Genomic DNA, 56,855 nt, shown 5'->3' on the forward strand with positions numbered 1-56,855 from the left:
GAGGCCAGCCCCTTGACGTTCTCCAGCATGACTGCGGAGGGACGAGCCTCACGGACCAGGCGGATCGCCTCCGGGAAGAGGTCGCGCTCGTCGTCGGCCCCCAGCTGCCTACCGGCGATGGAGAACGGTGGGCAGGGCACCCCGCCGGCCAGGAGGTCGATGCCCCTGTGGTCACGCCCGCTGATGTCGCGCACGTCCCCCTCGTGGACGTGCCAGGAGGGGCGGTTGAGCCGTAGCGTCGCAGCCGCGTCCCGGTCGATCTCCACGGCCAGGCGGTGGCTGAACCCGGCCGCCTCCAGCCCGGAGGACTGGCCGCCCGCACCCGCACAGATCTCCAGCACACTCAGCTCGGGGTTGCGTCGCACGTGCCCTATTCCTCTCATCACGGTGGCTGGTTTCCCAGGAAGGCGGGGGAGCGAGACCATGCTGCCACCAGGCTGCGACACCGTCTCACGTCCGGGAATGGCTACCACGGCTGCTGACCGGCGGCAAAGTAAGTCCCCCGTGGGCGGGGCCGACGGGGGACTGTCATGGTGGCGGAGGATGGGGGATTCGAACCCCCGAGGGCTTGCACCCAACACGCTTTCCAAGCGTGCGCCATAGGCCACTAGGCGAATCCTCCAGGTCTCACAGGCGCTCTCGCTCTCACGGGCGTGCTGCGCGACGGAACGTGAGCATAGCCGAGGTTCGCCAGCCGCTGCCAGTTGCCTACGACCGGCTGCACGTGCGATCGGTCACGGCGCCGTCGGCGCCGGTTCCCAGGTGCGACGGCGGTGCATATCCGCTATGCTGCCACCCGGCCCCTCGTGCGGCGTCATCCTGCGAATCCCCCCAGGACCGGAAGGTAGCAAGGGTAAGGAGGCTCTGACGGGTGCGCGAGGGGTCCTCACGTCCTGGCACCAGGAGGCCGGGGGGCAGCAAGAAGCAGCAGCCCCCGGGTGCCGCAGTGCCCGGCGGCCTGCCAGGTGCGCCCGCACTGTCGTGTCCGGGGCCGTCGCGCCGCACAGGCTCAGCCAAGCCGTCTAGAGTCGGAGCGTGACCACCGCCCTGTACCGCCGCTACCGCCCCGACACCTTCCAGGACGTCATCGGACAGGACCACGTGACTGCCCCGCTCATGGCAGCGCTGCGCGCGGACCGTGTCACCCACGCCTACCTGTTCTCCGGCCCCCGCGGCTGCGGGAAGACGACCTCGGCCCGCATCCTGGCCCGGTGCCTCAACTGCGAGCAGGCGCCGACCGACGCCCCCTGCGGGGAGTGCCCCTCCTGCCGGGACCTGGCTACCGGCGGCCCGGGTAGCCTGGACGTCGTCGAGATCGACGCTGCCAGCCACAACGGCGTCGACGATGCCCGGGACCTGCGGGAGCGAGCCGCCTTCGCCCCGGCCCGGGACCGCTACAAGGTCTTTATCCTCGATGAGGCTCACATGGTGACCGCCCAAGGCTTCAACGCCCTGCTCAAGCTGGTGGAGGAGCCCCCGACCCACGTGAAGTTCATCTTCGCCACCACTGAGCCGGACAAGGTTATCGGCACGATCCGCTCCCGTACCCACCACTACCCCTTCCGGCTGGTGCCGCCCGACGTCCTGGAGGACTACCTGGGCCAGCTGTGCGATGCCGAGGGGGTCTCGGTGGGGCCGGGTGTCTTTCCCCTGGTGGTGCGTGCCGGCGGCGGCTCCGTGCGCGACACCCTGTCGGTCATGGACCAGCTCATCGGCGGCGCGGTTGACGGGAGCGTGGACTACCAGCGGGCCGTGGCCCTCCTGGGCTACACCGACACCACCCTGCTGGACCAGTGTGTGGACGCCGTGGCCGCAGCCGATGGCAGCGGCGTCTTCCGGGTGGTGGAGCGGGTGGTGACCTCCGGGCACGACCCCCGCCGGTTCGTGGAGGACCTGCTCCAGCGCCTGCGCGACCTGCTGGTCATCGCGCTGGCTGGCTCGCAGGCAGGGCCTGCGCTCGGCTCCCTCCCCGCCGACCAGCTGGCGCGGATGGAGGCCCAGGCGCGCACCCTGGGGGCCGCGGCACTCTCGCGTGCCGCGGACACCACCTCCCAGGCTCTGGGCTCCATGGTGGGGGCCACCTCACCGCGGCTGCAGCTGGAGCTGCTCATGGCCCGTCTCCTTCTGCCCGGGGCTGTTCCCGGGGCTGCGGCACCCTCCGCCGACGGCCAGGCTCCCGCCGTGGGCCAGCCCGTGCGCCCCCTGCCGACGTCCACGCCGGGTGCTTCTGCGCCGACGGCCTCCCCGGTCCCCCCTGCGCCGACAGCGCCACCGTCAGCCTCGGAAGCCGAGGCGGCGCCCCAGGCGGTCCAGGGCCAGGGCACGCAGACGTCTCCAGGTGCCGTTCCTGGCGCCACGGAGCCCCTCTCGGCTTCCCAACCCTCTCCACCCCGCCCCGGTGACGGACAAGGAGCGCCGGGAGCGGCGGAGGCGGAGATGATCCGCACCCGCTGGGAGGAGGTCCTGGAGGCGGCCAAGCGCTCCCGGCGCGCGACCTGGGCCCTGGTGGGGCCGAACTCCCAGCCGGGGTCCCTGCGGGAGGGTGCCCTCACCCTGTTGTTCACCGCTCCGGGGCTGGTCGGAGCCTTCGAGAACGGAGGCCACGGCCCGGTCCTGTCCGCTGCGATCCACCAGGCCCTCGGGCTCCAGGTTGACGTGCACGCGGTCCTCGTCGGCGGTGACGGCCCCGGGGGCGGCGGCTCCCGAAGCGGCCACTGGAACAGTACCCAGGCCGGTGCGGGCGCCGCCCCGGTCGCCTGGGACCGCTCTCAGGCCGGTGCGGCCGGTCCTGTGGCCAGTCGCGACCAGGGGATGCCCCGGGCTGCTGACCAGGGTGCCCGGGAGGACCAGGAGCCCCCGCTCCCCCCGGAGGAGCCGCCTGTGCGGCTTCCGGAACCCCCCGGGCAGGGCCGGGACCCGGTGGCAGGTGCCGACGGCGTCCAGGAAGAGCCTGCTCCTGCTGGTCAAGGGACCCGGGGCGAGGCCTACGGCGGTGCCGCAGGCGCGTGGACTCCCGGGCCAGGGGCCTCGGTACCAGACCCTGACGACGGCTGGGGGCCGGTTGCCGTGCCGGGAGGTGGAGGTGCTGTGCACTCGGCCCCGGAGCTGACGGGGCGGACCCGTCAGCCCGTCTCGGGGGTCCCTGCGGGCGGGGCCTCCTCGCCGCCCCCGTCGTCCGTGTCCCCGCCGTCCCCAGCCTCCTCCCAGGAGTCTGCCCTCCAGGAGCCTCCCCTGGCTCCGGTCCGTCGCCTGCACGCCCTGCCGGACCTGCCTGCTGCCGCCAGCCCTGGCCCGTCAGGCCCTGGCCCGTCTGCGGCTAGTGCTGACGTCTCTGACCAGGTGGGCGAGAGGCCCTCCCGCCCACCGCTGGGGCTGGCTCCGGTCACCTGGGACGGGCCCGCACAGCCGGCGCAGACCTTCTCTGACGGGGTCCCCCTGCCTGAGGAGCCCGGGGACCAGGAGGAACCCGCTGCCGAGGGCGCACTTGCCGAGCGCGACGGGGCCGACGACACGTGGGCACCCACCGGCGCTGCGGGGTCCAGGCTTGCGGCTGCTATGGCGGCCGCGCGTGCAGCCGCCCAGGAGCCCGACGACCACTCCGCCCTGGCGGAGGACACCCCCAGTGAGGATGACGAGGACGCCGAGGACGCCGGCGTGGTCGGCCTGGAGGTCGTCAAGCGGGTTCTGGGCGCTACCGTCATCGAGGAGGTCACCGTGACCCAGGAGGGGTACTGAGATGCCTGCTGTCTACGAGGGTGCCGTCCAGGACCTTATCGACGAGCTGGGGGAGCTGCCCGGCGTGGGGCCGAAGTCCGCCCAGCGCATGGCCTTCCACGTCCTGTCGGCGGACACCGCGGCTGTGGAGCGCCTTATTGAGGCGCTGCGCGCGGTCAAGGCCCGCGTGCGCTTCTGCGAGACCTGCGGCAACATCGCCGAGGAGGCCCGGTGCGCCGTCTGCCGCGACCCCAGGCGCGACCCCCGGGTCATCTGCGTGGTGGAGGAGCCCAAGGACGTGGTAGCAATCGAGCGCACCCGGGAGTACCGGGGGCTGTACCACGTCCTGGGCGGGGCCATCGACCCGATCAACGGGGTGGGGCCCGACGACCTGCGCGTGCGCGAGCTCTTCACCCGGCTGGGTGACGGGCAGGTCGAGGAGGTCATCCTGGCCACTGACCCTGACGTGGTGGGGGAGGCGACGGCTGCCTACCTGACCCGCATGCTGCACACAATGTCCGTGCCCGTGTCCCGTCTGGCCTCAGGACTGCCGGTGGGCAGCGACCTGGAGTACGCCGACGAGGTCACCCTGGGCCGGGCCTTCGAGGGGCGCCGCCGCGTGGAGGAGTGAGGCGGCGCCTGCCTGTCCTGGGGCTGCGCGGCCCGGGGGGCTGGCAGCCAGGTCCGCTTGCCAGGTCACAGCGTGACGGTGTCCGTGTCTCAGTCTGCTGACGTCGTGTTGTGAGCAGCGTCCTGCGGGAGGAGCCGGGTATACGGTTCAACCTATTATCCACGGGACGATGTCCTACCTGGGGACAAGGAGTCATGATGTGTACAGCGCTGCGCTTCTCTGACGTCCAGGGGCACATGTACTTCGGTCGCAACCTGGACTGGAGCCAGGGCTACGGCCAGCGTGTGGTCGTGACACCCACTGGTTACGGGCCCAGATCGCCTTTTGGGGCTGTCCCGGAGATCAGGTACCCGGTGATTGGCATGGGTATCGTCGTCGACGACGTCCCCCTCTACTTCGACGCCGCCAATAACCAGGGGCTGGCGGTCGCGGGACTGAACTTTCCTGGCTACGCGCAGTACGCCACTGGTCCTGTCGGCGGCATGACCAGTGTCGCCGCCTACGAGTTCCCGCTGTGGGTGGCCGCGGGCTTCGCCTCGGTTGACGAGGTCGAGGAGGCCCTGGCCAGCACGGTCGTGGTGGACCGTCCGGTCAACGATGATCTGCCCTCCTCCATGCTGCACTGGATCATCGGTGACTCCACCCGGTCGATCGTGGTGGAGCACACCGCCGAGGGCCTCCAGGTGTTCCACGACGACCTTGACGTGCTGGCGAACCAGCCTGGGTTCGCCTACCACGCCGAGAACGTCCGCAGCTATCTCAACGTGGTCAGCGACGTGCCCGACCCGGTGACGTGGGCGAGCTCCCGGCTGGTGCCCTACGGCTCGGGCGGTGGCATGCGCGGGTTGCCAGGTGACTACTACTCGCCCTCTCGGTTCGTGCGCGCCGCCTACCTGAACGCCCACTACCCGACCAAGACCACCGAGGAGGACAACGTCAGCCGTCTGTTCCACTCGCTGGCGGGGGTGGCCATGATCGACGGCGCGGCCCGTATGGGTGACGGACGCTACGAGATTACCGTCTACACCGGTGGCTTCTCCTCACGCACGAGCACCTACTACTACTCCACCTACGAGGACCCTGCGGTGCGCGCGGTGGCCATGGGTGACTACGACCTCACCGGCACGGAGCTGGTCCAGGTCGAGGCCTGAGCCCACAGGTGCCGGGTTGAGGGCACGAGGGCACCCGAGCAGGTTGCGGTGGCGGTCCCGAGCCCAGGTGCGTTGGGATGGGCGGCTGGTCCAGGCTTCTTCGGACCAACGCGCCTCAGGCCATGCGGATGCCACGGGCAAGGTGCCCGGCGGGGACGGCGAGCTCGCGGGAGGCCGTCTCTGTCGCCCCCCACCCCAGTACCAGGAGGACCAGCAGCGTGGTCGGCCAGAAGGGCGACAGGTTGGAGGCGACGTCTCTGGTCCTGGCGCGGCCAGCCCTGGCTGGAGCGGGGTCGGAGGGCGAGGAGCAGTCGTCGTAGACCACCTGTGAGGGCGAGGGGACACGCATCCGGTTTACTGCCTGACCCAGCTCCGCCAGCGGGGTCTCCTGGCTACGGTCCCTGCTGCGGCCCTCCCGGGCGGAGACGTCGCTGAGGGCGGCGAAGGGGTTGGGGGCTACCATCCACCATATCCGCTCCGTGCGGAAGATCGTGTCGGTGCGGGTACTAGGCTCGGCGGCGCACACGGTCTGGGTGCTCGTAGAGGCGCCGTAGTCGATCCGGTAGTGGACCACGGTCTGGTCGTCCCGGACGGCGGCAGAGGATGCCGTCAGCACGATGGGGGTGCCGATGACCAGCGTGGCCACCGCCAGGTAGGTGAGGACGGCGGAGGCCGAGGTCCGTGCGGCCAGGCTGGAGAATCCCAGGCCGATCCCGCAGACAGCCCCCAGCGTGGTCACCAGCACCAGGAGGTGTCCCAGGAGGACCTGCCAGGTCGCCCCTCCCAGGCCAGCCAGGACCACCAGGAACGGCAGCGCCACCGCGAGGAAGGCTATGGCCGCCAGCCAGGCGGCCACGAGCTTGCCCACCGCGATCTCCCGGCTGCGCAGCGCCGTGGCCTGGACCAGCGCCAGGGTGGCGTCGGCCCTGTCTCCGTTGACGGAGGTGGCCGACAGCGTCGGGGCCACGATCAGCCCCACGCCCAGGACGAAGCACAGCACCGTGTCGTAGAGGAGCGGGGCCACCGCCGCCAGGCCCGTCCCGGAGGTTACGGCCGCGCTGCCCAGTCCCAGGACCATGAGGAGCAGCACCGTGCCCCAGGCCGCCAGCATCACCTGCCAGCGGGTGGCCCGGACCCGCCGCCTGAGCTCCAGCACGACGATGGTGCGCAGCCCCGACCAGCTCATCGGCGCTCCTCCTCCAGGCTGAGGTAGGCCTCCTCCAGCCCGCCTCCGGCCGGGGCGAAGGACACCACCTCGACCCCTGCCTCCAGGGCGCTGCGCAGCAGGCGGGCCGCCGCCGCGTCGTCGGCCACGGCCAGGCGCAGGGCACCTTCCGGGGTGGTCCGTGCCTGCGGGAGGGACTCCTGCGCCCAGCGTGCCAGCGCGAGGGTGTTGAGCGCCCGCATCCGCCAGGTCCGCTCCAGCGGCACGGGGACGACGGTGCTGCCCTGCGTCCCGCTCTCCCCGGCTTGCGGGCTGCTGGCCTCCGGTCCCGTCGCCAAGGTCCCTGCCCGGGGTTCCGAAGGCAGCTCTGGCGCGCCTCTCGGAGAGCCTGTCGGGGAGGACGGGGCCAGGGCGGATCCGTGTGCCATGAAGATGACGCCGTCGACGACCTCTTCCAGCTCTGACAGGATGTGGCTGGAGACCAGGACGGTGGTGCCCTGGGAGGCGAGGTCGCGCAGCAGGGTACGCAGGTCGGCCCGGGAGCGGGGGTCCATGCCGGAGGCGGGCTCGTCGAGCAGCAGCACCTGAGGGCTGTGGACCAGGGCACGGGCCAGGCCCAGGCGCTGCCTCTGACCCAGGGACAGGACCCGCGCGGGGGTGTGGGCCATGTCGGAGAGGTAGACCAGGGAGAGCATCTGGTCGGCGCGGTCCCGGGCGGTGCGGGAGTCCAGACCCTGGGCGGCGGCAAAGGTCATGAGGATCTCCGTGCAGGTCAGGGAGTCCCAGGTGCCGAAGGTGTCGGGCATCCACCCCACGGCCCGGTGCACCTCACGTGGCTGGGTGACAGGGTCCAGTCCCGCGACCCTGATGGATCCGGAGTCCGGCCGCAGCAGGGCGGCCAGCATGAGCAGGAGCGTGGTCTTGCCCGCGCCGTTGGGCCCCACCAGACCGGTCACGCTGCCGCTGGGCACCGAGATGCTCAGCCGACTCACCGCAGGCACGGAGTCGAAGGACCGGGTGACCCCGCAGGCCTGGATGCTCATGGACTCATCATATGGCGGGTGCCCCTGCCGACACCCGGGCGTAACGGAGGCGACGTAGGCTGTGCCCAGGCCACGCCGCTGTGGGCGCCGTCCGCGGTGAGGGCACTGCAAGCCCTCACACCCCCGGCCGTCCCCGGACGTCCAGGGACGTACCAGCGCGGCTGCTGCGCCCGCCGCGACGCGGCAGCGCAGGTGGTACCGGACTCGAGGAGCAGCCCGCATGGCACTGGTCGTCCAGAAGTACGGCGGATCGTCCGTCAGCGACATCGAGGCGATGCGCCGTGTCGCCCGGCGCGTGGTCGCCACGCGTGAGGCAGGAAACACTGTCGTCGTCGTGGTGTCCGCCATGGGTGACACCACCGACGACCTACTCGACATGGCCGGCGCCCTGACCACGGACCCCCCGGCACGCGAGATGGACATCCTGCTCAGCGCGGGCGAGCGCATCTCCATGGCCCTGCTGGCCATGGCGGTGGGGGAGCTGGGCGTGCCGGCCCAGGCCTACACCGGAGCCCAGGCTGGGGTCCTCACCGACTCCCGGTACGGCCGGGCCTCGATCGTGGGCGTCCTGCCCGAGCGTGTCGCCCGTGCGGTCCAGGCTGGCGCTGTGGCTATCGTGGCGGGCTTCCAGGGGATCAACGAGGTTGAGGACGTCACCACCCTGGGCCGTGGCGGCTCCGACACCACGGCGGTGGCCCTGGCGGCGGCCCTCAACGCCGACGTGTGCGAGATCTACACCGACGTGGACGGCCTGTTCACCGCCGACCCGCGCATCGTGCCCACGGCCAGGCGCATCGAGGCCCTGTCCAGCGAGGAGACCCTGGAGCTGGCCGCCCACGGTGCCAAGATCCTCCACCTGCGGGCCGTGGAGTACGCCCGCCGCTTCGGGGTGCCCCTTCACGTGCGCTCCTCCTTCTCGGACAAGACCGGCACCTGGATCTACGACGGTACCCGCCGTGACGTCTTCGTGCCCCCCGTGGTCGCTGCCGGGATCGACGACGTCGTGGCTGCGGACTCAGCTGTCGACTCCGAAGACGCAGCAGTCTCGGTAGACGCGGTGGCTCCAGCAGTCCCAACAGCCCAAGCCGCAGGCTCGGCTGCTGGTGGCGCTGCCCCGGCTACCCGCCCCGGACGTACGGTCCTGGACGGCGCTGCCACCGCTGACGTCGTTGACACCGCCCACCGCCACGCTATCGCCGCCAGGGCCCAGGCCCGCCCCGCCCGTCCGCTAAGGAGGACCCCGTGGAAGCCCCCGTCATCTCCGGTATCGCCCACGACCGCAGCCAGGACAAGATCACCCTGGTGGGTGTGCCCGACGTCCCCGGCGCAGCCGCCCGTATCTTCGCCATCGTCGCCGGCGCGGGTACCAACATCGACATGATCGTCCAGGACGTCTCCGCCGAGGGCACCGGGCTGACCAACATCTCCTTCACCTGCCCCGACGGCGACTCCGCCTCGGCCCGCGCGGCCCTGGAGGCTGCCCAGGCTGAGCTGGGCTTCCGGTCCCTGCACTTCGACCCCAGAATCGGCAAGCTCTCCCTCGTGGGAGCGGGTATGCGCTCCCACCCGGGGGTCTCCGCCCGGTTCTTCAGCGCGCTCAGCCAGGCGGGTATCAACATCCATATGATCTCTACCTCCGAGATCCGTCTGTCGGTCGTGGTCGACGACGGTGTCCTCGATGAGGCCGTGCGCGCCGTCCACTCCGCCTTCGGCCTGGACGCCGAGGACACCGAGGCAGTCGTGTACGGGGGCACCGGCCGGTGAGCAGGACCTGCCAGCCTCAGGCAGGCCGTTGCCCCCAGCCTGTACGCCGCCTCTGTACCCGGCCTGCCTCGCCGCGACACCGCGCCCGCTACGCTCGGTGACTACCAGCCAGCACACCTAGGAGCACACCCATGACCAGCAGCACCACTTCTGTCAACACCTACGTCGGCCCGGCTGACGGCGTCGTCCTCGCCGTGGTCGGAGCGACCGGCCAGGTGGGGCGGGTCATGCTCGCCATGCTGGAGGAGCGCGGCTTCCCGGCCCGTGGCGTGCGTTTCTTCTCCTCCGCCCGCTCCGCCGGGACTCTCGTGGGCTTCCGGGGCGCGCAGGTGGAGGTCGAGGACGTCGCCACCGCTGACCTCAGCGGTATCGACGTGGCGATCTTCTCCGCAGGTGCTGCTGCCTCGCGTGAGCACGCCCCGCGCTTCGCGGCTGCGGGTGCCGTCGTGGTGGACAACTCCTCGGCCTGGCGGCGCGACCCCCAGGTGCCGCTCGTCGTCAGCGAGGTCAACCCCCATGACCTGGGGGAGCGGCCCAAGGGCATCATCGCCAACCCTAACTGCACCACCATGGCAGCCATGCCCGCGCTCGCGGTCCTGCACCAGGAGGCCGGGCTCACCCGCCTGGTGGTCTCCACCTACCAGGCCGTCTCCGGCTCGGGGCGGGCAGGTGTCGCCGAGCTGGCCAGCCAGGTGCGCGCGGCCGTCGGCCAGGACCTGGAGGGGCTGGCCCGGGACGGGGGTGCCGTGGAGCTGCCTGGTCCCGAGGTCTACGTGGACACGATCGCCTTCAACGCGGTGGCCTGGGCGGGCAACGACGCGGGTGACGGCTCCGGGGAGACCGACGAGGAGCAGAAGCTGCGCCACGAGTCCCGCAAGATCCTGGGTATCCCCGAGCTGCTGGTCGCGGGCACCTGCGTGCGCGTGCCCGTGTTCAGCGGACACGGGCTGAGCGTGACCGCCGAGTTCGAGCGTGAGATCACGCCCCAGCGTGCCCGCGAGCTGCTGGAGGCGGCCCCGGGTGTCACCGTTGAGGACGTACCCAGCCCGCTGAGGGCGACGGGCCGCGACGGGACCTTCGTGGGACGCATTCGCGCCGACCAGTCCTGCGCCCCAGGGCGTGGCCTGCAGATGTTTGTCGTGGGTGACAACCTGCGCAAGGGGGCCGCCCTTAACGCCGTCGAGCTCGCCGAGCTGGTCGTGGACGAGATGAGGGTCTGAGAGCGCCCGGCCCCAGCCGCTTCCGTGCGGTGCCCCGGACTAGGACGCCTCCTGCCAGACGCGCGGGTCCAGGCCGTACTGGGCGGGTGCTCCCAGGTGCTCACGCAGCGTGGTCCCCTGGTAGTCCTCGTGGAACAGTCCGCGCTCACGCAGGATCGGGACCACCTCATCGACAAAGGTGTCGATCCCGTCCTCGTTGACGTCGGGTGACACCCAGAACCCGTCGCAGGCTCCTGCCTCGAACCACTCCTGCATGTAGTCGGCGACCACACAGGGCGGTCCAACCGGGGTCGGGTGGTAGTCGATGACTCCGTGGGCCAGGATGTCCCGAATGGTCCAGCCCTGCCGAGCCACCTCCAGGGCGCGCTGGGAGCGCGGGTCGAACCCGCTGGGCCGGGCGTCGGCCAGCTCGGCGTCGGTCAGCGGCCGGTCAACCTGCTCCGGCTCCAGGGGCAGTCCCAGCATGGCACCCAGGTAGGGGACCCGGCGGGGGGCGCTGACCTCGTCCAGGTGGCGCCTGCGGGCCAGCGCCTCCTCCACGGTGCTGCCGATCAGGGGCATGAGTCCGGCGAAGAACTTGACCTCGTCAGGGTTGCGACCGTACCGGTGCGCGGCCTGCCGGGCGGCCCGACGCTGTGCCCGGGCGTCCTCGATAGTGAAGGCTGCCCCGATGACCCCGCTGGCGTAGCGTCCGGCGATGGTCAGGCCGTACTCCCCGCCCCCGGCGGAGAAGATGACCGGCTGGCCCTGCTCGGACGGCGGGATAGGCAGCGGTCCCTGTGAGGCGATGTACTCCCCGCGCAGGCCGACCGGGCGGACCTGGTCCAGGTCGACGAAGCGGCCGGAGTCCTTGTCCCGGGTCCAGGCCTCCTCGCCCCAGCTGCCCCACAGGGCCTGGACGGCCTGGATCACCTCGTGCGCCCGGCCGTAGCGCACGGGGCGCTCGGCGATAGTCTGCCCGAAGTTGGCGGCGGCGGCTGGGTCCGCGGTGGTCACCGCGTTCCAGCCGAAGCGGCCGTGGGTGGTGACGTCAAGCGCCTTGTACTGGCGGGCGATGTTGTAGGGCTCGTTGAAGGTGGTGGTGCCAGTGACGACGAACCCGATTCGTGAGGTCTCGCGGGCCAAGGCCGCGACCGTGACCACCGGGTCGATGGTGGCCTGGGGGATGCCCTCGCCCATGGAGGGCGTGATCGCGAGGTTGTCCGGCAGGAAGAGGAAGTCGATGGTGCCGCGCTCTGCGGCCCGGGCGTAGCGGACCTGTGCCTCGATGTCGGTGTAGGCGGCTGGGTCCACGCCGGGGGCGCGCCAGGCGTTGGCCTGGGAGCCGTAGCCGGTGCCCAGGTGCATGCCGAGGATCATCTGTCGTGAGGTCGTGGTCATGGTGCTCCTGAGGTGCTGGTCGGTGTTCAGGCTGCCAAGTGGTGCAGCCCACGTGCATAGAAGATGAGGGGGTCGACGTCTCCATCCTGGTCGATCGCCAGGACGCGCATGAGGGCGATGTCGTGGTCCCCGGCCTCAATCACCCTCTCCGGTGCCACGCTCAGGGTGACGGGGGACCCCAGGAGGGAGGCGTCGTCGTCACGCAGCGCGCACTCCAGCCCGGTGAACCGCTGGGCGCTGGGGCCAGCCAGCTGTGACACCAGCGCGCTGTGCTCGGCGCCCAGGACGCTGATGCGCAGGAGGGGGGCCTGGCGCAGGCGCGGCCAGGTGGTGGAGGTCCGGGCGAAGGAGACCGACACCAGCGGCGGCTCCAGCGACACCGAGGTAAAGGAGCTGGCCAGCATGCCAGCGGGGCTCCGTCGTCGTCCACAGCGGTGACCAGCACGATTCCGGTGGGATAGCTGGACAGTGCCCGGCGCAGGGCCTGGGGTGTGATAGGAGCGGCAGGACGTAGCGGCATCATGGGGCTCCATTCGCCTACGATGGTAAGTATCTCCGCAGCAAACAATATGGAGAGGCTCTCCGTTTATCAATGAAGCAGGAGTGTGATCCATGTCTGATCCGGCTCGGCTGGGTGCGCGCGCGGTGTCTGAGAGCGCGCGGCGTCGCGTGCGTGCTGACGCGCGGCGGAACCGGGAGAGGATCCTCGTCGTGGCTGAGCAGGTCTTTGCCAGGGAGGGACTCGAGGCCCCGATGGACGTCATCGCCAAGGGTGCCGGGGTGGGGGCAGGGACTCTCTACCGCCACTTTCCCACCAAGCAGGACCTGCTGAGCGAGATCCTGGAGGCCCGGTTCACCGACCTGGCGCGCAGGCGCCAGGAGATTGAAGCCGCAGCCGGGTCCTCCGGTGAGGCCCTGGAGCAGTGGCTGGAGGCGGTCGGGGAGTGGATGCGCGCTTATGACGGCCTGCCGCAGCCGCTGCGGGACGCCTACGTCAGCGGTTCGTCCCCGCTGTCCCCCACCTGCGAGGAAGTGATCGAGATGACGAGAGGCTTCCTGGAGACGGCGCAGCGTGAGGGTGTGGCGCGTGTCGACGTCGATGCGGCGACGCTCTACCAGGCCGCGCTGGCGTCGGCCTGGGTCGCTGGAGCGGTGGAGGGCGCCCAGAGGGGTGCCGAGGACGGCGCTGCGCGCGGTGACGGGACGGTCGGGCGGTGCGACACGGCCGGGCCGGGGCAGGGCGCTGGGGGTGGTGTGGCTTCCGGGAGCGGGAGGGCTGCAGAAGGGGCGGCGGCCCAGCAGCGGCTCGTCTCACTCATGCGGCGGGGGTGGCAGGAGGCCCGGTAGCGAGGTCGGGCCGCCGGGCCTGTGGAATAGGCTGCCAGCAGGTGATGTTGCGCCAGTCAGAGGAACGCGACTAGAAAGGTTCTCCTATGGCTACCACGAACATCACCGGCGCTGACTTCAAGGACACCATCCACGGTGAGGGCATCACTCTGGTGGACTTCTGGGCGTCCTGGTGCGGTCCGTGCATGCGGTTCGGTCCCGTCTACGAGAAGGCCTCGGAGGCCAACCCGGACATCACCTTCGCCAAGGTGGACACTGAGGCGGAACAGGGGCTGGCCTCGGCCCTGGGGATCTCCTCTATCCCGACTCTCATGGTCTTCCGTGACGACGTGCTGGTCTACCGGGAGGCCGGAGCCCTGCCCGCCTCCGCCCTGGACGCTCTCATCACCCAGGTGCGTGAGCTGGACATGGAGGAGGTCAAGGCCAAGATTGCCGAGGCTGAGAAGTCTGAGGCAAGTCAGGGAGCGTCCCAGGAGGCCTGATCCAGGTCCAGGAGGCAGAGCCCCGGAAACCTAGCAGCGGTCGCTGCCGTGCCGATGTAGTCGGGCGGCAGCGACCGCTGTGTCGTGTCCGGGCTCGTTTGGCTGAGGACGTGCGACAGCGGGAGCAGTGGCTCTGCTCTGGTGGGGAGCGGTGCAGGCTCCCGGTGCTGGGGTTCTCGGGTCGGGTGCCTCGGAGGTAAAAGAATCGCCAAAGGTGGAGAAGTTGTCGCACCTGGTTTTCGGGACAGCTGAGTAGGTTGCAAGTTCAGGGTTGTGCCCGCATGTGAGTGGTGCTCGAAACGACGCCGTGGTATTCCATAGGCCTACGTCGTCTACCGAGAGGAGAACTCGACATGTCACGGTCAATACTGAACGGTTATACCGGTTCTGATCCGGACAGAAGCGAGCTGAATCCGCTGTTTGCTCGACCTGGGGAGGCGCATGATCTTCCGAAGTTTCGCCTCCCGGCGTCGGAGGCGCTTCCAGAGACCGCCTACCAGGTGGTCCACGACGAGGCCATGCTCGACGGCAACGCCCGGATGAACCTGGCCACCTTCGTCAGCACCTGGATGGACGACCACGCTGGCCGCCTCTACCTGGAGGCGGCTGACAAGAACATGATCGACAAGGACGAGTACCCCAGGACGGCCGAGATCGAGGCGCGCTGCTGGACGATGCTCGCCGACCTGTGGCACGCCCCGCAGCCCCGGCGCGCTATCGGCACCTCCACGATCGGCTCCTCCGAGGCCTGCATGCTCGGTGGCCTCGCCCTCAAGCGCCGGTGGCGCAACGCCCGCCGGGCGGCTGGCAAGCCGGCTGACAGGCCCAACCTCGTCATGTCCAGCGCCGTTCAGGTGTGCTGGGAGAAGTTCTGCAACTACTGGGACGTGGAGCCGCGCCTGGTCCCGATCAGTGAGGACCACAAGGTCCTCGACGGGTACAGGCTTGAGGACTACGTCGACGAGAACACCATCGGCGTCGTGGCGATCATGGGCGTGACCTACACCGGAATGTATGAGCCGGTGGCCAAGATCGCGCAGGCGCTGGACGCTATCCAGGAGCGCACAGGACTGGACGTCCCCATTCACGTTGACGCTGCATCGGGAGGAATGATTGCCCCCTTCGTCCAACCAGACCTGGAATGGGACTTCCGCATTAACCGGGTTGCATCTATCAGTACTTCTGGGCACAAGTATGGACTTGTGTATCCTGGTATCGGGTGGGTTGTGTGGCGTGAGGAGTCTGCGCTGCCCGAGGAACTGATCTTTGAAGTGTCCTACCTGGGAGGCCAGATGCCGACCTTCGCGCTCAACTTCTCCCGTCCCGGCGCCCAGGTGCTGCTCCAGTACTACATGTTCCTGCGGCTCGGGTTTGACGGCTATCGCAGAGTGCAGGCCAACAGCCGCGACGTCGCCCGCTACCTGGCCGGGGAGATAGCGCAGATGGGTCCCTTCGAGCTGTGGAACGACGGCTCTGACATCCCGGTGTTCGCCTGGCGGCTGCGCGCCGACCACACGGACCGGTGGAACCTCTACGACCTGTCCGACCGGCTGCGGATGAAGGGCTGGCTGGTTCCGGCCTACCCGATGCCGGACAACCTCGCTGACCTCACCGTGCAGCGTATCGTCGTGCGTAACGGGCTCAGCCGTGACCTGGCCGACGCTCTCCTTGAGGACATGCGTGCCGAGGTCACCTACCTCGATCGGCTCGGCGGTCCTCTGCCCCATGTGGAAGGCCGCCCGGCGGCCTTCCACCACTGAGGAGGCTGACATGTCCAGCAGCACACGCAGTTCTGCCGCTCCTGGCAGCATGTCCGTTTTCAACCTGGCCGTGCTCACCGTGGTGGCGGTCGCCTCGCTGCGCTCACTTCCTGCCATGGCCGGCTACGGGATCGCCTCGGTGGTGCTCTACGTCATTCCCGCAGTCTTCTTCCTGGTGCCCACGGCCCTGGTGTCCGCCGAGCTTGCTACCGGCTGGAAGGGCGGCGTGTTCATCTGGGTGCGTGAGGCCTTCGGTGAGCGCTGGGGCTTCGTGGCCATCTGGCTGCAGTGGGTGCAGAACGTCGTGTGGTACCCCACGCAGATCGCCTTCATCGCCGTGAGCCTGTCCTACGTCATTAACCGTGGCTGGCTGGCCAGCAATGGCGTCTACGTGGCTGGTGTCATCATCGTCCTCTACTGGGTGTCCACGCTCGTCGCCCTGGCTGGCGGCAACCTCTTTGCCACGGTGGGGTCGTGGAGCGGGATTGTGGGGACCCTGTTCCCGGCAGTGGTGCTGGTGGTCCTGGGTGCGGCCTGGCTGGTGACCGGGGCACCCTCCCAGACGCCGCTGACGGCCTCGGCCGCACTCCCGCCGTGGACGGGCCTAGCCTCCATCGTGCTTGTCGTGTCCAACGTGCTCGCCTATGCAGGCATGGAGGTCAACGCGGTCCACGCGAACGACCTGTCTGACCCCGGGCGCGGCTACCCCCGCTCGGTGCTGGTCTCCTCGGCCCTGATCCTGACGATCTTCATTCTGCCGACCCTGGCGATCGCCGTCGCTGTCCCTCAGGGCAGTCTCGGAGTGGTGGACGGGATCAACCTGGCTTTCCAGACCTTCTTCGACCACTGGCACCTGGGCTGGGCCACGCCGGTGATCTCCCTGCTCATCGCCCTGGGTGCCTTCGCCTCCGTGGTGACCTGGATCGCCGGGCCGTCCAAGGGTCTGCTGGCTGCCGCCCGAACGGGGTTGCTGCCGCCGCTGCTACAGAAGCGCAACCAGGCAGGGGTGCAGCGTTCGATCCTCATGCTGCAGGGGGTCATCGTCACGGTCCTGGCGCTGCTGTTCGTAGTCATCCCCAACGGAAACACCGCTTTCGTCACACTCATCGACATGGCGGCAGCGCTGTACCTCATTATGTACATGATGCTGTTCGCTGCTGCTGTCCGCCTGCGTACCACTCGCCCGCAGGTGCGGCGTACCTATCGCACTCCTGCGATGAGGCTGGTGGCTGGCATCGGGTTCCTTGCCTGCGCGGTGGCGTTCGTCCTGTCGTTCGTCCGCCCGTCCGGGTTCACGGGGCTGAGCACCATGGGCTACGCCCTCGTGGTGGGACTGGTGATCGTGGTGCTGGGGCTGCCGCCACTGGTCTTCTACGCGCTGCGTAGGCCGGGGTGGCGGCTGGAGCCTGATCACGCCACCGGCGACGCCGTTCTGGTCAACCCGCCGCTGGCACCCACGCCCCAGGCCGGAGACGCCATGTCTGTGCGTCAGCACGGGAGACGGGCAGCACTCCGACGACCGTCCGGGCGTCACCTGGACCGCACGTCCTAGATCCTCCGACCTTGCTCGTCGTTGCTGCGGCGTCGGGCAGGCCGTGCGGGAGGCGCAGGGACACACCATGAGCCCCGCTGCCGCTGTAAGGCGGCAGCGGGGCTCACCCGTGCCCGCTTGCCCGGGGGCGCGGTTTCCTGCCTGCGGACCTGGGGCTAGACGTGCTCGGCCTTGGTGGTGCATGAGCCGGAGCGATGTCTCCCAGCGCCCTTGGTGGACGGTTGTCTGATGCCCGCATGGTTGGGACGGTACTCGTGTGGTGGAGCCCAGGCTAGGTGAGCAGGTGTGCTCTCACCCTGCCGGGGTGCTTGGCCCCGCTGCTGAGAGGCTGGAGTCGGTCGTTTCTCCCCCGCTGGCTTTTGCTACTTCCGTCTACAAGGACAGCCGGGCAGGATCTCTACGGGAAACGCCTTTTCTGGCGGTGTGAAGCGGAGGTTTGGAGGTCGAAAGCACTGGAGGGGGCCGACTCGTCAGAGTCGGCCCCCTCCAGCCTGACGTCAATAGCCGGTGTCTACGACGTCCTAGCCGCGACGACGAGCGATCAGCAGCGCACTACCTGCTCCCAGTCCTAGTAGCGCGACAAGACCGATGCCGATAGTCGCCCCGGTACGTGCGAGCGTCCCGCTGCGCGGTGAGGAACCTGTCGGGTTGTTGTCGGGCGTTCCTGGTGCCTGCGACGACCCGCCCGCAGTGCCGCCACCGGGGCCTGATGCCGACGGCGTCTCAGTAGCGACCGGCTCTGCGGGTTCGCTGGGGGTCTCGCTGGACTCGGGAGTCTCGGTTGCGGGCTCGCTGGGGTCTCGCTGGACTCGGGAGTCTCGGTTGCGGGTTCGCTGGGGGTCTCGCTGGACTCGGGAGTCTCGGTTGCGGGCTCGCTGGGGGTCTCGCTGGACTCGGGAGTCTCGGTTGCGGGCTCGCTGGGAGTCTCGGTGGGCTCAGGAGTCTCGGTGGGGGTCTCGGTGGGCTCAGGAGTCTCGGTGGGGGTCTCGCTGGGCTCAGGAGTCTCGGTGGGAGTCTCGGTGGGCTCAGGAGTCTCGGTGGGAGTCTCGGTGGGCTCAGGAGTCTCGGTGGGGGTCTCGCTGGGCTCAGGAGTCTCGGTGGGAGTCTCGGTGGGCTCAGGAGTCTCCTCCGGCGTGTAGGTGTTAGTGAAGGTGGCGGTTGCTGTCTGATCGCCGGCAGTGATGGTGATGGTCTGTGGCTCGGGTGGGGTGAGGGTGTAGCCGTCCTCCTGAGCGGCGTCGATGTCCTCGGTGATGGTGCACTGGGTGCCCTCGGGCAGGGCGAGGTCGGCGTCTACAGCGGTCCCGTTACCGGTAGCGGTAAGGGTGCCGGTGGTGGTGTCAGCGTCGTCGCAGGTGAAGGTGAAGGTGAACTCCTTGGAGGTCAGGTCCTCACCGCCCTCAACGGCCTTGGCCACTGAGAACGACCCCACCGGGGTCTCCGCCTCGTCCGCGGTGTTCCTCAGGGTGATGGCCGTGGAGGTCTGGTCGGCGACCGTGAGCGAGGTCGTCGTCTCACCGCCCACAGTAAAGACCGGGGTACCCCACGTCGCGCCCGCAGGCGTGGTGGAGGCCGTCGTGGGGTCCTCGCTCAGGGTGAGGACCGTGCCGGCCGGGAAGGTCCCGTTGTAGGTGGTAATCGCCCCGAGAGTCACCTCCATTGTCGTCGTCCCACCGGTGCGGTCAGCATTGACCTCCCCGGGTGCCGTCCAGCCCTCGTAGGTGTCCACCGTGGCACCCCCCGGCAGGGTGTAGTCGATGCCGACGGTGAAGGTGGTCCCCTCCGGGACGCGGGGAGCAGCCTCACCTGAGAGGAGCTTGGTGATGTTGAGGCCGCCGAACCCGGCTTCCATGGATACGTCGATGGTGAAGGACCTCGTGTAGTAGACGAGGTAGCTGGACTCGAGGGTGGTGCCTGCCAGGGTCGCGTTGTTCTCGTACTCCACCCCGGCCTGGATCGTCTGGTTGTCCGTTGTCGGGAAGGACGAGTAGTACACGGAGTAGTTGGTGTTCGGAGCGAAGGGTCCGGTGACCCTGATCGTAGCCTCGTCCCCGTTAATCTCTACCTCCAGGTCAAAGTTACCCTGAGAGGTGTCGTGGTCCTGGCCGGCGGCGTCGGTAACCGTGCCCACCGCGGTGTCGCTGGTTGCGCTCTTCCCGATGTCAAGCGTCCAGTTGCTGAGGGTGGTGTCATAGGTCTGGCCGGGGGTGAGACGGTCGGTGAACGTGATGGTAGAAACTGTCTGCCCATCAACGGTGATCGGGTTTCCCCCGGCAGCCAGAGCCTCCTCAATGGCTGGTGTCCCAAAGTTCAGCTCCCAGTCAAGGGAGGTCGAGGTAGCGGTGAGCGGGGACGCCCACTTGCGTAGGGACTCCGGGGAGTAGGGGAAGCCTGTGTACTCGCCGATCCGGCCGCCCGGGATCTCGACCGTGCGCACGGTCCCGTTGGCGTTGATGTCCGCGGTGCTGGACTCGGTGGGCTGCTCGGCCACGATGAGGGCTGAGCCGCTACCGTTCAGGCCGCTGAACCCCTGGTCCACCAGTGAGTCAAGCTGCTCGTTGAAGGTGCAGGTGATGTTCTGCTGGTCCAGCTCGCAGGTGCCGATCGTGGTCTGAGTGCCGTTGTAGGTGACTGACAGGGGCTGGGACAGCGGGAACTCCCGGTTGCGGAACACCTCCGGCAGACCGATAGAGAAGGAATCACCACTCTTGGCGTTCGCGTTGCGGGCGTCCCAGGTGAAGGACAGGCGGAGGACGTCGCCTGCCGTGATGGTGGTGTCGTCGGGGTCGTCCTGCCCCGTGTTAGAGGACTTCACCAGCCTCAGGTCGCTGACAATGATTCCTGGGTTGTCTGCTGCCTGTGCGGCGGTGGGCAGTACCGCGCTCATCAGGGCTCCGGTGAGCGACAGCAGCATGGCGAGCACAGCTGCGACGAAGGCTTTGCTGGGGGCCTTGCTGCGATGCGCAGGTGAGGTGGGTGACATAATGGTCCTCTCGGGGTGCGGGGACACGGCTGGGTGCGCAGTTGGTCGCATCCTGTCCTAGCTGGTCCGACAATACCGGGGAGAAAACATAGTACTGCGCTGTGCGGGGCCTCAATAGGGAAATAGGTGGCGGCAAGGAATCGATACAGGATATTAGCTGGTGAGGCGCCTTATCTCGGATGGGGACAATAGTTTGGAGCCGGCTAGTGCTTATCGTCAACGTGGAGTAGTCTGCGGCTGCTCGGGGTGCGGAAAATATTTATCGTTCTGTTGCCGGGAGGGGTGGGTGCGTCGCGCACTGTCTGGGTTGGGTGGCCAACAGCCCGACGGGCGCGTCGTCCGGGACCCCGGCAGCTAACTGTCCCGGATCGGGACGGCTGTCCCGACCTGTCAGCCCTGTCGGTCGGGGCGGGCCTGGGCTGCGGCACGCGCGGCGGCTGGAGCAGCGGCAGCGATGGCCTCCACCGCCTCCTCGTCGTGAGCGGCGGAGACGAACCACGCCTCGAACACGGAGGGTGGCAGGGCCACGCCCTCCCGCAGGAAGGCGTGGAAGAAGGGGGCGAAGCGCCAGGTCTCCTGGGCCTGGGCGCCCTCGTAGTCATGCACGCCGCTGCTGGCGGCGCTGTCCCCGAACATGACGGAGAACAGGGAGCCTGCGCGCTGGACGCGGTGGGCCACCCCTTGGGCGCTCAGCGCCTCGGAGACCACCTGGCCTACCTGGGCCGAGGCTGCGTCAACCGCCCGGTAGACCTGGTCGTCAGCCAGCTCCAGGGTGGCCAGGCCTGCTGCCGTGGCCAGCGGGCTGCCCGACAGGGTCCCTGCCTGGTAGACGGGACCCAGGGGGGCCAGCAGGTCCATGACGTCAGCGCGCCCGCCGACGGCGGCCAGCGGAACCCCGCCGCCGATCACCTTGCCGAAAGTCAGGAGGTCGGGCACCCAGGAGGCCTCCGCCGTGCTGGCGGGCCAGATGCGGGCACTGTGTGTACTGCCGGGCACGGGACCGCCCTGCCCGTCGGCCACCCACCCCTCGACAGCCTCCAGGCCCCACCAGCCTGCTGGTCCCACACGGAAGCCGGTGAGCACCTCGTCAAGGATCATGAGGGCGCCGTGCTGGGCAGTCAGGCGTCGCACGCCTGCGGTGTAGCCGGGTAGCGGGGGCACCACGCCCATGTTGGCGGCCGCCCCCTCCAGGATGACAGCGGCCACCTCCTGGCCGCGCTGCTCCAGGCAGGCCTCCAGGGCGGGGAGGTCGTTGTAGGGCAGGACGAGGGTCTGGGCGGCCACCATCTGCGGCACCCCGGCGCTGCCGGGCAGCCCTGCGGTGGCTACGCCGGAGCCGGCCGCGGCCAGCAGCCCGTCAGAGTGGCCGTGGTAGCAGCCGGCGAGCTTGACCACGAGGTCACGCCCGGTGGCCCCGCGCGCCAGGCGGACAGCGGTCATGGTGGCCTCGGTACCGGTGGACACGAGGCGGACCCGCTCGGCCGCTGGTACCCGGCGGCGCACCTCCTGAGCCAGCAGGGTCTCCGCTTCCGTGGGCGCCCCGAAGGACAGCCCTCGCCAGGCGGCCTCCCGCACGGCCTCCACCACGCCGGGGTGGGCGTGGCCCAGGAGGGCCGGTCCCCAGGAGCCCACGAGGTCCACGTAGTCGCGGCCCTCGGTGTCACGGACCCGTGCGCCGCTGGCGGAGGTGATGAAGCGCGGGGTCCCACCCACCGAGCCGAAGGCGCGTACCGGGGAGTCCACGCCTCCGGGGATGACGGCACGGGCGGTCTCAAAGAGGGCGGCGTTGCTGCGGGCGGGGGTCTGGGTGGTCATAGAGGCTCCTGGCTGGGCGGCGTGGGCTGTCTCGGAGACGGCTGCGGTGGGCTGGGGTCGGGTGTACGGACAGGCTCCTGCGCCCGTGGCTGGTGTGCGGTCGTGGGGCTGTGCGGCTGGCGACTCGTCAGACCATAGCCGCCCCTGCCGCTGCGGGAGCCCAGGCAGGCGGTGGTCCTGCCTGGGTTGTGCGGGTTTCTGCCCGGGGCAACCAGACAGGACAGGCGGGCCAGCAGGCCCTCAAGACGCGCACCCGTGAGCGTCGCGCTCTGCTAGGAGGCCAACCACCCGGGGTTCTCGGCGACCTGCCGGGCCCAGTAGGTCAGCACCACGTCGGCACCTGCGCGTACGATCCCCAGCAGGGACTCGGCGATGACCCGCTCACGCTCCACCCAGCCGTTGCGGGCGGCGGCTTCCACCATGGCGTACTCCCCGGAGACCTGGTAGGCGGCCACGGGAACGGGGCTGGTCGCGGCAACTTGGGCCAGGACGTCCAGGTAGGGGCCTGCGGGTTTGACCATGACCATGTCTGCGGCCTCGGCCGTGTCCAGGGCAGCCTCGCGCAGGCCCTCGCGCCGGTTGGCGGGGTCGAGCTGGTAGGTGCGTCGGTCGCCCTGCAACGTGGAGCGCACCGCCTCCCGAAAGGGGCCGAAGTAGGCCGAGGCGTACTTGGCCGAGTAGGCCAGGAGCGCGACGTCGTCGTGCCCGGTAGCGTCCAGGGCGGCGCGTACCGCCGCGACCTGCCCGTCCATCATGCCCGAGGGTGACACCATATGTGCCCCTGCCTCCGCCTGGGACACGGCCATCGCCTGGTACAGGGGCACGGTGGCGTCGTTGTCCACCTCACCCGCGCGAGGCCCGTCCTGCCGTAGCACGCCGCAGTGCCCGTGGCTGGTGAACTCGTCCAGGCAGGTGTCGGCGCACACCACCAGCGCGTCGCCCACCTCGGCGCGCACCGCAGCCACCGCCTGGTTGAGGATGCCGTCCTCGGCCCAGGCCTGGCTGCCGACCTCGTCGCGCTCCTGGGGCACGCCGAACAGCACCACACCGCCCAGCCCGGCGCGGGCGCAGGCGACAGCCTCGCGGCGCAGGGAGTCCAGAGTGTGCTGGACGACGCCGGGCATCGCCTCCACCGGCTGCGGCTGGCTGACGCCCTCGCGCACGAAGACCGGCTGCATGAGGCTGGCGGGGTCAACAGTGTGCTCGCGGGCCAGGCGGCGCATCGCAGGCGTGGAGCGCAGGCGCCGGGGTCGCACGGTGGGGGCGACGGGGGCGGGCACACCCCGGGAGGCCAGGAGGTCGGGAGCCGGAGGTCGAGGTGCTGTGCTGGCCGCAGGGCCGGTCGTGGAACGGGATGCAGCGGGAGCCGTGGGAGCCGTGGGAGTCGTTGTGGGAGTCATGGGAGTCATGGCGTCGTCTCCTGTCAGGGTTCTTCTTCGTTCTTCTACGGCGTCTGCGGTGCCTACGGTCCTTCCGCCCGCCTGGGCTGAGTGGCGGGCCGCCTCCTTGACCGCCCGAAGCACACCCGCTGGTGTGGGGGAGGCGGCGGTGGCATCCACGATGATGCCTGCCTCCCTGGCGGCCTGGGCCGTCGTGGTCCCGATGGCAACGGTGCGGGTGGGAGGTGGTGGTGGCCCCACCAGGTCAAGGAGCGCGCGGGTTACCGAGGGCGCGGTCAGGACGACGGCGTCCACCCTGCCGTCCTGCCAGGACGCCAGGAGCCCGGCAGGCAGGTCCTGCGGTGCTACCGGCACAGTGGTGTAGGCCTCCACCTGCTCCACCTGCCAGCCCGCCCGGCGCAGTCCCTGGGCCAGGACCGGGCTGGCTAGGGCGGACGCGGGCAGAAGCACTCGCCTGCCCACGTCAGGGCTGTTGCCGGGAGTATCGCCGGGAAGGCTGCTGTCCGGGTTGTCCGAGCCACCTGCCGAGCTACCTGAGGCACCGGGGCCTGCGGCTAGGACGGGGTGGTGCAGGAGCGCCTGGGCGCTGCCCTCAGCGACCACGTCCGGGGGCCGGCCTACCAGGTTCCGCCAGGAGCGGGCTGTAGCCGGGCCGACGGCGGCGACCTGCACCTTCGTCGGCAGGTTACGTTGCGGGAGGTCACGGCTGTGCCCACCGGAGGGGAGCTGGTGCGGTGGCTGCTCCAGTTGCCGGAACAGGCAGGAGGCCAGCACCTCCACGGTCCGCGCCGAGGTCAGGACCAGCCAGGCTGCCTCCCCCGTGACCAGGCAGCGGCACAGGTCCTCCAGGGCTCCTCTCTGCCCGGGGACAGGCACGGTCCGGGTCAGGGCGGCTCGCACCACGGTGGCCCCGGCACGCTCGAGACCCTCGGCCAGCGCGTCAGGTGTGCGCAGGCGGGGCAGAAGGATCCTCAGGCCGCTCAGCGCCTGGGGGGCGTCAGCTGAAGCACCGGGGTAAGCGGGTGAGGCCAGGGGGCTGCCGGACGCAGCCGGGCGGCCGGTGGGCGGCTGCGTACCCGGGGAGGCGATCGGGCGCATACCAGGTCAGTCCTGTCCGAGCCCGCCGGACCCCTCCGGGGGGTGCTCGGGCCTGCGCGCCTGGAGGTCCGACAGCTCGCCGGCACCGTCCTCCAGCAGCACCGAGGCCACCCGGGCGCCAAGGTTCTCGGCGGCCACCAGGTCGGAGGTGGTACGGGGGGCAGAGGAGCCCTGGGGGCGCACGCCTCGGCCCTGGCCGCCGGGCAGCGGGACGCGGCGCTCCCGAACCAGGCGGCGTTGTCCGTCCAGGGAGGACACGAGCGCTCGCAGAACCAGCTCGCGACGTGCCGTGGCACCGGTTCCGGGAAGATCGGGGCGCCGTGGCGCGGTGCCGGGGTCGCTCACGTCGGGGTACCCGGCCGTGGCAGGCCTGTTCTCCTGCGCTGCGGGTCCCGTTCCCGCCCGGGCCGGGCCGGGGCCGTGCGTCTCAGGTTCCAGGTCAACAACCCGCGCCCAGGCACCTACCGGTGCTGCGCACCCGGCCTCCAGCCCGGCGGTGAGAGCGCGCTCAGCGGTGACGGCTACGCGCGTGTCGGCGTCCTCCAGGCGCGCGGCGGCCCTCGCCAGGTCCTCGTGCTCCTCCAGGGTCCCGGTCCTGGCCTCCACGGCGAGTGCCCCCTGCGCCGGCGCTGGCAGCATGACCTCGGGGTCCAGGACCTGGCTCGCGCAGTGCTCCAGACCCAGGCGCCGCAGGCCGGCCAGTGCCAGCACCACGGCGTCCAGGTCGCCCTGCGCGTCAGGACCTGCCGGGGTGACGGGCTCGTCGGTACCTATCGCAGCGGCCGTGGCCAGGCCGCTGACCCGGGCCAGCCGGGTGGGCACGTTGCCGCGCAGGTCCACGACCTCCAGGTCGGGGCGGACCGCTAGCAGCTGGGCCGCACGGCGGGGGGAGCCGGTGCCCACGCGTGAGCCTGTGGGCAGCGCCTCCAGGGTCAGGCCGTCGCGGGCACACAGGGCGTCGCGCATGTCCGCCCGCCGGGGCACGCAGATGACCTCCAGGCCGGGTGCGGGTGCGGTAGGGAGATCCTTGAAGGAGTGGACCGCCAGGTCCACCTGACTCCCTAGCAGGGCGCGGCGCAGTAGGGCGGCAAAGACGCCGACTCCTCCCAGGTCACGCAGCGGGGTGCGGTCCCCGTCTCCCTGGGTGCGTACGGTCACCAGCGAGATGCTGGGGGCGCCCGCGTCCTCCAGTGCCCGGGCCACCTGGGTGGACTGGGTCAGCGCCAGACGTGAGCCCCGTGTACCCAGGCGGACAGCGTGGGTCGCGGGATTCTGGCCCTCATGCATGCGCGCCTCCTCCTCCCGGACTCCCCGCCACCCTAGGGGACAAATCTGTTTGCGCCCTGGATGCCACCGGGACGCGGCATGTCAGGTACGGCTGGGTGGCGCCAGGCTTCCAGCGGCTGCCCGTGCGTGGGGCACGATGGCGGCGATCCCGGTCCCGGCCACCCAGGCGCCCGTGACAACCAGTCCTTTCAGTCGCGCTACCTCTTTTTCCACGCGGGCCGTGCGGCGGCGGTAGGCGGGAGTGGGCGGGGGCAGGGTCCCGTCCCAGCGGGCCACGACGTGGTCCAGCACCGCGGAGGGGTCCACACGCCTGCCGGTCAGGGTGGCGGCGTCCTCCAGGGCAGCCTCCAGGTCCACCTCCGGGCGTGGCTGGCCCGGGCGTCCGTAGGACAGGCGCAGGGCGTGCGTGCCCGGCCCGTGGCGCTCACGCAGCTGGCGCCCCACCCACGGCCACTTGGCACTGAGGTGGGACAGGGCCTTGGCCCTCACCGGGCCGGGGAGGACCTCGTCCGAGGGCTGCGTCCCTGGTGCGGTCCCTGGTGGGGTCCCTGGTGCGACCAGCAGTCCTGAGCCTGTGGGGGCATCGTCCAGCCCGGGGGCGCGGACCACCAGGACGAGGCGAGCCAGGCTGGTACCGCGAGGCACCTCCACGTCGGTGTCCACGCCCGGGGCGCCCTCCAGCAGGCGCAGGGCGGCCCCGGGTGAGCAGGCCAGAACCACTCGTGTGGTGCGCAGGAGGCGCGTGGGTCCCACGGGGGGCGGCTCGTCGGAGGGCGAGGCCCCTCGCTGGGTGGCAGAGACCGCTAGGGTCCACCTCCCGGGAGCCTCCTGCCTGAGCCACTGCGCCCCCGTGCGGGTCTCGGTCCTCCCGCCAGCGGCCTCGACGGCCTGCCGTAGGGCGTCGGTCAGGAGGAACATCCCGCCCTCGACGGTAGCGTCGCCTCCCTGTCGCCCGCTGCTGCGGCGTCGCTCCAGCAGCTCGGTGACGGCTGCCCCCAGGCTGCCCAGGCGGGCGGTCGCCTCACGCAGTCCCGGGGCCACAGTGTCGGTGGCGAGCACGCTGGGGTCGGCGGAGTGGATGCCCGCCACGACGGGGCGGACCAGCCGGTCCAGCACGCCCTGGCCCATCCGGGTCCGCACGAGGGAGGCGAGGTCGCCAGGGTCCTGCAACCGGGTGCCCGCGGAGGCGGGCAGGTCCCGGTCCCGGGCAGCCAGGGCGGCCGCCTCGGTGCCGATGACGGAGACGACGTCGGGTGAGCCCGGGTCGGCGGGGATGCCTAGAAAGGCGTTGGCGGGGAAGGGGTGCAGGCCCCACGGCTGCCCAGAGGGGGCAGCCCCGTCTGCTGTCTGTGGCACTGTGCTGGTGGAGCCGTCCCGGGGTGGGGCGGCGCTCCCGGCTACGGGAGGCAGGAAGAGGTGGGGCCTGCCCGAGGGGGAGACGGTGGTCAGTCCGAGCTCGCAGGCCGTGGCCGTGACGCCCAGGGGTGAGTCGGCACGGGTGGCGAAGCCCTCGGCCCCCAGGTCGATCCGTACCCCGGCCACGCTGGCCCCGCCACCAGCCCCCGGTGTAGCCGCGGGCCTCCACCAGGAGGGGGCGCAGTCCTGCGCGCGTCAGCTCCCAGGCGGCGCTCAGTCCTGCTATGCCGCCGCCGACGACGACGGCGTCCCAGTCCTGTATCTCCTGCCGGCTGCTCCCGGTCGGGGCACTCACGGCTGCTCCTGCTCAGGCTGCCAGCCCTCACGGGCCGTCTCCTCCCAGTCGGCGGCCCCGTGCACACGGGCGACGACGCAGGTCAGCGTGTCCGGATCGGTGGAGGGCGGCACGCCGTGCCCCAGGTTGACGACGTGAGCCGGTGCCGCCAGGCCGGACTCCAGGCAAGTGTCGACCGCACGGGCCAGGACCGGCCACGGCGCGGCCAGCAGCGCCGGGTCAAGGTTGCCCTGCACCGGGCAGGACCGCCCCTGCGGGTCGCTGCCGGACAGCGTCTCCACAGCCTCACCCAGGTCGGTGCGCTCGTCCACACCGACGGCGTGGGCACCCGCGGCTCTCATGTCCCCCAGCAGCCGGGCGGTGCCGGTGCCGAAGTGCAGCAGGCGGGGCGGCTGGCCGGTCACGGGGGACACTGCCTGGCTGGCGGTCTCCAGAGCCAGGCGGGAGTAGGGGAGCACGTGCTGGCGGTAGAGGGCGGGGGACAAAGAGCCTGCCCAGGAGTCGAACAGCTGAGCAACGCAGGCTCCGGCCGTGACCTGGGTGGCGATAAAGGCACCTGTCAGCCGGGCGCACCAGGTCATCAGCCGGTTCCAGGAGGTGGGGTCGGCGTGCATGAGGGTGCGTGCTGCCAGGTGGTCCCGGCTCGGGCGCCCCTCCACCATGTAGGCGGCTAGGGTGAACGGGCCTCCGCCGAACCCGATGAGCGGGGTCCAGGCGGCCTCCCCGCGACTGTGCCTCAGCCCGGCGCGAGCCCGGTGCCCCAGGGTCTCCTGGTGGCCAGGAGCCTGCGGGCTCCCTAGTTCGGTGACGACGCGGCGCACGGCCTCGGCGACGGCCTGGACCCCCGTCGCCCCTTCCCGGGCTGCTGCGCCTGCGGAGGTCTGGCCGTAGCGGTGGTCCAGGAGTGCGGTGACGTCCCTGGCCTCACGTACCGGATGGTCCAGGACAGGGCCGACCCCCTCCTCAATGCGTACCGCCACCCCGGCCAGGCGCAGGGGGAGCACGATGTCGGAGAAGAGCACGGCCGCGTCCACGCCGTGACGGCGTACGGGCTGGAGGGTGGCCTCCGCCGCCAGGAGCGGGTCCAGGCAGGCGTCCAGCATTGGGGTGCCGGCCCGCGCTCGCAGCCGCCGGTACTCCGGCAGCGACCTGCCGGCCTGGCGCATGAACCACACCGGGGTGCGCTGCGGCCTACGCCCGTCGAGGGCCTCCAGGAGAGCGGGCAGCCGGGGGCTGGCCGCATGCTGCGGCCCGGCGTCGGTGCGGGGGACTGGCCCTGAATTGTGTGCAGAGCCAGTGACGCAATAGGGCTCTGCTAGGGGGGGTGCCTCGCACGGCCTGTTTTCACGGGGCGGCGTCTGGCTGGTGCACGGCATCTGGGTGGGGACTCCTCGGTGACGGTGTTTCTGGCTGAGATCTCGCAGAATAGTTTTATGACACAATGTCGCGAATGGCGTGGCGGTGCTGCCTCGCTAGGTTATATGACGTAACAGGGAAGGTTATTGTGCCTCCTCCCTTTCCGGGTGATTCAATACCACCCGACGTGGCGATCTACTTCATCTCAGCAGACCACCGCTTCCTGGACCTGGAGACAGTGTCCCGCCTGGGCGCGGTAGCCCCCGGACTGGGGAAGGAGCTTGTGGACCTCCTACCCGGGCTGCGGGGCGCCATGGTGCTGGCAACCTGCAACCGGCTGTCACTCCTCCTGGACTCCCGCAGCGGCTCCCGTGCCGACTTCGGCAGCAGCTCCAGCGCTCCTTGCGGTGTCGTGCCCGGCGTCTACGGTGGCGGGACCGTGGACGACGGCGGAGGTGACGACTCAGACAAGGTCGCCGGTGGCGCAGCGCCAGAGGCCCCGGGCAGCAGGGGCGAGGAGCAGGACAGCCCGCCGGTGCCTGACGGGCTGGCGGCGACGCTCTCCCGGGTGTCCGCTCTGATGGCCCGCCGGTCCGGGCTGGAGCGCGATGACCTCGCCTGGGCCTCCTGGGAGGGTGCGCAGGCCTACCGCGAGCTCTTCGCCACCGCCTCCGGGCTGGAGTCCATGGTGGTGGGAGAGCGGCAGATCGCCGGGCAGGTACGTCGCGCCCTGGGGGAGGCCGAGCGGGAGGGCACGCTCAGTCCTGACCTGGTCCGCGTCGTGGAGCACGCCCTGGTCGTCTCCCGCAGGGTCGCGGCAGAGACGAGCGTGGTGGGTCGCGGTCGCAGCCTGGCAGCGGTCGGCGTGGACCTCGTGGCCCAGGAGCTGCCTCCTCTCAGCCGCTGCCGGGTCCTCCTGGCGGGGACCGGCTCCTACGCGGGAGCGACTGTCTCGGTGCTGCGCGAGCGCGGCGCCGCCGACGTGACCGTCTACTCCGCCTCGCACCGGGCGCAGTCCTTCGCTCAGGGGCACGGCCTGCGTGCCCTGGACCCGACGGGCTCCAGGCGGCACTGGCCACGGTGGACCTGGTCATCACCTGTCGCGGTCGGGGTGCCCCGTGCTCACCCGCGACCAGGTGGCGCGTGCCACCGCCCAGCGGCTGCGGAAGGAGGGGGTAACCGGCCCCTGACGCTGCTGGACCTGTCCCTGGTCCGCGACGTCGAACGTGGTGTAGAGGAGCTGCCCGGGGTCGTCTACACCGGGCTGGAGCGTATCCAGTCAGCCGTCCCCGAGGCGGGTACCGAGGACCTCGCGGCGGCCCGGGCCATCGTGGCTCAGGAGACGGAGGCGTTTGAGCGGTTCCTGCGGGGCCGTCGCATGGACGGACTCATCACGGGGCTTCGCTCGCAGGTCAACGACATGGTGGCCCAGGAGGCTGCACGGCTGCGCCCGGTGCCTGCTGCGGGGCGGCGTAGTGTCGCAGGAGGCACCGGCTCCCGGGGTGGCGCTGGCGGTGAGGGCGTCGGCATGGCAGACGGCGGTGCGGAGCCGTCCCGCAGGGACGACGAGGACGGCGAGGCACTGGTCACCGTGGCTGAGGCGCAGCAGGCGCTGCGGAGACTGGCTGCCCGCCTCCTGCACCACCCCACCGTGGCTGCCCGCCGTGCGGGTCAGGACGGCAGGGAGGAGGACTTCCGTGTTGCCCTGGAGACCGTCCTGGGTCCTGAGGTGGCCGGGGGAGTGGCGGCCGGGCCGAGGAGGTCGAGGAGCCGAGGTGACAGCGGCTCGGAGGTGAGTGGCCCTGTGTGCCTGCCTCGGGTGGTGTCCCTGGACGCGGCCGACTCTGACGGCCGGGAGTCCACCGCTACCCCGCCGTCGGCCCGGGTGCAGTAGTAGCGACCAGCCCGCCTGACCTGACCGATCTTATGGAGGACCACCAGTGAGCTTGCCGAGCAGCCGACCCGGGCGCGACCCCCTGGCCCCTTACGACGCCGTCCTCCTCTTGTCCTACGGGGGTCCCCGAGGGCCGCAGGACGTCCTGCCCTTCATGCGCAACGCCACTGCCGGGCGGGGCGTTCCCGACTCCCGCCTCCTGGAGGTCTCTGGCCACTACCAGCGTTTTGGCGGAGTGTCACCGATCAATGCGCGTAACGCTGAGCTCGCCGCCGCGCTACGCGCTGAGCTGGAGGCCCGGGGCTGTTACCAGCCGGTCGTGGTGGGCAACCGCAACTGGCACCCCTTCGTCACCGAGGCCCTGCGGGAGCTGTCCGACGCCGGGGCGCGGCGGGTCCTGGCCCTGACCACGTCGGCGTTCGCCTCCTACTCAGGGTGCAGGCAGTACCGGGAGGACCTGGCTGCGGCCCTGGAGCGGCTGGGGGCGGGGACGGACGGGGCTACCGGACGTGGTCCGGAGGCTGACGCCGCAGCGCGTGTCGGCGGACCCGGGGGGCAGCCGGTGCGGCTGGTCGTGGACAAGACCCGCCCCTGCTACAACGCTCCCGGCCTCCTGGAGGCCAATACCGACGCCATCGTCCAGGCTTACCAGGAGCTGGCCGCCGACGGCGTCCCGGCTGCCGACGTGCGCCTGGTCCTGGTGACCCACTCCGTCCCCGTGGTCATGGAGGAGGGCTCTGCGTCCCACCCACCTCGTCTGTCCCGCCCGCACTGGGAAGGGGCGGGGAGGAGGCGGCCGCCCCGCGCTCCTGCGGGCTGGAGCCGGGGTAGCGCCCGACCTGTCCTCCGAGGTCTCCTACGTGACCCAGCACCAGGCTCTGGCCAAGGTGCTGGTTCCCGCTGTCGCCCGTCGGCTGGGGCTGGACCAGGTTCCTGACTACGACCTGGTCTACTGCTCTCGCTCCGGGCCGCCCCAGGCGCGCTGGCTAGAGCCGGACGTCAACGACCACCTGCGCTCCCTGGCAGCCGCGACGGACTCTGGGAAGGGGCGGGGCGGACCCGCAGGCGTCGTCGTCGCCCCTGTCGGGTTCGTCTCTGACCACATGGAGGTGGTCTTCGACCTGGACACCGAGGCGAGGCAGACCGCCCACGACCTGGGCCTTGCCTATGCTCGCGCGGCGACAGCCGGGACCCACCCGGCCTTTGTGTCCTCCCTTGCCGACCTCCTGGTGGAGCGAGCCGCCTGTGCCAGGGGGGAGGAGGTCGTCCCGGTCACGACCACAGGGGTCGGTCCCTTCCACACGGTCTGTCCCCCGGGCTGCTGCCTGCCCGCTCCTGCTGAGACCGCGCAGACCGCTGGCTCGGACCCGATCCCGGATGCCGTCGCAACTGCTACGCCCCGACCGCTACCTTGAGCCACGACCTTTGAACTACGTCCTTGCACCAGGAGAGACACATGAGCAACAACCAGGACACGACTACGGCCCCTACCGCCCACGGCGCGGACCACGCCCCTGGCACTGCCGCAGACGGCTCTGGCGACGAGGCCCGCCACTACCGCCACGACCCACGTGACGCGGCCCATGTCGATCTTGACGCCGTCAACGACCAGAACCACTACGCCCTCTACGCCGTCATGCGGCTGGTCGCGCCGCTGCCGGCCGCAGAGACTGAGCGCCGCCAGGTTGTCGAGGAGTCCGTCGCATTCGTGGAGGCCTCGGGGGTGACCACACGTGGCTGGTACGACATTGCGGGGTTCCGCCCTGACGCGGACCTGCTGGTGTGGTGGCTCGACGACGACCCGGAGGTGCTCCAGGACGCCTACCACCGCCTGCGGGCCAGTGCCCTGGGTCGCCACCTGGAGCCGGTGTGGTCCTGCGTGGGGCTGCACACGCCCGCGGAGTTCAACCGGCGTCACATCCCGGCCTGCTTCGGCGGGGTGGTGCCGCGCGACTGGCTCATGGTCTACCCCTTCGTGCGCTCCTACGACTGGTACCTGCTCGACCCCCAGGAGCGCTCCCGGATGATGGCCGAGCACGGGCGTCACGGCTTCTCTCAGTACCCCGACGTCAAGGGATCCACGCTGGCTACCTTCGGGCTGAGTGACTACGAGTGGGTCCTTGGCTTCGAGGCGGACACGCTGGACCGCCTGGAGGGGGTCCTGCACCACCAGCGTTACACCGAGGCGCGCCTGCACGTGCGCGTGGACACTCCCTTCTACACCGGTCGCCGTGTGGAGCCGCTGGAGTGGGCGCAGCGCCAGCCTAGGGTCTGACAGCCTGGCGGGCCGGGGCGCGGAGGGCTGTGCAGCCCGTGTCCGCGCCCCGGCCCGCGACACCCTTGTGCACCCCCGTTCTCGCGTCTATTTCCTCGGTGCCGCTAGTTATCGCGAGTCCTGGTCTCTTCCTGGCAGTAATCCGCATAAACGCTGTTAAGTTATGGGATATTACGACGTGGTACCATCGTTGTCGCCACCGTATTCGCCGGTATACGGCGGCTGCGGTGCCGACCGGGACCTGACGACTACCTGTCTGGGCCATAGGGGTGGTGCTCATGATGGTAGGACTGGTGCCTGGCAGCGGGCACGCTACCCGGCACGCCTCCACGACGTCGCGGACCCAGAGGGTGCTGGACGCCGTAGGGAAGAGACGTCTGACGCTGGGCGGGTCGGCGCGCTCAGCTGCCTCCCCTGCCGACGCTCCTGCTGCCAGCCCGGCTGTGCTCCCGGCGTCCTGGAAGAAGGCGGCCCGCTCCAGTGCCGACCGCTCCCGCCTGGTACGTCGCCTGGTCTACGCCCTCACGGGTGAGGAGGCGCAGGGGCGGCCGCTGTGGACGGACGTGACGATTCCTACCGATCCCGATGAGCTGCGGGCTCTTCTTGGGTTCATCCTCACGACCCGGCCGCCGGGTGCTCTTCCCGCTGACCTCGCTGCGGACCTGGATGCCCTGCTGGAGGCTGAGGCTGCCGAGCGTGGTCGCGTTGAGGCTATGACCCTGCCCTCTCTTGCGGTTACTCACCGGGTGGGCGGTCGGCTCGGCCGGGTCCTCGCCCTGTGGCGGGGTAACCTGGTGCGTCTTCGCGCTGACGCGGTGCTCAACTCGGCCAGGTCCCGCATGCTCGGTTGCTTCGTGCCAGGACACGACTGCACCGACAACGCCGTCCACGCGGCTGCAGGTCCCGCCCTGCGTCAGGAGTGCGACTCCTACATGAGGCAGGCCGAGCGCTTCGACCCCCGTCGGCGCAGCACCGGTGAGCCCCCCGGCGGGGCGGTGCTCACCGGTGGCTACCACCTGCCAGCCGGGTACGTCATCCACACGGTCGGACCCGTGATCGAGCCGGGGGCGGCGCCAAGCGTGCAGGACCGTAGGGTGCTGGATGCCTGCTACACCTCGGCGCTTGACGTGGCGGTGGCGGCGGGACTGGGCAGCATCGGCCTGTGCGCGGTGTCGACCGGGGCCTTCGGGTACCCTGTCGACATGGTGGGGATGGTGGCCGTGGAGGCCGTCGTGTCCTGGGTCGCCCGGCACCCCGACTCCCCCCTGCGTATCGTGCTGTGCGCCGGCACTGCGGCGGAGGCCGCCGCCTATGAGAGGGCGCTGGCGCCTCCTCCGTGACACCAGACCGTGACGCCGGAACGACTGGGTGGGTGCAACCCCTACCATGGGGCTGTGTGCCCCCCTCCTGGTAGCAGCCCGGACTCCACGACCGTGGCGCGCATCCGTGACGCTGCCATGGCTCGTTTCGCCAAGGACGGTCTGAGCGCGGGGCTGCGTGCCATCGCCGCGGATGCCGGTGTCACGGCCGGCCTCATCGTCCACCACTTCGGCTCCAAGGAGGGGCTGCGGCAAGCCTGCGACGAGGAGGTTCTGCGCCTGGCAGCCCAGGCCAAGACGGACTCCGAGGTCATGGGTGGGCCCGTTGACCTGCTCACCCAGATGGCCCGCACCGAGGACTACGTCCCGGCGACTGCCTACGCGCTACGCTCACTCGTCGAGGGCGGTCCCCTGGGGGCGGCCCTGCTTGAGTCCGTCGTCCTCGACACGGCGCACTACATGAGTGCCGGGGTCGCCTCCGGGCACGTGGCCCCCACTTCCGACGAGGAGAGGCGCTCCCGGTACCTGGTGTACTCCGGTTTCGGTGCCCTGGTGCTCTTTGCCCGCTACGCTGCCAGTGATCCCACGGATGTCGAGGCCGTGGTCCGCGAGTTCATGGAGTGGAGCGGCCCGGTGGCCGCCGAGCTCTTCTCCACGGCCCTGCTGACCGACTCGGAGGCCCTTGCGACCTACGTCCAGGCGATGCGTGGAGCGGACGCCGGTAACTGATAGGCGACACTCGCATTCGACCGAGATAGTGTAAAGTAGAGTCCATGAGTACTGAGACCGTCGCTACTCCCTCTATCACCCTCGCCTTCACCGCCTCTGCCGCCCTGAGCGACAGCCTCCAGCGTGTGCTGACCGACCTTATTGCCCTCGAGCTGGTAGGAAAGCAGGCTCACTGGAACATCGTCGGTCCGAACTTCCGCGACCTCCACCTTAACCTTGACGAGGTCGTCGATATCGCTCGTGAGGGCGGTGACGAGGTCGCCGAGCGTATGCGCGCCGTCAACGCGACCCCGGACGGTCGCCCCGCCACTGTGGCAGCCACTACCAGTGTTCCTGCTGCCCCGGAGGGCGAGATCCTCACCTCCGAGGGCGTGGCCTACATCGTGTCCGCCATTGAGGCCGTCGTGGCCACGCTGCGTGGGGTGGACGAGCAGGTTGACGAGGAGGACCCGACTTCCTCCGGAATTATCGAGGACCTTATCGGCAAGCTTGAGCAGCAGGCCTGGTTCATCTCGGCTGAGGTCCGCAAGCCTGTGCGCTGAGGTCGGCAGGCGCCCGCCGAGGCGGTGTGTTGACGGGCCCCGGCCGGGGCGCCGCTGACCTGACGACGGCTCCTTCCGGCGACACGACGTGTCGTCCTGCCGGGAGGAGCCGTGTGCTGTCGGGGGCGGCCTAGGCTCGCCAGTCGCCCAGGGCTCCCTCCAGGCAGCCCAGGGCCGCCTCGACCAGCGGGTAGCGTTCCTCAGGAGGGCAGCCTGCCTGCGCCCAGCGCAGGCAGGCCGTGTCGAGGAAGCTGAGGTAGCCGTGGAAGGCGAAGTCGTCACGAGGGCCGTGGCTGCCACCGACTACCTCGGCCAGGGCAGTTACGGCCTGCTCGCGCGCCTGCTGGCGGACCTCGGTGGCGAGACCGGGCTCATGGCCGGCCAGGAGCTGGTAGGTGGTCCACCCCGGGGTGCGCTTGATGATGAAGTCAAGGTAGGTCAGGATCGAGGTGCGCACTCGGTCCCGGGCTGAGGAGCCGGTGGGCAGCGCCTTGTCGGCCTGGATAATCTGCGCGGCGATCTCCTGGACAGCCTGGGATACTACCTCCGCGTACAGGCGTGCCTTGGAGGTAAAGTACTTGTGCACCAGGGCCTCGGAGGCCTCGACCTGGTGGGCTATGGAGCTCAGAGACACGTCGTCGTAGGGCTGTGCGGCGAAGGCCTGGGCGGCGGCTGCGAGGATGAGGTCGCGACGCTCCTGGGGGTCCATCCGCCGACGGGGCCGCAGGTCAGTGCGCGGAGACATGTTGACATGGTACCGGCGACTGCGGGTATCCTCGGACCATGTCTAGTGAGCAATCTAGAATAAGTGCTCCCGGGCTCCCGACCTGGACGTCCACCTGTGTGTGGTGGCAGGTCTACCCTCTGGGGGCTACCGGGGCGCCGGTGCGGCCTGAGCCTGGCGCCCCGCTGGTCGAGCCTGGTGCCGCCCCTCGGCTGGACCGCCTGGAGCCGTGGCTCGACTACGCCGTGGAGCTCGGTGCCAACGGCCTGTCCCTGGGGCCGATCTTTGCCTCCTCCACCCACGGCTACGACACGACCGACCACTTCCAAATCGACCCGCGCCTGGGCGACGACGCCGCGTTTGACCGACTGGCCCGCTCCTGCCGGGACAGGGGGCTGGCCCTCATGCTCGACGGGGTCCTCAACCACGTGGGCGCCCAGCACCCGCTGCTGCGCGCCGCCCTGGAGGGCGGGCACGAGCGGGAGATGTTCCGCCTTGAGGGTGCTGGGCAGGATGCTGTCGGTCCTGGCGCTGCTGAAGGTCCTGGCTACGTGACTTTTGAGGGGCACGAGTCCCTGGCGGTGCTCAACCACGACTCCCAGCAGGTCGTAGACCTCGCAGTGCGGGTCCTGTCGCACTGGCTGGACCGGGGGGCGAGCGCCTGGCGGCTGGACGCCGCCTACGCCGTGCCGCCCGCCTTCTGGGCACGCGTGCTGCCCCGAGTGCGCGAGAACCACCCCCAGGCGTGGTTCATGGGGGAGGTCATCCACGGCGACTACCCGGGGACCGTCACGGAGTCCACGATGGACTCCGTGACCCAGTACGAGCTGTGGAAGGCGGTGTGGAGCTCCATCAACGACGCCAACTTCTACGAGCTGGACTGGTGCCTGCGCCGTCACAACGAGATGCTGGACTCCTTCACCCCAGCCACCTTCGTGGGCAACCACGACGTCACCCGTATCGCCAGCCGGGTGGGTGAGGGCGGTGCGGCCCTGGCCGCCGTCATCCTCATGACCGTGGGTGGGGTGCCCAGTGTCTACTACGGTGACGAGCAGGCCTTCCGTGGGGTCAAGACCGAGACCCTGGGCGGGGACGACGCCGTGCGCCCGGCGCTGCCGGAGCAGCCCTCCGGGCTGTCCGCTGCGGGGCAGTGGATGTACCGGCTGCACCAGGACCTCATCGGCGTGCGGCGGCGCCACCCCTGGCTGGTTCGGGCCCGCACCGAGGTCACCTCCCTGGACAACCCGGTTCTGGCCTACGACGCCGTCGGGCAGGACGGGCAGCGCCTGGGCGTGAGCCTCGCCCTGGAGCCGCGGCCGCGGGCCGAGGTCCGTGCCCCCGGGGAGGAGGTGCTGGTGGTCGAGGCGCCCCGGTAGGCGTGGCCTGGAGCCGCCCGGCCCTGCTCGCGCCAGCCTCGACCCGGCCCTGCCGCTCCGCACACACCAGAGGCCTGCACACACCACGGGAGTTGCACATCTTCAGCCCCGCTGTGGCACCTGTTGCGACCTGGCGCCCGCGTGATAAAGCCACTCCGTCTGTGGCCAGCCGGCGCAGGCAGCCTCAAGATGTGCAACGGCGGTTGCCTGCCGGTGCTGGGTCTAGCGGAACCGCGCCCCCGAGGCCGGATCTGCCAGCCAGTCCAGCGCGGCCTGCATCCGCCCCGGGGTGCTGGCCAGCAGGGGGCTGGGCAAGGCACCGGGACTGAACCACCCCACCTGGGTGGACTCCTCGTCGGCCACGCGGGCGGGGGCTGAGCCGGGTGCTGGCCGGGCCACGAAGGTCATGTCCATGAAGACGCACCGGTCCCCGTTGGGGAAGGCCACGGGCTCACCCGCGCTCACGCTGGCCACCCCGAGGATCTCCGCCTCCACGCCAGTCTCCTCCAGGCACTCGCGGCGGGCCGCGGCACCGGGCTGCTCGCCGGGCTCGGGGATACCTGAGACCACGGCCCAGTGGGCGTTGTCGGCGCGGCGGCCCAGCAGTACGCGCCCGTCGTCGTCGACGACCACGATGCTCACCCCCGGCAGCCACAGCAGGTCGTGGCCGATCTTCTTGCGCAGGGCCAGGATGAAGTCCGGGGTCGCCATGGGGTGAGCCTAGGGGGTGGCAGTCACGGTGCCAGCAGCGCCGGGCCGGTGACGGAGACCGTCACTACTTACCAGTGGGTGCGTGCTGTGTGTGGGGGAGAGGTCGGGTGCGAGTAGGCTCTCGGGCTGGGTGGCCGGGTATAGGTGCGGGTTGCAGGGGGAGGCCAGGACCGACGGCCTGGGGCAGTTGGTGGCGTCCTGTGCCGCTCAGGTTCAGGAGCCCTGGCGGACCTCGACCAGCCAGGGGCAGCGGCGCCGCAGCATGCGCTCGAAACGAACGTGCATGGTCATGACCGCGGCCGGGCAGTCGTGGCACGCCCCCTGCAGGTCGACCTCGACGACGCCGTCACGCACCACGCGTACCGTGAAGGACCCTCCGTGGCTGCGCGCCAGGTCGTTGACAGTTTCCTCGGCGACCTCCTGCGCGGCAGCCTCCAGCACGTCGTCGCGGCCGAGGGCGCGGGCGCCCGCGGCGGGGATCCAGCCTCCCGGTGAGTCCAGGGCGGCCACCAGGGCGCTGCGCACGCTCCCAGCCTCCTCCTCCCAGGAGCGCTCGGCCCCCAGCATGGTGACGACGCCTCCCGGGACGACGTGGACGGCGGTGAGGGTGCCGTCGTCAAGAAGCCTCTGCAAGGGGGCCGGGACCTCCGACACCTGTCCTGAGAAGGGCAGCAGGCCGTGAGGGACCACCCACCGCAGGACACTGGGGTCGGGCGTGGAGACGGGGTGCGTGGGCACGGCACGTCGTGGGACGGCCCGTCGACCCGTCGTGCCCGCACCGCCTGTCTCACGGCTGCGGCGCAGACGGCGTCTCCCCAGTGCGCTCACGGCATCCCTCACACCACTGCCGCGACGATCATCCGGGCCGCTGCGGCCATGACCCAGGCGGTGGCGAACATGTAGCCGTAGGCGACCAGCGGCCACCTCCACGTGCCCGTCTCCCGGCGCATCGCGCCCGCAGTGGCCATGCACTGGAGGGCGTAGACGAAGAAGACGAGGATAGCGGCCACCGTGTCGGGGCTGAACAGCCTGTCACCAGCGCGGTGCGTGAGGGTGTCCTCCTGGTAGGTGAGGGACTCCAGGCGGGCGCCGGGGTCCTCCGGGTCACCGGCGGCAGCGATCTGGCCCAGGGTGGCGACAAAGGTCTCCCGGGCCGCCAGGGAGGACAGCACGGCCACGTTAATCCGCCAGTCGAAGCCCAGCGGCTCGAAGACTGGTTCCACGGCACGGCCCACGGCGGCCGCCCAGGAGCTGTTCATGGTGTAGGAGGTTCGCTCGGCCTCCAGAAGAGCCTCCAGCTCGGCGGCGTCGGTGACCGGGGCCCCGTCGTCATCGGCAACCGTTGAGGACGCGGGGTTCTCGACGGCGGACGCCACGGCGGCGCACTGTGCGTCGGCGGCGCAGTGGGCGTCGAACTGGGCCTGGGAGCGCAAGGGCACGTTGAGCAGCACCCACAGGACCACGGTGGTCAGGGTGATGATGGTGCCAGCCTTCTTCAGGAAGCCCTTGCAGGCGTCCCACACCATGAGCACCACCGTGCGCGGCCGCGGCAGACGGTAGGGCGGCATCTCCATGTAGAAGGGCAGCAGCACGCCGTCGCGGTCGCTCAGGCGCTTGACCACCCACGCCGCCGTCATGGCGGACACGGCCCCCAGCAGGTAGAGGCCGAACATGATGGTGCCCCGGGCGCCGAAGGGCCCCACGGTGGCGTCCGCGTCCACCAGCAGGGAGATCATGATGACGTAGACGGGCAGGCGCGCTGAGCAGGTCATGAGCGGCGCCGCAAGCATCGTAGCCAGGCGGTCCTTGGCGCTGGGCAGGGTGCGGGTCGCCATGATCCCCGGGATGGCGCAGGCGAAGGAGGACAGCAGCGCTACGAAGGCGCGCCCCTCCAGCCCGGCGCGGCTCATCACCTTGTCCATGAGGAAGGCGGCGCGGGACATGTAGCCCACCCCCTCCAGGAGGGCGATGATGAGGAACATGATGGCGATCTGCGGAAGGAACACGATGACCTCGCCGACGCCGCCGATGAGGCCGTCGGCCAGGAGGCCGGCCAGGAGGGGGTGGGGGCCGTCCAGACGGGTGCGAACGGCGTCCGCCAGGAGGTCGCGGCCCGCCTCAATGGCGTCCTGGAAGGGGACGGCCCAGGTGAAGACAGCCTGGAAGAAGGTGTACATGACGGCGAGGAACACCAGGGTCCCGGCAACGGGGTGGAGCAGCACGCGGTCCACGGCGGTGGTGACCCGGTCGGCGGCGGGGGAGGAGAAGTCGGCCGCCGCCAGGACGGAGTCGCTCCAGGAGGCGAGCTCGGCGGGGTCCGTGGGCGGCGCTACCGGGGTGCGGGGCCAGGAGGCGACCGTGCCCAGCAGCGCCCGCAGCTCGGGCACCCCCGTCCCCCGGTGCCCCAGGACCCGCACCACCGGGACGCCCAGGGCCTGCCCCAGGGCCGAGGTGTCGAGCCGTCCTCCGCGGCGGGTCAGCTCGTCGGACATGGTGACTACCAGGCAGGTAGGCAGGCCCAGCCGGAGGGCCTGCGCCACGAAGTTCATCCCGCGGCGCATGGTGGTGGCGTCGACGACGACGACGAGTGCGTCGGGGACGTCAACCTGCTCGCAGCGTCCGGTCAGTACGTCGTGCACGATCTGCTCGTCGGGGCTGATGGGCTCCAGGGAGTAGGAGCCGGGCAGGTCCTCAATGGTCAGGGTGGTTGTGCCGGTCTGGCAGGTGCCCAGGGAGCGGGAGACGGTGACACCCGGGTAGTTGCCGGTCCTGGCCCGCAGCCCGGTCAAGGCGTTGTAGATGGAGGTCTTGCCCGCGTTGGGGGCTCCTGCCAGGGCGATGCGTCTCGCTCCTGCTACCAGCGCGGTGGCGGAACCTGGTCCGCAGTGGCAGCCACCGTCACCGGTGCCGCAGTGCTCGGTGCTCATCAGGCCCCTTCTCCAGCGCTGGTGCCTGCGGTGACAGCGGCGATCTGGACGTGGGCGACGTCCCGCCTGCGCAGGCACAGCTCGTAGTCGGCCACGCGGAAGACGACCGGGTCCCCCATGGGTGCTCGTCGCAGCGCCTGGATCACACGTCCAGGTCTCAGGCCCAGGTCCTGCAGCCGACGCTCCAGGCGTGCGTGTCCGGTGCCCTCCGTGGTCCGCCCGCCGACGGAGGTGATGACGGCGCGGGAGCCGGGCTGGAGCTCCGACAGCGGGCGTGTCCGCTGGGCCGACCCTGACCGTGTTTCCGGCGGTTCCTGCGGTTCTGACTGCACGTCACATGTCTGAGGTGAGGTTGCCACGATGCTGCTCTGATCCTCTAGCCGTGGCCCTGCGGTTGCGGGCACGAGTTGCTTCCAGTAGTCACTGGAAGTGATGGTAGCCTTTCCTGACACGCCTGTCATGTAACGGGGGGTCCCGTGCAAAGACGATGCCAGGTCCTGGGCTGGCCTCCGCCCGGGTCGGGGTAAGGGTGTGCGTCTGGGACACAGTACAGGCGCTGCCGACGCGGCCGCGGCTGGGGAGCCACTGGAGAGACCGGCAGAGACCACCCCTGTCGCTGGCGGGGCTGGCGGACGTCTCAGCGCGGCCGGGAGACGGCTACCGCCCGGGCGTTGTGTGCCCAGGTGTCGTCCAGGGGCTCGGGCTCCCACGTCCCCCCGGCGTGCTCGACGGCGCGCGCCAGCAGCCAGTCCGCCACCACCGGGTTCTTGGGCAGCAGCGACCCGTGCAGGTAGGTGCCGATGACGTGGTGGACGCGGGCGCCCTCTGTCCCGTCCCTCCCGTTGTTGCCGTCTCCCACGCGCACGGTGCCCAAGGGCCTGGCCCCGGGCCCCAGGGTGGTCAGCCCGGAGTGGTTCTCATAGCCCACCACGTCCCCGAAGTCCTCAGTAGCCAAGGTGATGTTGCCGATGAGCCGACTCTGCCCTGCACGGGTCTCGGCGTCGATGAGGCCGATGCCCGGAATCTGGGAGCCCTCACCGGTAAGGAACCGGTGCCCGAGGAGCTGGTAGAGGCCGCAGATCGCCAGCACGGGCACGCCGTCAGCCGCCCAGGCCCGCAGGGTGGGGCCTGAGCGGGCCAGGTCCTCCTTGATGCGTTCCTGGCCGGAGTCCTGCCCGCCCCCGCCTACTAGCAGGTCCACGTGCGACGGCAGCTCGTCGCCGACGTCGTAGGAGGACAGCTCGACGTCGTAGCCGTGCCACTGCGCCCGGCGGGCCAGGACCAGCGTGTTGCCCCAGTCGCCGTAGATGTTCATGTCCCGGGGGTAGAGCTGGACCAGGCGCAGGCGCCCACGGGCGGGAGCCTCGGTGGTGTGCTCGTAGAGGCGGGTGCCGACGGTACTCATGACATGACCTCCTCGACGTCGGTGAGCTCGCCCAGGATGGCGCGCAGGGACAGCATGGCGGTGTAGGTGGTGAAGATCCGCACGGGCCGGTCGGCCTGGGAGGCCGCCTGGCGCATGCGGGCCACGGCCTGGCGCAGGTCAGGCTCCACCAGCTCCACGGCGACCTCGTCGTAGCGCAGGCGCAGGGCCATGTCCCAGGCCCGCACGCCGGTGACGACCGCCACCCCGCCGGGGCGCAGCACGTCGAGCTCCACGTCCCACAGCCAGGACATGTCGCGGCCGTCGGCGTACTCGTCGTTGATGGCGATCATGACCACCTCGCCGTCGTGCGCCTGGGCCGCGGCGGAGAGCAGCCCCATGCGGAAGCCGGCGGGGTTCTTGACCAGGGACAGCTGGACGGGGCGTCCGTCCAGGGTGAGGACCTCGCCGCGACCGAAGGCGGCCTCCACCCGGCCCAGGGTGGTCAGCAGGCCCGTCAGGTCGGCGTCGTCCCCGAGCACCTCCAGGACCACCTCCAGGGCGGCACAGGCGTTGAGAAGGTTGTGCACGCCGGGGATGGTGAAGGTGACCTCGTGGTCCGCTCCATCCACCCGGACGGTGGCACGCTGCCCCGTGATGGCCTGCAGCGTGACCCGGGGGGCGACAGGCGTCCCGGCTGTTCTGGCGGCCCCGTCCTCGCTCGCAGCGGCGCCGTTGGCGGACCCGTGGGTCGCGGTGCCGACCCCTTGGGCGGGTCCCGGTGCCAGCCCGGTACGCAGGTCGTCGTCGGACAGGAACAGGTGGCGCAACCCGGCGCCAGCGCCGAAGGCTGCGGTACGGGCTGTGACCGGCTCCAGGAAGGCGGGGGAGGACAGTCTGGGGTCGTCGGCGTTGACCACCACCACCTCACGCGTGGCCGAGGCGATCTGGGCCAGGAGCGAGGCGGTGTAGTCGATCTCCCCGAAACGGTCCAGCTGGTCGCGCATGACGTTGAGCAGGAGGCAGGCCCGCGGCCGTACCTGGGCGACGAAGTGGACGGCGTGAGCCTCGTCGAGCTCCAGGACGGCGATGTCGGCGTCCAGGCGGCCGGCCGCGTCCACCTCGGTGAGCAGGGCCGCGAGCACGCCACGCACGAAGTTGGAGCCCGTCCGGTTGGTAAAGACTTTCAGCCCCTGCTCGCGCAGGAGCTGGACCACCATCTTGGTGGTCGTGGTCTTCCCGTTGGTGCCGGAGACCACGACGACGCCGTAGGGCAGGCGGCCCAGGGTGCGGGCCAGGAATCCCGGGTCCGTGCGCTCCATGACGAGTCCGGGGAAGGCAGTACCGCCGCGGCCGCCGCCACGTAGCCGGGCCGCCAGCCGGGCCGCGTGCCCGAGCGTGACCGTAAGTCGTGAACGCATGAGGCTCCTGGAGGTCTGGGATAGCAGGTGGTAGCAGACGCAGTGCCCGTCCGGGGCACTGAGACGTGCAGGTCCGCACGGTGCCTGGGACAGGGTGGGTGCACGGACCTGGCACCCCTGGCACCGTGGTGGTACGGCCAGGCTGCCGCGACCCGCGCCAGTCTAGGGCAGACCCGGTAGTGATGGCGTGGCTGTCTGCTCACGGTCAGGGTCGAGGTGTGGAGCCACGCCGCGGGGCTGCACGCCGCGGGGCTGTACGCTGGCGGTGCCGTTGGTGACGAGTGGGGTCCCCGGTATGGCCGGGGTACCGGGGCGGCTCAGCGGGTCGGTGCCGACCGGGCGGGTGCGACGACGCGCAGTGCCCCGGGCTCGACGGTGGCTCTCAGGGTGCGGGTCGGCTCGGTGGTGTCGCCGTCCAGCTCGAAGGCCACGGGTTCCACGGTCTCGATGGTGATCCGCCTGGCCTGAGCGAAGGTGAATCCCTTCACGTTCTGCCCGGTGTACTGGCCGGTGAGGGACTGTGCCCCCAGCCTGGCCCAGTCAGTGACCCTGTCGGGGTTGGCTAGCAGCAGGTCTACGTACCCGTCATCAGGCTGGGCGTCGGGAAACAGGGCGATCCCTCCCGTGATTGTCCCCACGTTACCTACCAGGGCCATGACTGCCTGCTGCTGGGTGGGCTCGCCGTCGTCGAGGGTCACGGTGGCGGTAAACGGGGCGGGGAAGGCGTTGTGGACCGCTGCCAGCGCATATGCCCCGGAGCGGATGACTCTCTTGAGGTGCTCGTCCACGTCCCCCATGATCCGCGCATCCAGGCCCACGCCTGCCATGACTACGAAGCGCTGCGCCCCGCCGTCGTGTCGGCAGTGCACGACGTCGATCGGACGGGGCTGGCCGTGCAGAGCCAGCTGCAGGGCCTGGTCGGTGTCCAGGGGGACGGCGAGGTTGCGGGCCAGGAGGTTGCCGGTACCTGCGGGGATGAGCGCCATGGGTGGTGGTGCTGCCGCCTCCGCGAGCTCGGCGCTGACGGCCCGTACGGTGCCGTCACCCCCGGCCACCATGACCAGGTCCACCCCGGCGTCCAGCGCGCGGCGGGTCATCTCCCGGCCGGGGTCGTCGGGGCTGGTCTCCAGCCACAGGGTGGGCAGCCACCCTGCGTTGAGCACGTCGGCCTCCACACGGCGACGCAGCAGGGACAGGTCGTCAAACTTGGTGGGGTTGTAGATGAGGGCGGCACGCTTGCCGGTGCTGCCCCGAGGCAGGCCCCGGCGCGCCCAGGCGGCCACGATGGAGTCGATACCTCCCGCCCACAGCGCTGTGTTGGCTACTGTCGCCCCCAGGAGGAACCCGCCGACGACGTCGGAGGCGGTGGCCAGTCCCATGACCCACTGCCCGGCGGCAGCCAGGCAGACTACCGTGTAGCCCACGACGGTACCGACCAGTACCCTGGACGAGCCCCGCCGGTGTGCCCGTGCGAGGGTGACCAGGACCCAGGCGCCCAGGGTGGTGGCCGTGACGTGGCCTGCCGGGTAGGCGCCGCCGAGGGCGGAGATCGAGTCGGCGAAGAACGACGCCGGGGCGGGGCGGTCCAGGCGCCAGGCAATGACCTGCTGGAGAGGGATGCCCAGGGCGGCCACCCCCAGGGCCAGGCTGAGGCGCCTCATCCGGTTCTTGTAGGACACAATACCGAGGACCGTGGTGCCGATGAGCACGGCGACCGGGTGCGTGACCAGGGCGAGGGCCTCGGCGACCTGTCCGACAGCCGAGCGTGAGCCGATGTCCGGGGGGTGGAGGGCCTGGTCCAGGCCGGTGAGCGCTGCGGAGTGCAGAAGGCGGGTCCACGCGAGGAAGGCCAGGGCAAAGCCGATAGCGAGGACGCTCTCCAGGCGGCCGCGGGTGGGGCTGATGCTGGGGCCGGGTCCGCTCAGGCGCTGCTCCTGGCTACGGGACCGGTGGCGTGCCTGCTCCGAGGGCCTGCTGGCCACAGCAACCTCCTGGGACTCGCCGAGAGAAGATCCTACGAGCAGCACCTTAGCGGCGGTGGCGGCTGGGGAGAAGAGGACGCGGGGTGGGTGGGGGCGGCTCGCCCGGAGGGGTGAGCACGCCGTGCTGCTCGTGGTCAGTAGCGCGGCCATGGCCCTGGCCTACGACGCCGCCCGGCCACACGTGAGGTGAACGACGCTGCCAGGCGTCTGGTGGGGTGTCCGGGTCGACGGCGAACCGGGCGTCGTCAGAGAGTGCCAGGGTGAGAGCGGCGTTCCTGACGCGCTCCAGGTGGATCAGCACCTCGCTGGTCTGCCACACCAGGTCCATAAGGACGACTTCCTGGGTGTGGCGAGGGGCGGGGTGCAGCATCATGGAGTGGACGTGGTACTCTTCCCGCTGCGGCATGACCAGGTTGTCGTCCACGCCCTGGTGGTGCTTGATCCGCTGGAGGACCTTGCCGAAGCAGAACACGCGGTGGCGCTCCTCCTCGAGCGTGTCCTGCCACTGCACGGCCCGGTCCGGGTCGTGTGCCCACTCCTGGAGAAGCACCTCGATCTCCATGAGTACCCTGGCGACGTCGTTGATGGTCTACTGGTCGTCGGCGAGCACTCCTTCGGTGCCCCTGAGGGCCTCCCTGCTCGCGCGGTCAAGGAGGACGTCGAGGGCCTGGCTCGGTGTCTCACGGGCGAGGAAGGTAAGCAGGCTGGTGATGGTGTCGATCCCGGGCAGGAGCAGTGGCATGCGTGTGTGGAGCTGGAGCAGCCTTGCTGAGTGTGCCTGGTGGGTGCGCAGCAGGGCACCTGCCGTTGAGGAGGCGCCTACGGCACGTAGGACGGCCTCGTAAGACTCCGTCACTGTCATGACTCACCCAGCCAGGCTACAGGTAGGTGTCTAGAAGGCGGCAGGCCTGCCCGGACTCCGCGCGTCATCGCTTGGGTCGTCTAGCCTTGCCAGAGGTCGAGGGACTCCCAGTTGCTGGGGGCTCCCAGTGACGCGGTTGTCAGGGCGTGCGAGGTCGGGAACTGCCGCATCAGTGCGGCCAGGTGCCTCGGCCAGTCAGCACCCGGGTCGATGGAGCGCAGTAGGTAGGCGATGACGGCGAGGGCGTTGTAGGTCCCGAAGACCCCTTTCGCTGTCGGGTTGTCCCGCAGGTGGTCGAGGACTGGGATCTGCCCGGCCTTGGGGCGGGCTGGTGCGTGCTGGAGCTTTCTGTTGGACAGGCGGGAGTGGTGGTCCGCGACGTTGCGGACGTAGTTCAGGCTCGCGAGCCAGCAGGTCATGACCTTCTTCGTGGGGACTCCGAGCGCCAGGGCGATCTCCTCAGCGTCCTGCTGGCGCATGCCCCGGTAGAGGAGGGACAGGTGACCCAGCTCGAGGATCTCGGTCAGCGCCCAGACCGGCATCCGGTTGTCGTACTTCTGCTGGAAGTGCTTGACGAACTGCTCGTCGGAACTGCTCTTCCTCTCGTTGACCCGCTGGAGCCACTGTACGTGCCTGCTCGGTGCGGGGTCCCGGACGTCGGTGCCCTCGGCGGTGAAGGCCTTGGTGAAACAGTCCGGGTCCTCGTAGGCGAAGGGCGACCTCCTACCGAGCACGTAGCCGATCTGCATGCGGATGGCGACCTCAATGCGCTCGACGCCGTCCATGACGAGCATGCGCAGACGCCGGTCGATCTGCTCGTCGACGGACAGCCACGGCTTCGCGTACTCCGCCATGGTCCTCCCTGGGACAAGGAAAATCAGCCCGCGCCTGGCGGCAACGGGCTGATCATGATGGCACCAGTATACCTCTACCCCCGCGCACGCGGGGCTGGCGAGGGTAATAAGCCGCGACGCACTATGGCGAAGCCTCTACCCCCGCGCACGCGGGGCTGGCACTTGCGAACCACTGTTATGACGCGGATCCGGTGCGACGGTGAGGCCGTTTTGCATTCACCGCCAACCCTGTCGCGCCTGCGGGCACCATCCAGGTGTGGTTGAGCAGTACCGGTCCAGGAACGGTGTCCCGAAAACGTACCGTCACGTGCCGCGCCACGTCGGGCTCGTGCACGTCGCTTCCTACCTCGGGCCTGGCCTCAGAATGCAGGCCAGCCCAGCAGACCCGGGTCCTGAGACTAGCAGTGAGATCACTCAGGCTGCGCTCCACGGCGTCACGGGTGGCCGTCACCGGAACCACTGACGTCCACTCGTGGGACGGCTGGGTCGCTGCGCGCACGACACGAGGGAGAGAGGACAGCGCGCGCGGCTCGGTGGGTCGCGCCTCCACGACACCGCTGCGGACAGCGAGCTGGAGCGGGCGCGGGACCGACGTCGCCCAGACCGCGACTCCTCGGAGTACCGGGACCTCCCGCTGCCCACTACCGGAGACCCACCCGAACAGTGGCAGCACTGAAACCAACTCTGGGACCTGCTCCCGGATCTGGTCAACGACCATGGCGGCGTCGGCTGCGTACACTGCCACTCCCCCCAGGCGACCGCCGGGGAACCGGTAGAGCGCAGCGTCTACTGGGTTTCCCCTAGGACGCCCTGCTGCCCACGTGCCTTCCTCGGAGCAGTACAGCCGATACCCCCACGTGGGGCGCACGTCAAGCCCAGGATGGGTGCCGGTGACGCGGCTCTGGCGCCTGCGCTCCTCCCTGGCGTCAAGCGCAGCCAGGTACTCCATAGTGGCCACGCGCAGCCTGAGCGGACCGTCCTCGTCCGGTTCCCACCGGTCGTGGTTGCCGGGCGCCTTGTCGTCGCCAGCAACGACGTCAAGCAGCACCGGTGATGTTGGACGTCCCAGGTAGGTGACGGCGCGAGCCACTGCGGTCAACGTACCCAGGTCAGCGCCTGCGACAGGAGCGTCCTCGAAGAACCACCGTACGACGTCGTCGTGGCCACGGCCTACTAGCATCCCCCGCTCCGAGTCCTTCTCACTCTTCTCGCCGAATCGCTTGTTCGCGTCCACGATGCCAACAGGCTTCCCTGCATTCTTCCCAGTCCTGCCCAGGCTGACCTCGTTGTTCACAGGTACCCACCGCCGGTACCTCACGTCGCGGGCGCCAGCAGCGGGAGCAGTGACCCGCGGCGGCGAAGCGGCAAAGAACCTCTCGACGACGTCGACCCCGGTGCCCGAGGAGTGGGCCGCCGCTAGCAGGGCTGCCGCCAGCCGTGCCGGGGCCGGTGGCCACTCAGGCCACCCCTCAGCGTCGTGGGCGTTGAACTGCCCCGTGGGGAAGCGTGCCGTCACAGTGAGGCTGGTCATGACTTCTGCCCGTCAACGGCGAGAATGATCTTGCCCAGCGGCGAGTCGTGGCCGATGCGGACGACTCGCGGCCCCTCCCAGCCCACCTCCGCCCCGAGGTCACGGACCAGCCCTGCCAGCTCGTCGACGTCGGGCAGCCGGATCGCCTCAGGCGCCGCGCCGTGCCGCTGCACCTGGACATCCAGCCCGGGCTTGCACAGACGCAGTTCCGTGCCAGCGCGCAGGGAGAGGTTGTGCTGCAGCAGGCTGTACAGCAGGAGGGTCAGCGCGACCGTCAGTACCCGTGCGGGCTCGGGATCAGGAAGGAAACGGAAGGTACGCAGGCCGGTCAGCGAGAAGAAGGCGTGGCTCTCGATGGCACGGTAGGTGAGGTCGTACGGCCCGGGACGGCTCGCGCTGGTAGTCAGGTCGGTGGGGGGAATAGACCCCAGGCCCACCGTTGACAGCTTGTTGCCACCGATCTTGGTGTCCTCACTGACTGCGGCGAACAAGGCGTCAACCTTGGCGGCCGCACGTCGCCGCTCCTTTACCCCCAGCGCCAGGAACTCGGCGGTGAACAGGCGGGCTGAGCGGGAGTCTGCCGGGTTCATCGCGTAGTAGCCGAGATACTTGTCCCTTCCCTCTTCCAGTTCGGAGCCGTTCTTCTTTGTGGAACGAGACTTCTCGTTCGCCTTGTCCGCCGCCTTCTGGGACCGCTTGGTCTGTGAGTGCCACCAGCCGAAGGGGATAGCCGTGGGGAAGCCGGTAAGCAGGGCGGTCGGCTCCTTGCGGCTCGCCTGCTGGATGGCGTCAAAGTCCACCCCCGCCTCAATGAGCTCGTCATGCGCCAGCCGCCACGTGGCGTCAGCCTGACGGTGGGAGAGCTCTACCGAAGTGGTCAGCACCGTGCCCTCGTCATCGACAAAGACGACCAGTGGGAAACCCAGGTAGTCAGCGAGCGACCCCTCTCCGAAGGGCCCGGCGAGCAGTGCCTCGCACCGGGCGACCACCGAGCCCCAGGAGTCGATGGTAGCCATGGTCTCGCCATGTGAGCCGTTCTCCTCTGGGCCACGGAAGATGCCGACTTCCTCACCTTTCTGGCGAATAGTCCCAGCGGGCGGCGTCACAGTATGCCCGGTGAGGGACTCATAGCGTCCGGTCAGAGTGATCCCAGCGACGCTGGTATCGGCGGCCAGTTCTGCAACCAGGTGACGGAACTCGTCCGCGCTGACCTTGGTGGCGGCCGTGGTGGGATCGGCAGATGGAGTAGTCATGGTCTCGCCCTCCTCTGAGGCTCAGCGTGCGTGTATGGACAGGTGGGTACGCGGGGTGCGGGTGCCGGGGTGAGCGGCAGGCCAGCCCGGTCAGCAGGCAGGTCGGGACGCGGGTGCGGGTGCTGCCTGGGGCCAGGTCGTCACCTCATAGGACTAGGGGCATGCCGTAGCCAAAGCTCTTGCCCCGGCCGAGCCCCCGGGTGAAGGCTGTGCAGTCGGCCGTGAGCCCGGTGACCGTGGCGGTGAGGTCCCGCACCGTGAAGGACCTCGCGCCGGGCCGCCCGACCTTCCAGCGAGGCGACACGACGAGGTCGTCAGCCTTGATGCCGTGGCGGTGCAGTAGCGCCTGGCACCAGCTCTCAGCCTCCTCGTCGCGGACCGGGCGGGCGTGGGTGCGCCCGCCAGAGTCCTCGTGCCGCTTCTCCGCCACGAGTCGGACCGTGAAGCGCTGTCCCACCGCAAGGTCCTCAGGCCCCTCGACCGCTACGGCGCCAGTGATCGTGAGCGGGGCCCGGTAGCGGATCGCCACCTTGCCGCTCTGCCCGCCGTGCTCGGTGGGCAGGGACACCCGGTACAGGATGCCGAGGTCTGCCCGGATCGCGCGGGAGGCTCCCGCGAGGTCAGGCAGGGGTGACATGGCCAGGCGGTGGACGCCGTCGGGGGAGCCGAGTGATGGCAGGGCGTCGGCAAGAGCGTGGGTGATCACCTGGTCAGGCACGGTCTGCTCCTTGTGTGGCCGTTGGCGTGGTCCTCGTGGACGACGGTTCAGGTCGCGAGTGCGTCAGGAAGCTGATCTTCGCGGAGCCCTCGGTGGAGCGGATCTGGGAGGTCCATCTGGGCCAGGAAAGGTTCTCCGGCGGGCTCTCATGGATGGCGACGACGGCCTCGATGTCCAGCGGGACAGGGTTGAGGACCCAGGAGAAGGCTTTGCCTGAGCTGTTTGCCGCCTCGGGCTCGGAACGGTCAGGTCTGCCAGTGACGGCGTGCTGCCGGGGCTGGAGGAGGAGCTGGCCGCAGAAGGCCAGGAGGTCCACCAGGGGGAGGACGTCGCATTCCTCGGATCCGCTGGTCAGCCGGGGAGTCGGCTGGTTGGCGGAGAAGCGCAGACCAGGCTTGGCCTGGGCAAGGGTGGTCTCGCCGTCCAGCAGGCGGCGGATCTCGGTGGTGGCACGGGAGTGTGCCTGCTCAGCCGTCCTGGCTCCTAGAAGCTCCCAGGTGTCCTGGACCGACTTGGCCGTGTAGCTCCTCCCGCTGAGCAGCGTGAGGTCGGCTGCCCGCACCGGAAGGTCCGCCTTCTTGCCGGGAGACCCAGCGGCAGCAGACATGTCGACTCCCTGGAGGACACCAGCGGCCACCAGGGCGCCCCGCTGGACGCTCTCTTTCCAGGCGTTTGTGGACATCCTGTTTGCCGCGGAGCGCGGCGGCACGGTCGTCGTGATTGACCACAGCGCCCGGCGCTCAAGGTCCCAGGTGGTTTCCACCAGGGCGTTCCCGGCCGTCTCGGCAAGCCGGGAGGGCCCGCCCTGCAGGCGGATCACAGGGACCTTCCACGTGCCCACGAAGTGCACGGTACTTCCGGGAAGCAGCGAGGTGAGGCCCCAGGCTGCCAGCACGTGGTCGGCCCGACGGCCTGAGAAGGCCGCCAGCACGTGGTCGCCCCAGTCCTGTCCGTCCTGGTCCTGGGCGGAACCATGAGTCCTACCGGGTGCAGGGCTCTCGGTGGTCTCAGCGGTCATCAGCCTGCTCCCTCCTGGACGCGCTGGGGTCTTGTGTGTCGTGCCGTGGAGCCGCGTGCGCGGCAGTGTCGCTCTGCTCCCTCCTGGAGACCTCCCAGTCCGCAAGCCGGAGCACAGCCTCGGCCAGGGCGAGGCTGTAGGGACCGTACCGGGCGCTGAGACGGTGAACGGCAGTGACCTGGCGCCTCCACCGGGTGGAGCCAGGATCCTGGTAGGGCTCGTGCGCGACCGGGCCCGCGCCGCTGCGGGTCCCGGACTCCGGGCACACCGGGCCGGGGCCCCGGAAGAACCCGTGGTGGGTGAGGATCAGGTGGCGCACCAGGTCGGCGTCATGGGGGGTGGCTCTTCCGGCCTGGATCGCCACGTCCAGCAGGCGTGTCGAGGCGGCCTCGTGCCGCCACGCATCGGGTACGCCCGCCAGCCGGGTGGAGCGCCTCCACAGTCGACGGGGAGCGCGGACTTGGCGAGCGGCCTGGTTGGTTGCGAGTCGGCGGGAACCAGCCAGCCGTCCATGTCTTCCCGCATGGCCAGGGCGGCTTGAAAGGACTCTGACGCTCCCTTTCCCTCGTCGTGCCAGCGTCCGGCCAGGGCGACGTCCTCCACGACCTCTGGAGGCAGGCCGATGGCACGTGCCCACCGCTCTGCCAGGGCTCCGACCGCCTCGTTATGGCCAGCCAGTGCGACAGCCCGGGGGCGTGGCTCCTTCTCAGGTGGGCGTATGAGGGAGATCCTCAGCCACGGGTGGTCGAGGCTCTTGCCCAGCACCTCGGTCTCCAGGAGCCACCCCGGGGGTGTCTTCAGCTCATCTGCGAGCTCGGGCAGCACCTCGGCCCTGGCCTGCTCGACAGCGGTGGAGTGGTCAGGGAGACGTCCAGCCTGTCCCGCGAGGTCAGCGAGGACCACGGAGGGGCTGGCGGCCGTCGTCGGTCCGGTGACCTCGGATCCTGCCCGCCTGGCCAGCTGTTCCAGCCGCATGCTGACCTCCTCAAGGGTGGCCTGAGGCAGGAGGTGACGTTGGGACAGGTCCAGCTTCTTGTCGGTGCTGCCCACGCCGAGCGCCTTGGGAGCAGCGTTCGCGTCGATGACCACGACGCTGCCAGAGGTGACGAAGCGGGCATCCTGGGTGCCGTGGAGCACACGGGGGGAGGATGAGGCCGGATCCAGGAGGACGAAGGGCGACGTCCCGAGCTCGCCCACCAGGTCGGGCAGGTCGGCAAGACGGATGGTCCACCCCTCGGCACGCAGGTCCGGCGGCGCGAGCTCCAGGTCCTCCAGCAGCGCCTCTCCCTCCGTCCTGTCCATGAGGGCGACGCCATGGCGCACAACCACCGTCACCTCGGCGCGGGGTCGGCGATCTCGTGGATCCACGGAGCCACCGGAGGGTCGTTGCGTGAGCCCGCGGTGCGCAGGTACGCGGCCAGGACGGAGGGGGCAGGAGGGTGGGCACCTGCTGGGGGCGGTGCAGCGCGGCGGGATCCGGCGCCTGCCTCAGCAGGGTGGCCACCTCGCCGAGCGTGCCCGCGTCCTTGATGGCGTCGATGACGGCCTCGGCGGCGGCACCGTGGACGGGGTCGGGTTTTCCTGGTGTATGGACGATGGTCACTGACCCGTCCTCGCGGGCGCCGACCCGGTTGACACGGCCGAGGCGCTGGATGAGGGAGTCGGCGCTGCAGGCCTCGGTCACCAGGTGGGTGAGGTCCAGGTCCGCGCCGACCTCGAGCGTGGAGGTCGCGACGATGACGGTGGGTGGCGCCTGCTCCCGGCGTCGGCTGCCGGTCCGGTAGGGGGCGAGCCGCTCGGTGACCTGCCCGGTCAGGCGCTCGGGCATGCCCCCGATGAGCAGTTCCAGGTCGACGTCATGCTCGGCGTGGGACGTGCTCGGCGCGGTCCGCGTCTTCTTGTCCGGTGCTGCTGTGCCTAGTGTCCTGCCCAGCGTGGTCCGCACTTTCTTCGCGGTGGCAACCGTGGTGCAGAAGACGACGACAGACTGCCCCGTGGTCAGGCTGGGAACCAGCTGCCTGGCTGCATCGGCCAGGCCGTCGGCGCTGCTCCCCTTCTCAGCCCGCAACGTCACGGGCACGGCTGCGCGTGCGGCCCTGCGACGTGCCAGGCCCGGGTCGCGCCGCTCCTCCTCGCCCGCGTCCCAGGTGAGGACGTCATGACCTGCTGCTGCGGCAGCGCTGGCGGGGGCGGAGGAGCCCGGGGTAGCAGTCATGGCCATGACCTGCAGGCCGGGGACGGTCCCGCTGAACCGCCCCTCGAGCGCCGACTCGTGGGTGCGCAGGACGTCCAGGGTGGCCTGGGCCTGTGAGGCGAGGTGTGCCTCATCAAGCACCCACCAGGAGTCGGCCCCCGTCAGGGCGGCGTCAATGCTGCGGCGTCGGGGTGGGAGCTGGTAGCCCCGGAACAGCAGGCGGGAGCACAGCATGTCAAGAGTGCCCACGACGATCGCCGGGCGGCTGGGGTAGCGGGTGTGCTCGGTGGGGCCGTTCTCAGGGCCGAGACCGCCCCGCAGGCGGCGCACCTCCAGTACCGGCTCCCGGGGCTCCAGGCTGAGCCCGTTGCGCAAGGAGGCGGCCATCTCTGCCAGTGCGCCCGTGGTCGCCGCGTTAACGAGCTCTGCGAGTTCCTCGGCACAGCGGGCGGTGTCATCGACGATCACGCGACGCACGGTCGCCACGTGCAGGCGCAGGGCACCTTTCGAGGGCGCTGTTGCGTCCGTGCCGAGGCGGCGTCGGCCGCGAGGGCGTACAGCCACCCTACGAGGGCGGCAGCGGTCTCGTTGCAGATATACGTACAATAAATAACGTATTTATTGGGTGATGGTGTGTCGACTCGTGGTCCTGGCTGACGGACCAGGCATGCGTCAGACGCATTGCACTGCGCATTGCACTGACGCCCTGCGACCACGCATGGGCCTCACCTGCGTGACCGAGAGGGGTGACTGACCCGACCAAAGCGAGTCTGATAAGCGGACCAAAGTGAGTCTGGTAGTCCGACCAAAGTGATTCGGTTGGGGGTTGCCGGCTTTCGCTCGGGAGCCTGGAGCCTACGATTGGAGTATGGCCGTGCCGTCCTCACACTATGCCCGCCTCGTCGACCGTCGGCTGGGCGCGCTGCTGGGCGGTCTTGCGGCGATCAGCATTGAGGGCGCACGTGGTGTGGGCAAGACCTGGACCGCTAGGCAGCACGGGCGGACCTTCGTGGCTATCGACGACCCCGATGAGCGTGAGCAGCTGGCCCGCCTGGGGGCACGGTTCGTCGAGGGGCTTGAGCCGCCAGTGGTCCTTGACGAGTGGCAGCGTCTGCCTGAGGTCTGGGACCGCGTGCGCCGGGCAGTCGACAGCGACCTGACTCCCGGCCGCTTCATCCTGACCGGCTTGGCGTCACCCGCCACATCGCCTGTCCACACCGGCGCCGGGCGCATCCTCACCCTCCGGATGCGCCCGCTCAGCCTGGCGGAGCGGACGCTGGACGAGCCCACGGTCTCGCTGACTGCACTGCTGGTCGGTGAGGGGAGGGCTGCCGTTGAGGGCAGGACCGCTGTCGGCCTTGAGCGCTATGTCGAGGAGATCCTGCGCTCCGGTTTCCCGGGGATCCGAGATCTGCCGCGGGCGGCACGAGAGGCTCAGCTTGACGCCTATATTGAGCAGACCGTCCGGCACGACCTTGCTGAGGAGTCCCTTCGGCCTGCTCGCGCTACCCGGCGCACACGTGCCGCTCGCCGTGCCCGCACCCTCCTGGACTGGTTACGAGCCTACGCCGCCGCGGTGTCCACCCCCACTACCTACGACAGCCTTAGCAGGAACACGTCCCGGGTACTGGGCAGTGTTCCCGCTCAGTCCACGACCCGTCAGTACCGGGACCTTCTGGAAGCCATGTGGATCCTCGACCCGGTGCCGGGGTGGACGCCGGGCCAGGGCGGGCTGGCCCGGTCAACCGGAGTGACAAGCACCACCTGTGCGATCCTGCGCTGGCCGCTCGGCTTCTCAACATCGGAAGCGCCGGCTTGCTCGGCGTGGGCTACAAGGTGCAGGACGTCCCCTCAGGTGTTCCCAGGCGCCAGCGGCTGCTCGGCCCTCTCTACGAGTCCCTGGTGACCCAGAGCATCCAGGTCTATGCGAGCCTGGCCGACGCCAAGGTCAGCCACCTGCGCACCAAGGGAGGGGCGCAGGAGGTCGACCTTATCGTTGAGGGGCCCGACCGGCGCGTCGTCGCCATTGAGGTCAAGGCCACTGCTGCCCCCCGCAGTGGGGACACCAGGCACCTGTTGTGGCTGCGTGAACGCCTGGGGCCGACGCTGGCCGACGCCGTGGTCATCACCACGGGTACCTATGCTTATCGGGACGAGGACGGTGTCGCCGTTGTCCCTGCCGCGCTGCTGGGTCCGTGAGAGGGGGTGTGGCTCTGGGAGTGCTGGCGCTGCTCTCCCGGGCCTGTGAGGAAGGCTGCTGAGGCTCGATGGGGTAGAGCGGCCCCCAGAGGCTCTGGCCAGGA

At 70.2% G+C, this 56,855-nt stretch carries 47 protein-coding genes, 1 tRNA gene, 1 other RNA gene and 3 pseudogenes (1 of these 52 only partly in view); 20 read left to right on the forward strand and 32 right to left on the reverse strand.

The genetic code is table 11. The features are described from left to right. Window positions 1-365 carry the 5' end (the start) of a DNA cytosine methyltransferase gene (locus D5R93_RS00790; protein ID WP_243106856.1) on the reverse strand. The gene continues 631 nt to the left of window position 1, outside the view, so the window shows 365 of its 996 coding nt (coding positions 1-365); it begins with the start codon at window positions 363-365; its stop codon lies off the left edge, out of view. Window positions 366-534: 169 nt separating this feature from the next. Next, a tRNA-Ser gene (locus D5R93_RS00795) sits at window positions 535-622 on the reverse strand. 173 nt (window positions 623-795) lie between these two features. On the opposite strand from D5R93_RS00795, the gene ffs reads away from it, so the two are divergent. The 4 genes from ffs to bsh all read left to right on the forward strand — a co-directional run bounded on the left by ffs (window position 796) and on the right by bsh (window position 5,496). Further along, window positions 796-891, forward strand: an RNA gene (ffs, locus tag D5R93_RS00800) — signal recognition particle sRNA small type. A 144-nt stretch (window positions 892-1,035) separates the two neighbouring features. Next, the gene (locus tag D5R93_RS00805; protein WP_120203202.1) at window positions 1,036-3,735 is read left to right on the forward strand and encodes a DNA polymerase III subunit gamma and tau; all 2,700 of its coding nucleotides are present in this window, start codon (window positions 1,036-1,038) and stop codon (window positions 3,733-3,735) included. Window position 3,736: 1 nt separating this feature from the next. Continuing rightward, the gene (gene recR / locus D5R93_RS00810) at window positions 3,737-4,345 is read left to right on the forward strand and encodes a recombination mediator RecR (RefSeq protein ID WP_119836774.1); all 609 of its coding nucleotides are present in this window, start codon (window positions 3,737-3,739) and stop codon (window positions 4,343-4,345) included. A gap of 194 nt (window positions 4,346-4,539) precedes the next feature. Beyond that, entirely contained in the window at window positions 4,540-5,496 is a 957-nt protein-coding gene (bsh, locus tag D5R93_RS00815) for a choloylglycine hydrolase (RefSeq protein WP_205570066.1), read from the forward strand. Between the two features lie 115 nt (window positions 5,497-5,611). On the opposite strand, the gene D5R93_RS00820 is transcribed toward bsh, so the two are convergent. Together D5R93_RS00820 and D5R93_RS00825 are read right to left on the reverse strand one after the other, a co-directional pair. Then, a complete protein-coding gene (locus D5R93_RS00820) occupies window positions 5,612-6,682 on the reverse strand; it encodes an ABC transporter permease (protein ID WP_120203205.1) in 1,071 nt (356 codons plus the stop codon). Then, window positions 6,679-7,704 (reverse strand): ABC transporter ATP-binding protein, encoded by a 1,026-nt coding sequence (locus tag D5R93_RS00825; protein ID WP_119836771.1) that lies wholly within the window; start codon window positions 7,702-7,704, stop codon window positions 6,679-6,681. The genes D5R93_RS00820 and D5R93_RS00825 overlap by 4 nt, the downstream gene beginning before the upstream one ends. A gap of 220 nt (window positions 7,705-7,924) precedes the next feature. On the opposite strand from D5R93_RS00825, the pseudogene D5R93_RS00830 reads away from it, so the two are divergent. Together D5R93_RS00830 and D5R93_RS00835 are read left to right on the forward strand one after the other, a co-directional pair. Beyond that, a pseudogene (locus D5R93_RS00830) lies at window positions 7,925-9,468 on the forward strand (aspartate kinase). Window positions 9,469-9,599: 131 nt separating this feature from the next. Beyond that, the gene (locus tag D5R93_RS00835) at window positions 9,600-10,688 is read left to right on the forward strand and encodes an aspartate-semialdehyde dehydrogenase (protein WP_119836769.1); all 1,089 of its coding nucleotides are present in this window, start codon (window positions 9,600-9,602) and stop codon (window positions 10,686-10,688) included. Between the two features lie 39 nt (window positions 10,689-10,727). Here the strand turns inward: D5R93_RS00835 and D5R93_RS00840 are convergent, their stop codons facing one another. Together D5R93_RS00840 and D5R93_RS00845 are read right to left on the reverse strand one after the other, a co-directional pair. After that, entirely contained in the window at window positions 10,728-12,068 is a 1,341-nt protein-coding gene (locus D5R93_RS00840) for an NtaA/DmoA family FMN-dependent monooxygenase (RefSeq protein ID WP_120203208.1), read from the reverse strand. Between the two features lie 26 nt (window positions 12,069-12,094). Further along, entirely contained in the window at window positions 12,095-12,682 is a 588-nt protein-coding gene (locus D5R93_RS00845) for a flavin reductase family protein (RefSeq protein WP_341466838.1), read from the reverse strand. Here D5R93_RS00845 and D5R93_RS00850 point away from each other — a divergent pair. From D5R93_RS00850 to gadC, 4 genes are all read left to right on the forward strand, one after another. Continuing rightward, a complete protein-coding gene (locus tag D5R93_RS00850; protein WP_120203211.1) occupies window positions 12,681-13,415 on the forward strand; it encodes a TetR/AcrR family transcriptional regulator in 735 nt (244 codons plus the stop codon). The two genes, D5R93_RS00845 and D5R93_RS00850, sit on opposite strands and share 2 nt — an antisense overlap. An 86-nt stretch (window positions 13,416-13,501) precedes the next feature. Next, a complete protein-coding gene (locus tag D5R93_RS00855; protein WP_119836766.1) occupies window positions 13,502-13,897 on the forward strand; it encodes a thioredoxin family protein in 396 nt (131 codons plus the stop codon). A gap of 353 nt (window positions 13,898-14,250) precedes the next feature. Beyond that, window positions 14,251-15,657 carry a glutamate decarboxylase gene (gene gad, locus D5R93_RS00860; protein WP_120203213.1) on the forward strand — a complete coding sequence of 469 codons (1,407 nt, stop codon included), beginning with the start codon at window positions 14,251-14,253 and terminating at the stop codon, window positions 15,655-15,657. A 10-nt stretch (window positions 15,658-15,667) separates the two neighbouring features. Further along, window positions 15,668-17,209 carry a glutamate/gamma-aminobutyrate antiporter GadC gene (gadC, locus tag D5R93_RS00865; RefSeq protein ID WP_205570068.1) on the forward strand — a complete coding sequence of 514 codons (1,542 nt, stop codon included), beginning with the start codon at window positions 15,668-15,670 and terminating at the stop codon, window positions 17,207-17,209. 568 nt (window positions 17,210-17,777) lie between these two features. On the opposite strand, the gene D5R93_RS00870 is transcribed toward gadC, so the two are convergent. From D5R93_RS00870 to D5R93_RS00895, 8 genes and pseudogenes are all read right to left on the reverse strand, one after another. Continuing rightward, window positions 17,778-20,192, reverse strand: a complete 2,415-nt coding sequence (locus tag D5R93_RS00870; protein WP_279221372.1) for a DUF7926 domain-containing protein — start codon at window positions 20,190-20,192, stop codon at window positions 17,778-17,780. A gap of 390 nt (window positions 20,193-20,582) precedes the next feature. Continuing rightward, entirely contained in the window at window positions 20,583-22,007 is a 1,425-nt protein-coding gene (gene hemL, locus D5R93_RS00875; RefSeq protein WP_120203216.1) for a glutamate-1-semialdehyde 2,1-aminomutase, read from the reverse strand. A 272-nt stretch (window positions 22,008-22,279) separates the two neighbouring features. Then, window positions 22,280-23,407, reverse strand: coding sequence for a porphobilinogen synthase (gene hemB, locus D5R93_RS13450; protein WP_205570111.1), 1,128 nt, complete (start codon window positions 23,405-23,407; stop codon window positions 22,280-22,282). A gap of 132 nt (window positions 23,408-23,539) precedes the next feature. Beyond that, window positions 23,540-24,505 (reverse strand): annotated as a pseudogene (locus D5R93_RS13455) (uroporphyrinogen-III synthase); the annotation flags it as partial. Between the two features lie 6 nt (window positions 24,506-24,511). Next, entirely contained in the window at window positions 24,512-25,792 is a 1,281-nt protein-coding gene (gene hemC, locus D5R93_RS00885) for a hydroxymethylbilane synthase (RefSeq protein ID WP_205570069.1), read from the reverse strand. Window positions 25,793-25,873: 81 nt separating this feature from the next. Then, window positions 25,874-27,334: a protoporphyrinogen/coproporphyrinogen oxidase gene (locus tag D5R93_RS00890; protein ID WP_243107104.1), complete on the reverse strand. Its 1,461-nt coding sequence runs from the start codon at window positions 27,332-27,334 to the stop codon at window positions 25,874-25,876. Window positions 27,335-27,377: 43 nt separating this feature from the next. Then, a pseudogene (locus D5R93_RS13705) lies at window positions 27,378-27,503 on the reverse strand (FAD-dependent oxidoreductase); the annotation flags it as partial. Continuing rightward, window positions 27,500-28,729: a uroporphyrinogen decarboxylase gene (locus tag D5R93_RS00895; protein ID WP_243107001.1), complete on the reverse strand. Its 1,230-nt coding sequence runs from the start codon at window positions 28,727-28,729 to the stop codon at window positions 27,500-27,502. The pseudogene D5R93_RS13705 and the gene D5R93_RS00895, both read right to left, overlap by 4 nt. 317 nt (window positions 28,730-29,046) lie before the next feature. On the opposite strand from D5R93_RS00895, the gene D5R93_RS00900 reads away from it, so the two are divergent. From D5R93_RS00900 to D5R93_RS00925, 7 genes are all read left to right on the forward strand, one after another. Then, entirely contained in the window at window positions 29,047-30,753 is a 1,707-nt protein-coding gene (locus D5R93_RS00900; protein WP_243106859.1) for a glutamyl-tRNA reductase, read from the forward strand. 46 nt (window positions 30,754-30,799) lie between these two features. Continuing rightward, window positions 30,800-31,690 (forward strand): ferrochelatase, encoded by an 891-nt coding sequence (locus D5R93_RS00905; RefSeq protein ID WP_279221373.1) that lies wholly within the window; start codon window positions 30,800-30,802, stop codon window positions 31,688-31,690. Beyond that, window positions 31,614-32,168 carry a ferrochelatase gene (locus tag D5R93_RS14415; protein ID WP_279221374.1) on the forward strand — a complete coding sequence of 185 codons (555 nt, stop codon included), beginning with the start codon at window positions 31,614-31,616 and terminating at the stop codon, window positions 32,166-32,168. Before D5R93_RS00905 ends, D5R93_RS14415 begins: the two co-directional genes overlap by 77 nt. A 41-nt stretch (window positions 32,169-32,209) precedes the next feature. Beyond that, window positions 32,210-33,028 carry a hydrogen peroxide-dependent heme synthase gene (gene hemQ, locus D5R93_RS00910; RefSeq protein WP_120203226.1) on the forward strand — a complete coding sequence of 273 codons (819 nt, stop codon included), beginning with the start codon at window positions 32,210-32,212 and terminating at the stop codon, window positions 33,026-33,028. Window positions 33,029-33,306: 278 nt separating this feature from the next. Beyond that, complete coding sequence (locus D5R93_RS00915) at window positions 33,307-34,368, forward strand: macro domain-containing protein (protein ID WP_243106860.1); 1,062 nt, start codon at window positions 33,307-33,309, stop codon at window positions 34,366-34,368. A 54-nt stretch (window positions 34,369-34,422) separates the two neighbouring features. After that, a complete protein-coding gene (locus tag D5R93_RS00920) occupies window positions 34,423-35,076 on the forward strand; it encodes a TetR/AcrR family transcriptional regulator (RefSeq protein WP_243106861.1) in 654 nt (217 codons plus the stop codon). A gap of 44 nt (window positions 35,077-35,120) precedes the next feature. Further along, on the forward strand, window positions 35,121-35,618 hold the full coding sequence (locus tag D5R93_RS00925) for a Dps family protein (RefSeq protein WP_119836756.1): 498 nt from the start codon (window positions 35,121-35,123) through the stop codon (window positions 35,616-35,618). Between the two features lie 130 nt (window positions 35,619-35,748). On the opposite strand, the gene D5R93_RS00930 is transcribed toward D5R93_RS00925, so the two are convergent. Further along, entirely contained in the window at window positions 35,749-36,363 is a 615-nt protein-coding gene (locus D5R93_RS00930) for a TetR/AcrR family transcriptional regulator (RefSeq protein WP_119836755.1), read from the reverse strand. Window positions 36,364-36,401: 38 nt separating this feature from the next. Here D5R93_RS00930 and D5R93_RS00935 point away from each other — a divergent pair, with 38 nt between their 5' ends. After that, window positions 36,402-37,718 carry an alpha-amylase family protein gene (locus D5R93_RS00935; protein ID WP_120203228.1) on the forward strand — a complete coding sequence of 439 codons (1,317 nt, stop codon included), beginning with the start codon at window positions 36,402-36,404 and terminating at the stop codon, window positions 37,716-37,718. A gap of 222 nt (window positions 37,719-37,940) precedes the next feature. On the opposite strand, the gene D5R93_RS00940 is transcribed toward D5R93_RS00935, so the two are convergent. The 17 genes from D5R93_RS00940 to D5R93_RS01020 all read right to left on the reverse strand — a co-directional run bounded on the left by D5R93_RS00940 (window position 37,941) and on the right by D5R93_RS01020 (window position 55,038). After that, window positions 37,941-38,429, reverse strand: coding sequence for an NUDIX hydrolase (locus D5R93_RS00940; RefSeq protein ID WP_120203230.1), 489 nt, complete (start codon window positions 38,427-38,429; stop codon window positions 37,941-37,943). Between the two features lie 213 nt (window positions 38,430-38,642). Further along, on the reverse strand, window positions 38,643-39,167 hold the full coding sequence (locus tag D5R93_RS00945) for a NifU family protein (RefSeq protein ID WP_120203232.1): 525 nt from the start codon (window positions 39,165-39,167) through the stop codon (window positions 38,643-38,645). A 98-nt stretch (window positions 39,168-39,265) separates the two neighbouring features. Beyond that, window positions 39,266-41,356 (reverse strand): ferrous iron transporter B, encoded by a 2,091-nt coding sequence (feoB, locus tag D5R93_RS00950; protein ID WP_120203234.1) that lies wholly within the window; start codon window positions 41,354-41,356, stop codon window positions 39,266-39,268. Beyond that, window positions 41,356-41,688 carry a FeoA family protein gene (locus tag D5R93_RS00955; RefSeq protein ID WP_243106862.1) on the reverse strand — a complete coding sequence of 111 codons (333 nt, stop codon included), beginning with the start codon at window positions 41,686-41,688 and terminating at the stop codon, window positions 41,356-41,358. Before D5R93_RS00955 ends, feoB begins: the two co-directional genes overlap by 1 nt. A 305-nt stretch (window positions 41,689-41,993) precedes the next feature. Next, a complete protein-coding gene (locus tag D5R93_RS00960) occupies window positions 41,994-42,761 on the reverse strand; it encodes a type 1 glutamine amidotransferase (RefSeq protein ID WP_119836736.1) in 768 nt (255 codons plus the stop codon). Beyond that, a complete protein-coding gene (locus D5R93_RS00965; RefSeq protein WP_120203236.1) occupies window positions 42,758-44,140 on the reverse strand; it encodes a Mur ligase family protein in 1,383 nt (460 codons plus the stop codon). The genes D5R93_RS00960 and D5R93_RS00965 overlap by 4 nt, the downstream gene beginning before the upstream one ends. 317 nt (window positions 44,141-44,457) lie before the next feature. After that, a complete protein-coding gene (locus tag D5R93_RS00970) occupies window positions 44,458-46,044 on the reverse strand; it encodes a bifunctional phosphatase PAP2/diacylglycerol kinase family protein (RefSeq protein ID WP_423243324.1) in 1,587 nt (528 codons plus the stop codon). Between the two features lie 124 nt (window positions 46,045-46,168). Further along, complete coding sequence (locus tag D5R93_RS00975) at window positions 46,169-46,684, reverse strand: hypothetical protein (protein WP_120203242.1); 516 nt, start codon at window positions 46,682-46,684, stop codon at window positions 46,169-46,171. 27 nt (window positions 46,685-46,711) lie between these two features. Next, window positions 46,712-46,984 carry a hypothetical protein gene (locus D5R93_RS00980; RefSeq protein ID WP_119836733.1) on the reverse strand — a complete coding sequence of 91 codons (273 nt, stop codon included), beginning with the start codon at window positions 46,982-46,984 and terminating at the stop codon, window positions 46,712-46,714. A gap of 80 nt (window positions 46,985-47,064) precedes the next feature. Continuing rightward, a complete protein-coding gene (locus tag D5R93_RS00985; RefSeq protein WP_120203246.1) occupies window positions 47,065-47,838 on the reverse strand; it encodes an Abi family protein in 774 nt (257 codons plus the stop codon). A 175-nt stretch (window positions 47,839-48,013) separates the two neighbouring features. Next, window positions 48,014-49,369, reverse strand: a complete 1,356-nt coding sequence (gene csb2 / locus D5R93_RS00990; RefSeq protein WP_120203249.1) for a type I-G CRISPR-associated protein Csb2 — start codon at window positions 49,367-49,369, stop codon at window positions 48,014-48,016. After that, window positions 49,366-50,622: a type I-G CRISPR-associated RAMP protein Csb1/Cas7g gene (gene cas7g, locus D5R93_RS00995; protein WP_120203251.1), complete on the reverse strand. Its 1,257-nt coding sequence runs from the start codon at window positions 50,620-50,622 to the stop codon at window positions 49,366-49,368. Before cas7g ends, csb2 begins: the two co-directional genes overlap by 4 nt. Window positions 50,623-50,767: 145 nt before the next feature. Continuing rightward, a complete protein-coding gene (locus D5R93_RS01000) occupies window positions 50,768-51,340 on the reverse strand; it encodes a type I-E CRISPR-associated protein Cas6/Cse3/CasE (RefSeq protein WP_119836729.1) in 573 nt (190 codons plus the stop codon). After that, a complete protein-coding gene (locus D5R93_RS01005; RefSeq protein WP_205570070.1) occupies window positions 51,333-52,358 on the reverse strand; it encodes a hypothetical protein in 1,026 nt (341 codons plus the stop codon). The genes D5R93_RS01000 and D5R93_RS01005 overlap by 8 nt, the downstream gene beginning before the upstream one ends. Beyond that, on the reverse strand, window positions 52,348-52,677 hold the full coding sequence (locus tag D5R93_RS01010) for a hypothetical protein (RefSeq protein ID WP_120203254.1): 330 nt from the start codon (window positions 52,675-52,677) through the stop codon (window positions 52,348-52,350). Before D5R93_RS01010 ends, D5R93_RS01005 begins: the two co-directional genes overlap by 11 nt. Next, the gene (locus tag D5R93_RS01015; protein ID WP_120203256.1) at window positions 52,665-53,408 is read right to left on the reverse strand and encodes a hypothetical protein; all 744 of its coding nucleotides are present in this window, start codon (window positions 53,406-53,408) and stop codon (window positions 52,665-52,667) included. Before D5R93_RS01015 ends, D5R93_RS01010 begins: the two co-directional genes overlap by 13 nt. Then, window positions 53,344-55,038: a type I-U CRISPR-associated helicase/endonuclease Cas3 gene (locus tag D5R93_RS01020; protein WP_162933745.1), complete on the reverse strand. Its 1,695-nt coding sequence runs from the start codon at window positions 55,036-55,038 to the stop codon at window positions 53,344-53,346. Before D5R93_RS01020 ends, D5R93_RS01015 begins: the two co-directional genes overlap by 65 nt. A 382-nt stretch (window positions 55,039-55,420) precedes the next feature. Between D5R93_RS01020 and D5R93_RS01025 the strand changes: the two genes are divergently transcribed. Both D5R93_RS01025 and D5R93_RS13710 read left to right on the forward strand, forming a co-directional pair. After that, window positions 55,421-56,458: an ATP-binding protein gene (locus D5R93_RS01025; protein WP_243106863.1), complete on the forward strand. Its 1,038-nt coding sequence runs from the start codon at window positions 55,421-55,423 to the stop codon at window positions 56,456-56,458. Next, window positions 56,353-56,751, forward strand: a complete 399-nt coding sequence (locus D5R93_RS13710; protein WP_243107003.1) for a DUF4143 domain-containing protein — start codon at window positions 56,353-56,355, stop codon at window positions 56,749-56,751. The genes D5R93_RS01025 and D5R93_RS13710 overlap by 106 nt, the downstream gene beginning before the upstream one ends. Window positions 56,752-56,855: the final 104 nt, after the last annotated feature.

The sequence above is a fragment of the Actinomyces lilanjuaniae genome (genome assembly GCF_003606385.1).
Taxonomy (GTDB): domain Bacteria; phylum Actinomycetota; class Actinomycetes; order Actinomycetales; family Actinomycetaceae; genus Actinomyces; species Actinomyces lilanjuaniae.

What these genes read in the sequence shown, in the direction of transcription:
- D5R93_RS00935 (WP_120203228.1), top strand. Translation starts at nt 36,402, where the DNA reads ATGTCTAGTGAGCAATCTAGAATAAGTGCTCCCGGGCTCCCGACCTGG.
- D5R93_RS00820 (WP_120203205.1), bottom strand. Translation starts at nt 6,682, where the DNA reads ATGAGCTGGTCGGGGCTGCGCACCATCGTCGTGCTGGAGCTCAGGCGG.
- D5R93_RS00980 (WP_119836733.1), bottom strand. Translation starts at nt 46,984, where the DNA reads ATGACAGTGACGGAGTCTTACGAGGCCGTCCTACGTGCCGTAGGCGCC.
- D5R93_RS01005 (WP_205570070.1), bottom strand. Translation starts at nt 52,358, where the DNA reads ATGACCGCTGAGACCACCGAGAGCCCTGCACCCGGTAGGACTCATGGT.
- D5R93_RS00925 (WP_119836756.1), top strand. Translation starts at nt 35,121, where the DNA reads ATGAGTACTGAGACCGTCGCTACTCCCTCTATCACCCTCGCCTTCACC.
- D5R93_RS00825 (WP_119836771.1), bottom strand. Translation starts at nt 7,704, where the DNA reads ATGAGCATCCAGGCCTGCGGGGTCACCCGGTCCTTCGACTCCGTGCCT.
- hemQ (WP_120203226.1), top strand. Translation starts at nt 32,210, where the DNA reads ATGAGCAACAACCAGGACACGACTACGGCCCCTACCGCCCACGGCGCG.
- recR (WP_119836774.1), top strand. Translation starts at nt 3,737, where the DNA reads ATGCCTGCTGTCTACGAGGGTGCCGTCCAGGACCTTATCGACGAGCTG.
- D5R93_RS00930 (WP_119836755.1), bottom strand. Translation starts at nt 36,363, where the DNA reads ATGTCTCCGCGCACTGACCTGCGGCCCCGTCGGCGGATGGACCCCCAG.
- D5R93_RS00960 (WP_119836736.1), bottom strand. Translation starts at nt 42,761, where the DNA reads ATGAGTACCGTCGGCACCCGCCTCTACGAGCACACCACCGAGGCTCCC.
- D5R93_RS01025 (WP_243106863.1), top strand. Translation starts at nt 55,421, where the DNA reads ATGGCCGTGCCGTCCTCACACTATGCCCGCCTCGTCGACCGTCGGCTG.
- D5R93_RS00845 (WP_341466838.1), bottom strand. Translation starts at nt 12,682, where the DNA reads ATGGATCACACTCCTGCTTCATTGATAAACGGAGAGCCTCTCCATATT.
- D5R93_RS00870 (WP_279221372.1), bottom strand. Translation starts at nt 20,192, where the DNA reads ATGTCACCCACCTCACCTGCGCATCGCAGCAAGGCCCCCAGCAAAGCC.
- D5R93_RS00840 (WP_120203208.1), bottom strand. Translation starts at nt 12,068, where the DNA reads ATGACCACGACCTCACGACAGATGATCCTCGGCATGCACCTGGGCACC.
- hemB (WP_205570111.1), bottom strand. Translation starts at nt 23,407, where the DNA reads ATGACTCCCACAACGACTCCCACGGCTCCCACGGCTCCCGCTGCATCC.
- D5R93_RS00850 (WP_120203211.1), top strand. Translation starts at nt 12,681, where the DNA reads ATGTCTGATCCGGCTCGGCTGGGTGCGCGCGCGGTGTCTGAGAGCGCG.
- cas7g (WP_120203251.1), bottom strand. Translation starts at nt 50,622, where the DNA reads ATGACTACTCCATCTGCCGATCCCACCACGGCCGCCACCAAGGTCAGC.
- D5R93_RS00940 (WP_120203230.1), bottom strand. Translation starts at nt 38,429, where the DNA reads ATGGCGACCCCGGACTTCATCCTGGCCCTGCGCAAGAAGATCGGCCAC.
- D5R93_RS00835 (WP_119836769.1), top strand. Translation starts at nt 9,600, where the DNA reads ATGACCAGCAGCACCACTTCTGTCAACACCTACGTCGGCCCGGCTGAC.
- D5R93_RS00855 (WP_119836766.1), top strand. Translation starts at nt 13,502, where the DNA reads ATGGCTACCACGAACATCACCGGCGCTGACTTCAAGGACACCATCCAC.
- D5R93_RS00915 (WP_243106860.1), top strand. Translation starts at nt 33,307, where the DNA reads ATGATGGTAGGACTGGTGCCTGGCAGCGGGCACGCTACCCGGCACGCC.
- hemL (WP_120203216.1), bottom strand. Translation starts at nt 22,007, where the DNA reads ATGACCACCCAGACCCCCGCCCGCAGCAACGCCGCCCTCTTTGAGACC.
- feoB (WP_120203234.1), bottom strand. Translation starts at nt 41,356, where the DNA reads ATGAGCACCGAGCACTGCGGCACCGGTGACGGTGGCTGCCACTGCGGA.
- D5R93_RS00965 (WP_120203236.1), bottom strand. Translation starts at nt 44,140, where the DNA reads ATGCGTTCACGACTTACGGTCACGCTCGGGCACGCGGCCCGGCTGGCG.
- D5R93_RS00985 (WP_120203246.1), bottom strand. Translation starts at nt 47,838, where the DNA reads ATGGCGGAGTACGCGAAGCCGTGGCTGTCCGTCGACGAGCAGATCGAC.
- gadC (WP_205570068.1), top strand. Translation starts at nt 15,668, where the DNA reads ATGTCCAGCAGCACACGCAGTTCTGCCGCTCCTGGCAGCATGTCCGTT.
- bsh (WP_205570066.1), top strand. Translation starts at nt 4,540, where the DNA reads ATGATGTGTACAGCGCTGCGCTTCTCTGACGTCCAGGGGCACATGTAC.
- hemC (WP_205570069.1), bottom strand. Translation starts at nt 25,792, where the DNA reads ATGCATGAGGGCCAGAATCCCGCGACCCACGCTGTCCGCCTGGGTACA.
- gad (WP_120203213.1), top strand. Translation starts at nt 14,251, where the DNA reads ATGTCACGGTCAATACTGAACGGTTATACCGGTTCTGATCCGGACAGA.
- D5R93_RS00975 (WP_120203242.1), bottom strand. Translation starts at nt 46,684, where the DNA reads ATGGAGATCGAGGTGCTTCTCCAGGAGTGGGCACACGACCCGGACCGG.
- csb2 (WP_120203249.1), bottom strand. Translation starts at nt 49,369, where the DNA reads ATGACCAGCCTCACTGTGACGGCACGCTTCCCCACGGGGCAGTTCAAC.